Source organism: Glaciecola sp. HTCC2999, from assembly GCF_000155775.1.
Lineage (GTDB): Bacteria > Pseudomonadota > Gammaproteobacteria > Enterobacterales > Alteromonadaceae > Opacimonas.
The window spans coordinates 193,640-251,310 of sequence record NZ_DS989812.1; the positions used below are offsets into that span (position 1 = coordinate 193,640).

Here is a 57,671-nt window from a genome sequence, read left to right on the forward strand (position 1 = left end):
TAATCTTTGTGGTGCAGCTCAAGGCACCATTATTGGTCGTCATGGTGGGTTTGCTCAAACCGTAAGAGCAGATGCAACCGCAGTGGTCGCATTACCTGATGGGATGGATTTGAGCCTAGCAGGTCCACTTTTTTGTGGTGGGATCACTGTATTTAATCCATTGGTTCAGTTCAATATTAAACCAACAGACAAAGTCGCAGTGATTGGTATTGGTGGGTTAGGGCACATGGCTTTGCAATTTTGTCGAGCTTGGGGCTGTGAGGTGACTGCGTTTAGTTCCAGTGATTCTAAAGCCCAAGAGGCTTACACTTTGGGAGCTCATGATGTCATTAACTCGACTATCCCTGCTGAATTAGCAGGAGCAGCTAATTCATTTGATTTAATTATCTCTACAGTCAACGTGGCACTTGATTGGAACGCCTATTTAGCAACATTAAAACCTAAAGGACGTTTACATTTTGTTGGGGCGGCATTAGAGCCATTAAATATCGGCGTATTTAATATGTTGGGTGGTCAAAAGAGTATCTCATCCTCTCCAGTAGGTTCGCCAGCGACGATCAAACAGATGTTGGAGTTTGCTGTGCAACATGACATTAAACCGCAAATTGACTTGTTTCCATTTTCACAAATTAATGAGGCATTTGCACATATGGAAAAAGGCGACGCACGTTATCGAGTGGTGCTTGAAGCGGATTGGAAATAAATCCATATAAACAGTGGAAATTTACACGCATTTGCCTATAATGCGTGTCTTCGGTCGGTGTGTGGCGCAGCTTGGTAGCGCACTGTCATGGGGTGTCAGGGGTCGGAGGTTCAAATCCTCTCACACCGACCATTAATCCTTTCCCCAGACATTCTTATTATCTCTCTATCTGCAAAGACACAGCACAATGGTCACTCAACATGGCTTTAGGCGCCATATTATTAAATGTGTGTGCTTGGTACGTGTAGTCATATTTATTGTCACTCATGCCCCCAACAAACACCAAATCAATGGGTGCAGGATAATAGGGATGACAACCGATTAATTGACCAGTCGTGTTATATAAAGTAGATTCCGAACCGTCAGAATTGGTCATTAATTGACGAGTAAGATGATTATACGGTGCGCTGAGTCGATGATTAAAATCACCTAATAATACGTACTGAATATCTTCACTTTCTTGGGTTTCGACCCACGCATCTAAAATCGGCGCTTGCTGAGCAAAGGTTTGACATGACTCGCGGTCTGAACGGCTATAGTTATCGACAAAACAACCACTTTTCATATGCACATTTAATAGTTTAATAGCACCCAACTCAGATTGAATAGTCAGCTCTAAGCCATAGCGTAAGCCAGGGTTATTTAACCCCAATTCAGAAAGTCCCTTAACACTATTAATGTTGATGCCATTTTTGACCGCATATGCGATTTTTTGTTGGGTGGATTCGCGTCCGGAACCACGACACTCATAAGTTTCACTGTCGGGTCTAGGTGACATCAACACCTGCCACGTATCTGTAGGGAACAATAATCGCACGGCTTGTTCAGAAGCGACTTCTTGCAGTGCAAATACATCAGCATCAACGTTGTTTACATATTCACGCATGGCATTAATATCGGATTCAGTACGAGGTTTACACCCAGTATTAATGGGATAGGCAAGATGCTCAACGTTCCAAGTCGCGACAGTTAATTGAGAAGGCTCAAATGAACCCATCATTTCTCGTTGTGGATTAAAATCTAACTCTTCAAATTGATTCTCTTCAATGTTGATAACACACCCTTGGGTGCATAAAACACTGAGCATGATCAGACCAGCTTTTAGTGAATGAGTAACAGGCATATCTGTTCCTTTATCTTGTAAAATAGGTGAAAGGCTTCACTTTTGGAACGCTCATGTTATGTTAGGATGTCATATGTTGGCAAGTGTTATGCCGTAATTAACAATCAAGCACTCTTAAGGGAATTTATCATGAAGTTGAAATCATGTTTAGGCATCATTGTAGCTAGCATGGCTGCCAATATCAGTGTGGTATGGTCAGCATATGCACAGCATCATGCGCATATTCATAGCGAAGGACAATTACTCATTGCTCAAGATGATAACGCATGGCGTTTTGAATTTGTTCTTCCTGCTGCAGACATGTTAGGGTTTGAACATGCACCTCAAACTCAAGCTGAGGTTGATACGGTAAAAAGGTTAATCAAAGATGCAGAACGAGTGACGCCTTTTTTGGTGTTACCTAAGCAATGTAAAATTACCCAGGTAATGCATCAATTAAGGGATAAATTAACGCACTTATCCGACGAACCATATGAACATGATCACACTAAACATCATCAAGATGAGCATGAGCATAGCGATAAAGTCAGTCATACCGATGTGGCCATTGCGTATGAGATGGAATGCCGCAGTCCGATCAAAAGCGCCGATATCCAATTGTTTTCATTAGCGTCGTCATTGACTAAATTACAAGTTCAATGGATCACCGATGCCAGTCAAGGAGCTTTAATTTTGACACCTAATGCTACGGAAGTGCGATTGTAGCTACACTACCCAATGCGCACAGCGCGGTTAGTTAACGTCAAGTTCGATGCGTTGTACTTTTGAATAAGGTAAGGTTTGTTTCGTGGCATCCGCCCAGACAAGGATATGATGTTTACCCGGCTTGTTGGCCACATAATTGAGTGTAAAGGTACCATTTAACTGATCAATGACTACCTGACCTTGCGTCTCAAGTTCTACCCCGTCACTATGCGTAAAGCGCAGTGATGCATCATTAAAATCGACTGGAAGATGATAGGTAATATCAACACTATCAGGTTTAGCGAGCGAAGCGTTCAATTTCCGGTCATGAGTCAAGGTTAATTGAGGCGAATTCGCTTGTGCAATATGTTGTTTCATTAATGGATGGGATTGGGCAAATCCGCCAATGCTACGAAATCCACCAAATGATGGCTGGTCATGAAAATCACAAGCATGCACTATACTGATCGGGCTGGTGAATATGAGGCCTGTACACAAAACTGTGTAAAATAAGGCGTTGGCTTTCAAAGTATTTCTTTTAAGATTTATCATTGTATCTGTCACCTTTATCAGTGCTGACATCATTAACCTTCATATGGACGGACACTGTCCAATTTCATAGTGTACGCTGAACTGCCTAAGTCATTTTCAGTTTGGTCGATAATAATCGTCCCTTCAAACCAAAATGGATCTTGGAGACTGGGTAATTCTACACCTTTTGCGTATTCCACGTAAACGATTTGGTTTGGCGGAGGCGGCGGTAAATGTAAACATGCGCCAAAATACGGCACAATAAAAAATGCAGTTACGCGCTGATTCTCATCAGATTCAAGAGGGACGATGAACCCGGGTAAGCGAATATCTTGGTCATTGAATGCGCGAATGACGCGACTGGACTGCAATGCTTCTTTAAATCGTGTAGCGGTATCATTGCCTTTACTCAGTTCACTTAACGCAGCAACGCTATCTTGTGCAGTGCCATCTTCAATATCGACGATAAACTCTGGAGGATTCATTAACGCAGCTAAGTCATCAGCGGGCATCAGCTGAGTCCACTCAATATCGATATAGTCTTTGGCATGTAATGTGGCGGTATATAAGCAGCACCATAGGCTCACTAACATAAGACACAACTGCGGTAGTTTCAGCATTTTCATCAGAGGTTTACATCCCAATGTTTATCGATGATTGTAAAATCAAGTATTACATATAATAATGGCTTAAAACAATATCGATGTTATAACATCACTCAATAACAATAATAGATTTCGGAGTGTCATTTATGACCGCAGCGATTGCGATAAATAGTCTAAGTTATGCTTATCAAACCGATAAGTCGATATTATCAATCCCGCAATGGTCATTGGGGCAGGGCGAGCGTGTATTTTTGTATGGCGATTCAGGCTCAGGCAAAACGACATTACTCAATTTATTATGTGGGATTTTAGTACCCACCAACGGCAGTATTGCATTATTTGGTGAAGCGTTAGCAACGATGACAAATCGTCAGCGTGATACCTTTAGAGCGCAACATATCGGCGTGGTATTTCAACAATTCAACTTAATTCCCTATTTAACGGTGTTTAAAAATATTCAATTAGCGGCCTATTTCGCACGTGCTTCTCGCGCTCAGACTCAACAATTATTATCTCGCGCTCAATCGTTAATCGATACATTAGGACTGCCTAAAGATGTCTTACATAAGCGAGTTAACCAATTGAGCGTGGGTCAGCAACAGCGAGTCGCGATTGCTCGAGCCTTAATTAATCAGCCTAAATTATTGTTAGTGGATGAACCAACATCAGCGCTCGATGCATCGGCGCGTGATGCATTTATGCAGTTATTAATGCATATGTGCGAAGCGGAGCAAACCAGTTTAATTTTTGTCAGTCATGATGCAGCGTTAGGCGAGTATTTTGAACATAAAGTCGATTTAACCCAACTCAATGAAGTGTCAGCACATTTAGCCCAATCTACCTCGCAGCAAATCGATTCATGCTCGGAGGTGACGTCATGAATACATTACTTTCTGTGGCATGGCATAGTTTACTCAGTCGTAAAAAAACGGTGCTCTTAACCTTTTGTTCATTGGTGATCAGTATCATGGTATTGCTCAGTGTCGAGCATATAAGGTTGCAAGCTAAGGAAAGCTTTAATCGTACTATTTCTGGCGTGGATTTGATTGTTGGCGCGCCGAGTGGTCAGCTAAACTTATTATTATACTCAGTGTTCAGAATGGGCAGTCCCACTAATAATATCGAATACGATAGTTTTACCATGTTAAGAGACAATGATTTGGTCAAATGGGCCATACCTATCTCGCTGGGTGATTCGCATCGTGGTTTTCGTGTGATGGGGACGAACGACGCTTATTTTGCGCATTTTCGTTATGGTAATAAACAACCGTTAAATTTTGCTAGCGGCAAGCCATTTGAACATTTATTTGAAGCGGTTATTGGGGCTGATGTCGCGCATGCCCTCAAATATGAAGTGGGTGATAAGATCGTCATTGCGCACGGCATTGGTTCAACAAGCTTTACCAATCATGATACATCGCCTTTTGTGGTCAGTGGTATTTTAGCGCCCACGGGTACACCAGTGGATAAAACTGTCCATGTCAGTCTACCAGGGATTGAAGCAATTCATTTATCGCCCAATAAGTTGCAAGCGGTCATCGATAATCATGCTTTGGCGCCTCAACCGGATAATATAACCTCTGTGATGCTTGGTTTAAACAGTAAGTTTGCTACCTTTGCCTTACAACGTAATATCAATAACTATCCAGAAGATCGCTTAATGGCCGTACTGCCGGGGGTGGCGATGGCTGAATTATGGAGTTTGATGTCCACGGTAGAAAATCTACTGAGGGTGATTGCAGCATTGGTGTTAATTTCATCATTGTTTGGCTTAGCCACGATGCTATTAGCGTCGATGAATGAGCGACGAGCGGAGATTGCGGTCTTTCGTGTGTTAGGTGCAGGGCCTGTGGTAATATTAATGTTGATTTTATTAGAAGCGCTCATTTTGGTTGCTTTATCGGTAATGACGTCAATGGCGTTGTTAACGCTGACATTAATGGGAACTGAAGGCTGGCTTGCGGCCGAGTTTGGGTTGTTTTTAAGTCATGATATTTTCTCAACGGATATATTCATGATAACAGGGATGGTGTTTGTTGCCACATTAGTGGTGTCGATTTTTCCAGGTATTGAGGCGTACAAAAATGCCCTCCATACACAATTATATAAAGGTTAATATGTACCAAATGAAAGTATTATTACGTCAGGCATTCGCGACTCTAGGTGTTTGTACTCTGATCAGTATCCCATTGACTAGCGCTCAAGCGGGCTGGGAAGCAACATGGATCGAACGTTTTGATGGCATATCCGTCAATTGGAATAATTGGACGGCGCAAACTAATGCTAATTACAATAACGAAATTCAATGTTATACCGATGATGATAGTTCAGCCTTACGTAATTATGACGTCTCAAATGGGACATTGAAAATTATCGCTCGTCGCGGTGCAGTGAATTGTGAAGGATTAAATAACATTAACCGGCCATGGACCTCAGGGCGGTTAAACAGCAAAGATAAAGCGGAATTTTTATATGGACGTATTGAAGCACGTATCAAATTTGAAGAATTACGTGGTGGGACTTGGCCTGCATTTTGGGCATTAGAAAACCGGATCGCAGAGCAGCCGATTAAAGGCGATAATGATACCGTAAATTGGCCTAATCCAGGGGCTGGCGAAATTGATATCTGGGAATGGTATGGCCGTAATGGTAGTAGCTATATTACCAACTTCTTTAATACCGGTGGCTGTGGCAGCGAGTTCCGACCACAATATCCCGGCGGTGTGTCTGATGTACAAGATTTTAATGTGTATGCGATTGAATGGACGCCTGAGAACATTAAGTTCTTTTTGAATGATCAAGTGGTAAAAGAACATGATATTTCCTCATGTCCACAATACAAAGAACCTATGTTTGTGCTAATCAATGTAGCAATGGGTGGTAATATTGGTGGAGCCATTGATCCGACACTCGACATAGCTACCATGGAAGTCGACTATGTTGCCCACTGTGTTGCAAGTTCTGCAAATGGCGCAACAGGCTGTAATGAAACTACGCCAATGATTGCTGATGCTGACTCGGATGGCGTGGCAAACAGTGTGGACCAGTGTCCCAATACGCCAGCAGATGTGCGTGTTGATAATCAAGGATGTGAAGTGTTTGAAGAGCCACAGCAAGCCGCGCCAGAGCCTGCATCAGCTGCCGAGAACGTGATTGCGTTATTCAGCGATTGGTACGATAACATAGCGACTATTGATTATAATCCTAATTGGGGACAGGCGACTCAAGTCACTCAAGTGCAGTATGAAGGTGATACTGTGCTTAAATATTCAGGATTAAATTACCAAGGCACGGATTTTGAAAATAATAAACAAGATGTGTCAGATATGGATAACTTGCATTTTGATTATTGGACCAACGATGCCTCTGGGTTAGCTATGTATTTAATTAGCCCTGGCCCAAAAGAAACGCATGTTGCGATAGAGGTAGAATTAGGTTCATGGCAACAAGTGGTTATTCCTTTATCTGAATATGCGTCAGTCGTCGATTTAACAAACACCTTTCAATTAAAAGTCACTGGCAGTGGCACTGTGTATTTGGATAACATTTATTTTAGTAAGACGGTAGAATCTACTCAAGGTAATTCATCTACTGATAATTCTGGTTCAAGTTCTGGCAGTAACACGGATAACTCCAATACTTCTGGTAATACGGATACTTCGTCAGGTACTAGTTCAGGTGGCTCAAGTACAACAGGCTCCTCTACGGGAAGTAGTAATACCACAACGACCAATACTCCGGCGAACTCAGCTAGTAACTCAGGTAGTAGTGGTGGCGGCATGAGCTTACTGTTGTTAACGCTATTAGGGATATGTATGTATCAACGTCGCCGTCCATTGGCAAATTAATAAGGAAATAATGATGTTAAGCTCTGTTACTAATGCGATTAAATCCCTTTTATACGTATTAGTTGCAGGGATATTCATACTCATCAGTTCCTTGTATATCATCTCTGATGTAGAGCCTGTAATTTGGCAGCCTGATCCTCCTCGAGCACTCGAGGGGGTATATGCCCAAAATAACCGTTTGGATGCACTGATACCTATTTTACCTAATCAAGGTAATGGCCCTGAGGACATGGCGTTAGGGCCTGATGGAATGATTTATACGGCTTACGAAAATGGCGATATTGTGCTGTTTGACCCAACCGCCGCTGATATTAATTTGACTGCAAAATTAGTGAATAATACCCAAGGCCGACCATTAGGATTGCGCTTTAATGCTCAAGGCGATTTAATCATTGCAGATGCAATAAAGGGTTTACTGAAAATGGACTCGTCAGGGCGCATTTCTATTTTAGTGACCGAGTATCAGGGCGAACGACTTAGATTTGTGGATCATCTCGCCGTTGGTAACGATGGCATTATCTACTTTTCAGATGCGTCTATGCGCTTTGGTATGCACAATTTTGTGTATGATTTTATTGAAACGAGTATGACAGGACGAGTATTTGCTTTTGATCCTCGAACGGAGCAATTAACGTTGCTGATGGATAATTTGTTTTTTGCAAACGGCGTTGCTATTGATGAACAAAATGATTATCTGTTAGTGAACGAAACCGGTAAATCACGGATTTTAAAATACGCCCTTACCGGAGAGAGTGTTGGGACTACATCGGTTTTTATCGACGAACTGCCAGGTATGCCAGACAATATTTATCGTGATCCATATGGTGCTTATTGGGTGGGATTAATCAATTTACGTGACCCGCTTGTAGAGAAGTTGGCAGCGTATCCGTTCGTCAGACGAGTATTAGGCGGGATCCCTGCTAATTGGTTTCAACCATCTTCTGAATATGGCATGGTGATTGCGTTGGATGCATCAGGAAATGTGCTAGAAAACTTGCAAACTGCCCATGCTTACACCTCGATTACGACTGCTTTACCGCACGGTGGGCAGTTATTTGTCAGTTCACTGCGTCAGGATCATATTGCTGTGATGCCATTAGATTAGGTAAAGCTATGCACCCACAAACCTAATAATAAGGCGCTAATTATACTGGTGCTTGTACCAAAAATGACATACTGACGATGCAGAGGTTTTGCGAGTATTTTTTCTTCTCGCAAACGCACAAACAACTTACCGATAAACAGTAATACCGGTATCACGTACTGACCAGTACCGACGGAAAATAACACGATAGTGCGCTCAATGATCCCAACATAATGCCCTTCTTTTGATGGACTAATGGCGATAGTGTTATCTTTTTGATGCATTTTTTCACGTAAAGGCATCAAGATCACCATAATGGTAATGGCCATTGGATTAGCTAAAAATATCAAAGCTGCGATCCAAATGATCGGACGCTGGTAAGAATCTAATAAATTAATAGTGGTCTCAGGGATCACATGCCCATCAATAAGTAAATAAGTGGCCAAAATCAAAATGAGAATATGACTAATTTGGTCCGCTAAATAATAAGGTAAGGTGAAGGTTTGGTAAGTTTTCCAAATATCGATGGCATAATGGGTACTGATAATTAACGCCCAGATCCCCACTATCAACCATGACCAATTAAATCCAACCAGCCAAAATAATGTGGCACCCGTCAGCAGTACATGTGTCAACATGTGGCACAGCAACCCAATCGAACGCTCGTGATGAGCGACTTTATCCATTATCCAACTATGACGTTGCAGGTAATAATCCGCGAGACAATGGGCGATAAATAAAAGTAAAAATATAATCATCACTATATGATAGAGCAATTCATTGTTTTATTCATCGAAAAATTCATTATGTACCATTCGATGAATGCTATGATAACGCATATATAAACTTTATATTTGAGGTGATTTATTGCCATTCAGCTAACGCCTAATCATACGCAGTTTTGGTTTTTACCATTGGGTGGATGCGGCGAAATTGGGATGAATCTTAATCTTTATGGTCATAATGGACAATGGCTAATGGTTGATTGTGGATTAACCTTTAACTCACCGCTTAATCCGGCACATGATAAAGATGAATACGTTAAGCGACATGAGTTAGTCGCAGCAGATCCGTCATTTATTGAAGACCGACGAGATCAACTTGCTGGTATCATTATTACTCACGCGCATGAAGATCATGTCGGTGGGATCCCTTACTTATGGGAGCGCTTTAAACAACCTATCTATACCACTAAATTTACGGCTGAAGTGTTGCGTCGAAAACTCAGTGAAGTCGAGTTTGGGCATCTAGTGGATATTGTTGAAATCGAGCCGTTAGATGAATTCACCATAGGGCCATTTAGTGTTAAGTGGTTACCGATTACTCATTCATTACCTGAACCTTGTGGCTTGATGATTTCCACGCCTGCGGCAAAAGTATTTCATACTGGAGATTGGAAGTTAGATTCGAACCCAGTGGTGGGAGAGGGCGTCAATCGTGATCATTTTATGCATCTTGCTTCACTAAATGTCGATGCGATGGTATGTGATTCAACTAATGCGTTAAAACACGGTAATTCTGTGTCTGAAAGTGCTTGCGAATCAGGGTTATATCATTATATCAATAGCGCGCCAAAACGCGTGGTTGTGACGTGCTTTGCCTCAAATATTGCGCGTTTAATTACGATTGCTCGCGTGGCCCAAAAAACCGGTCGGCGAATGGCAGTATTTGGTCGCTCATTAGTGAATATGATAGGCATTGCACGACGAACGGGTTATTGGCCTGAGGACTGTATCATGATTGATCGTCGCCATGTCGGCTACTTACCTGAAGAGGAAGTGTTAGTAGTGGCTACCGGCTCTCAAGGTGAACCCCGAGCAGCTCTGGGACAATTGGCAAAAGATACTCACCGTGATTTATCTTTAAGCGCCAAAGATACGATTATATTTAGTACGATCACGATCCCTGGTAATGAAAAGCCCATTGAACAGTTAGTTAATGCTTTCATCGCACGACAAATTCAAGTGGTTCAAGCGCATGATGCGGTACTCCCGATTCATGCATCCGGTCATCCTAATGAACAGGAATTAAAAAGTATGTACCAATGGGTCAAGCCTTTGATTAGCGTGCCTGTGCATGGTGAACCTGAACATTTACAACGACACGGTGAAATAGCGCGTGTTACAGGTGTTAAATCCAGTTTAGTCGGGCAAAATGGGGACCTGTTTCAACTCTCGTCGCCGGTGATGATCAAACGTGGTGTGGTTAACGCTAAACGAATTGCGGTAAAAAGGTAGCACCACGTAACCGTCATATATTATCAATGTGATACATTTGCTCGTTTAATATCATGGCATAGTTACCGGTTGTTAAAAATTTGAAAAACAATACAGAATGAAAATTTTTACTCAAACATCTACAAAAAAGTAAAGAAAACACAACAATTGAGCAGTAATTTACCCAAAAACTGGTTACAATTAATTAGCAAATTTGCTGTTCTTATGTATGATATTAATTAAATGTTAATTACATATGGTCAACTAAGAGCTTCAGTGCCATTCGATAATAATAAAAAGCGATAAAATAATGACAGAGTTTAAATCTCCTTTAGATATGCTTTACCATTGGGAAACCAATCATCCAAATGACGTGTATTTACGTCAACCCATTAACGGCAAAATTCACAGTTTTACTTGGGCCGAGATCGGTCTTGAGGTGCGCAAGGTCGCCGCAGGATTAAAAGCCTTATCTCTAGCACCAGGTAGTCGTATTTGTATATTTTCTAAAAACTGTGCGCAGTGGTTTATCACTGATTTAGCGATCATGATGGCAGGGCACGTTTCTGTACCTATTTTCGCGACAGCCGGTGGCGATACGATTAATTATGTATTAAAGCATGCTGACGTAAAACTGATGTTTGTTGGTAAGTTAGATAATATTGAGTCAGCAGTTGCGCCGATTCCTGAAGATATGCCGACAGTATCATTTCCGTATGAAGGCATTCCTGGAAAAACGTCTTGGGCAGAATTTACAGATATTGCCCCATTAGCTGATAATCCAACGCGTGATAAAGACGAGCTGATGACGATTATTTATACATCAGGCTCTACCGGCCAACCGAAAGGCGTTATGCATAGTTTTGCTACCATTAACTGGGCTGCACATGCTTGTTTAGCCCAATTAGAATGTGATAGCTCTGACCGAGTGATGAGTTATTTACCGCTTGCTCATATCACTGAGCGAGTCATCATTGAGCTGGCCAGCTTTTATTCAGGCATGCAAGTTACCTTCGTTGAATCATTAGATACATTCAATCATGATGTGGTCAACGCACAACCAACGTTATTTGTTTCCGTGCCTCGTTTATGGACAAAATTCCAAATGGGCGTACTGGCAAAAATGCCACAGAAAAAACTATCTTTACTCTTAAGTATTCCAATTATTAAAGGCATAGTAGCTAAGAAAATTAGATCTGGCTTAGGGCTTAATTCGACACGTTTATTTGCATCGGGGTCAGCACCTCTAGCTCCTGCGGTTATTCGATGGTTCGAGAAATTAGGCATTACTATTTCTGAAGGGTGGGGGATGACTGAAAACTCTGCTTATGGCACTTCTGCCGTCCCATTTCGTTCAGATAAAGTAGGCACGATAGGCAAAGCGTATGATGGCGTGGATATACGTATTTCCGAAGAAGGTGAAATCCAAGTCAAAGCGCCTTGCGTCATGCTGGGTTATTATTTAGAACCTGAAAAAACAGCTGAAACCATGACCGAAGATGGATATTTACGCACTGGGGATAAAGGCGAAATAGATCACGAAGGCTTTGTCAAAATTACCGGACGTTTAAAAGAAATTTTTAAAACCTCCAAAGGTAAATACGTAGTACCTGCCCCAATTGAAGCTAAAATTGTTGAAAATATCAATGTTGAACAAGTGTGTGTGACTGGAGGGGATTTACCTCAACCGGTTGCATTAATGGTACTTTCAGCAGAAGCGAGCCAACTTTCTCGAGATGAGTTATCCGCATCATTATCACAGACATTAGAACGTGTGAATAGTACGCTTGAAAGTCATATGCGCATGGATAATTTTATTGTATTAAAAGACGAATGGACAATTGATAATGCGTTACTCACACCGACCTTAAAAGTAAAGCGTCATGTGCTAGAAGAACGTTTTTCTGATGTCATTCAAGCTAAGTATAGTAACAAAGTCGCTTTTATTGATTAGAGCATCGTTGTTGATATACACGCTAAAATGTAAAAGCCCTCGTTAATGAGGGCTTTTTAATGTGGTCTAATTTTCATTAGTTATTAGGGTAGCGAAGCGAAAGTTGCTCATAAACGGCATCGGCATAATTATCTAACGTTGAATCTAAGGCCGTTAAAACGTCTACCAGATGTTCATTATCCTCTCTTCCAGCCCATTCTTTAATATAAGTGCCTTCTTTATAGCCGTGATCTTGGCGGAAAAAGTTGAGAATGTTTTTACCGACATATTGTTCAAATAGCGTGTCAGTCGACATCTCACATTGAGCAATAATCGTCATAAATAAACTGACATTAAAACGTTTAGCTGCTGCAAGTCCGGTCATTAATTCTAAATTATTGAGTAAATCTTGCTGAGCAAATTCATAGATGTTGCCATCAAAGGTTAATGCCGTCTCCGATTCGGACAACTGTTGAGCGATGACTTTAGCACTTGCTTCAACATCACCTTGATATTCAATGAGAATATGTGAAAGGGCAAAATGCCAAATATCAACACATTCCATTTGTAATTGTGGCAAGTCTTTTTCTTGGGCTTTCCACCATTTCCAACCGTGATGTTCGATAGCTTCAACTGATTCGACCATGGCCGCTCGCATGAATCCATAACCGGCGTTAATCCATTCAGGATTAACCTTGGCATTCATTTTTTGTTGTAAATCAAGCATAGTTGCTAGTTGTTGTGCATGTAACATAGACACTTCCATCGAATTATAATTTGCTTAGTGTAAACTGTTTTTATTGAGTGGGTAAAGTGTGTCGTTGATTATACAAAATTTATCGAATACGTATTGCAAAACACCCACTGGTAGTGTTTACTTAAGAGGTTACTGTATAAACATACAGAGCCAATAATAGGTGAAAGAGTTGCTTTATTTTTGAGCATTTTACTCGTATTGCTGATGTACAAGGAAATCAATTATGTTTCATGTGGTGCCGTCCAATAAACAAGAGATACTGACCCAAGTATTGATTTCGTTTATTCAGGATGATTATCAACAAGGCATTCGCGGTGTTTTTGAACCCACTACGATAGTAGTGGAAAGCCAAGGCATGCAACATTATTTGAATATGGAAATTGCCAAAAAGACAGGTTTGTCTATGAATATTGACTTCCCTTTAGTGTCGCGTGAAATCTATAGTATTTGTCGTTCGATATTAGGCGATAAAGTGCCTCAAGATTCACCATTTAAGCGTGAATATTTGGTTTGGAATATTTTTACGATATTACAAGATCCCGGTTTTATTAGTGATCCTCGTGCGGCTTATGCCAATGCGTATTGGCAAGAGCAGCCAGAACCTCTTTTGCAATGTTTTCGCTTAGCCAAGCAATTGGCCGATGTGTATGAACAGTACCTCATTTATCGCGAGGATTGGTTAACCGCATGGGAACAAGGCAATCTAAAGGGATTAAATGATACTCTCGAACCTTGGCAGCAGCTCATTTGGGAACAATTAGTTGCGATTCATCCTGACCATCCGGCAGCATTACGCGCCGCGGCGATATCCCAACTTGCGACGCATCAGGCTAAGCTACCTAAATCCATTACTATCTTTGCTGTGAATACGTTATCACCGACACAAATTGAATTTTTTAGTGCGGTGGCGCAATACATTGATGTGTATTTGTTTTTCTTAAATCCTTGTAGTCAATATTGGGGGGATGTGGTTAGTGATAAAGTGCTATTACGTGAACGTTTATCGAAAGGCATAGACGAACTAAAGGCTGAAGATATATCACATCCCATTTTAGCGAATTTGGGTCAACAAGGAAGGGGATTATTCAACCAGTTACAAGATATTAATTACCCGGATATGACCGACAGTCAGTTATTTATTGCACCCACTGCAGATGATGCACCGAGTCTCTTAAAACAAGTTCAGGCAGACATCGCTAGTGCACATGTTACGCCGGTGACACTTCATCCGGAGGATATTGATGCGTCCATTCAAATTCACAGTGGCTTTAGTGCTATTCGAGAAGTACAAACACTACACGATGAATTACTGCGAATATTAACCGCCGATCCTGATCTACAGCCTCATGATATTTTGGTGATGTGTCCGTCGGTAGAAGAATATGCGCCATTTGTAAACAGTATCTTTAGACCCAGTTATAAACCGGCTCAAACGGATTCTCCTCAGTTAGTGTGTTCGATAGCAGATCGAGCTCCACTGAACTCTGAACCAACAGTCATGATGTTTTTAGATATGTTGTCATTACCAGATAGTCGTTTTTCGGTGACCAAAATCATTGATTATCTGCGGATCCCTAGTGTCCAAAAAAATCTCAATTTGACGGAAGATGAATTAACCTTGTGTATTAACTGGTTATCTATGTCACAGATTAAGTGGGGGTTGAATCAAGCCCATAAAGCGTCTTGGTTGGATAACGAAGCAGTGACTGAGCATTACACATGGGAGTGGGGATTAAGTCGATTAGCATTAGGTTGTTTACATAGTGAAATGCAAGAACATCATGATGAGTTTGCGTATGTGGATGCAGTTGAAGGCCTAAATAGCCGGATTTTAGGCAAACTCTTAGTTCTGGTAAATCGTCTTTCGACCTTTCGAGCACAATTGAACGGGGATAAATCGATTCAAGAATGGGAACGTCTCTTACAGGAAATGAGTCAGTCGTTGTTTGGAGAAACGTCGACTCAGTTGCGAGCTCAACAGATGATTGAGCAAACGATCAGTCAATTCAGTAAGCAAGTACAAACGGCTGGTTATGAGTCGCCCATCGGGTTGGCGCTTGTACGAGAAAGTTTGTCGGATAAATTTAGTACGCCCGATGCATTGAATCAATTTTTGACAGGCCAAGTGACGTTTAGCTCAATGGTGCCGATGCGAAGTGTGCCGTTTAAGATGATCTGTATTCTCGGTCTCAATGATGGTGCTTTTCCGCGCATAGCCTTACCTAATAGTATCGACTTAATTGCACAAAGTGAAAAGCAACGTGGTGACAGGTCACGACGCAATGAAGATCGATATTTATTTTTAGAAGCCTTAATATCAGCCCGCGATTATTTATACCTAAGCTACCAAGGCCAGAGTGCGAAAGATAATCAAACCATTGAACCGAGTTTGGTTATCCAAGAGTTACTCCATTATTTAGATCAAAAATTCATCCTTGCAGATCCTCAGAACGAAAAGCCTGAGAAATTTTCTGAACGTATTGTACGACGCGCGCCATTGCAGCCATTTAGTCCCACATTGTTCGCATCGAATGAACATGATTTTGAACAAAAGGGATCGTTTGACCAAGGGTGGTTAGCATTAGCTAAAAGTGGTGTGTTACCTGCCAAAACTTCAACTATTACAGTACCAGATGATATTTATCTTGATCATAACGATATGACAGCGCTCTTTATCAATCCACTCAAGCTGCATGTCAATAAACAATATGATGTGGTGCTAGATGAATACATTAATGTGATGGATGATGTTGAACCGTTTTCATTAGACGGTTTATCGAAAGATAAACTCCTCGTACAAGCATTGAATACAGCATCTGCGACGATAGATTATGATAATGCTAACGACATGGGATTAGATTTTGTAAAGCCTTTAGTGAACACCGGAGATGTCTCGCAATGGATGCTAAAGAGTCAGCAAATGTCTTTATATGATGGATTACACAGGACGATAGCAGAAAGTTTAGCTCAACAGCCCGTCACTACTGCTCGTCATAATCAAGTGGTGAAATGGCAATTTGAGCATTTTCAGTTTCATGTTAATGCATTATTTGCCATTGATGATGAATACCATAGTCATACGTTTTTACATAAGGTGATGACTAAATCTCGACTATTTGAGCTAAAGTTGTCGCTATTGATGACCCATTGTTTGAAATTGATGTGTTTTGGGACGACCGGAGATACCTCTATACGGTATCTAAATAGCCGGGAACGAACAACCGCAGGTCAAAAATCAGTGTGTCTTGAAGTTAATACGCTGCATATTCCATATGATTTTATGACGCCAGAACAGGCTGATATAGTGCTCAAGCTATTTTCAGCGCAGTATATCCAAGCATTGCGTGAACCGCATTTTATTCACTTAGATGTGTATCAAAATTTAGAGAGTATACGGCGGCAATATGACAAAGATGTAGTGAGTAATTTTAAGCAAATACCTCACATTGAGTATTTATTGGATGATTATGGTGAACAACGTGAAGATAAATTTTCTTCTTATGCATGGAATGTTAATACCTACTGTAAATGGCTATTTCCGCATGGTTTTTCACATCAAGATATCGCATTAACTAACATCGATGAGTGGTATTTTCATCCGATCATTCAAGTGGTCTTATCCGGTGATTTTTCACCACTTGACCCGAGTGTGGGAGTCTCTTTATGAAGCAAGATGCTGTTGTTTTTTCGCCATTAAACGTCATAACACTCACACTCGCACAACGGCATTTAATTGAAGCTAGTGCAGGAACCGGTAAGACATTTAATATTACTCGAATTGCCGTAAAAGTATTACTCGTCAAGCAAATATCGATTACTCAATTACTCATTGTGACATTCACTAAAGCCGCGACACAAGAGCTCAAAGCAAGAATAGCAGCGACGTTACAAGAGTTTTTGACCATGCTAGACCAGCCGCAAGAGCAATGGGATCCCTTGCTTAGAGATCTGATTATCGACAATGCAGTGGTCACGCCCGACAAAGCGCGTTTGATTCTACGCCAAGCTATTTTAGAAATGGATGAAGCAGCAATATTCACTATTAATAGTTTTTGTGGACGAATGTTAACCCAATCGTCCTTTTTGACTCATCGCCCTTTTGAACAAACCATTATTGATGATAGCCAATCGATTTATATTACTGCGATACATGATCAATTTTTAGCACTCCAAAATAAGGTTGCATATCGCGAAGCGTTATCTGCATTCGGGGTCGAGACGCCAGAAGATTTCTTCGCCACCTATCACAATGTCTTACTAAATAATCTACCCGTTGAATATCCAAATGAAACGAACATCGATGAATTAATTCAGCAGTCTTTCCAACCGATTTTTTCGTCATTAAAGGTGTTGCGTAGTGAGTGCTGTTTGATCTTATCTCAGTATATTAATGAGATTAAGACACTGTATGAGACTAACTATGCCAAAGTATCAATGGATGTCGATATTGTCTTAAGATGGTTGGACGCCGATGTGTATTTTGATGACGAAGGTTTCGTTAAATCTTTTTTTCACGGCATTAGAATTAGAGGCTATGCCAAGCATTTTGACACGGCGAATAAAGCACACTATTTAACGGTATTACAAGCTTTTAATGAGAGTTGGAAACAAGCAGAAAAAATCAAAAAGAAGATCGCAGAGGTGCAACATAAACTACCTCACTATAGTCTTATTGCGACATTGCTCAATGATATTAAAACACAAGCCAGTAACGATAAACAGCGCCAGGGTGTATTAGACCACTCCGATACCATCCATTTGTTATATCAAGAGATAATGTCAGGCAACGAGCAACTTATTGCGTATATTCGTCAGCAATATCCCATCGCGTTGATTGATGAATTCCAGGATACAGATGCTGAGCAATACTCGATTTTTCATCAGGTATATCCACCCAAAAATAAGGAACTGATGTTGCTAATGATTGGTGATCCTAAGCAAGCTATTTATGGATTTAGAGGTGGCGATGTATTTACTTATCTTAATGCCGTTAAAGATGCATGTTTTCATTGGAGTATGGATACCAACTACCGTTCAACGCCGTCGGTGATTAATGGTTACAACACATTATTCTATGGGTTAGATATCACCCAATCTAAGTTATCAAGCATGACCTCATGGGCCACATCGCTGTCAGATGCCCCTAATACAGAGCCTCCAGTGCCAGAAAAAGAGTTATTTGATTATCATATTCAATATAACTGGATTTTAGCCACATCATTAGCCAAAGCGAATAATACGCCTTTAAAAGATGAATGCTCAGATGCAGGGACGCATTTCTTTCATTATCAAATGCAAGAAGGAAATGAGTTACAACCCGCCATGTTAGATAAAATCTCGGCACAAATCTTAATGTCGAAATGGGTTGCCAATGAAATTCAACGTTTACTGACTAGCGTGACGCTAGGTGATCGCCTGGTTCAACCTGCTGATATTGCTATTTTAGTGAATAAACGTGCCCAAGGTGATTTGATTAAACGTGTATTTGCACAATGTGGTTTAAATAGTGTGATTTTAAGTAATCGCAATTCGATATTCACGTCTCAACAAGCGACTAATTTATATCGATTTTTACATGGGTTATTAAATTTCAACCAAGAGCGGCCTTTCAAAACCATGCTCGCGACAGATTTAATGGGATGTCAGCCTGAGGATCTTTATGCACTAGATAGCCGACCTGACGACATTGAACAGTACAAGCTCGCTGCACATCAGTTACTCCATAAATGGCAGGATGAGGGTATTTTGGTGATGCTGACTCATGTATTGAAAACCCGATTTACGCTTTATGGTGATTGTTTAGACGCTGAACGGATCATGACTAATTACATGCAGCTAGCTGATTTGTTAAATGAGTTTGAGAGAACTAATCCGTTACCGAGTATGACCGCATCTTTTTTGTATGAAAAATTAGCGGCAGGTAATGAGGCTGATGAATATTATCAACGATTAGAATCAGACAGTGAATTAATTAAAATTGTCACGATCCATGGCTCAAAAGGCTTAGAATATCCGATTGTGTTTGTGCCATTTGATAGCTTTGGAAATCGAGATTTAATTAACTCAAAAGCTAAATTCACCACGTTTTATGATACAAATGCACAAGAAAAACGTCATTTTCTTGCGCGTCTTCCCGTAAAAGATGCGATTCAGATCGAACAAGCGCAACGAGAGGCCTTACGTTTATTGTATGTGGCGATTACGCGGGCTGCACATCGATGTTATTTAGGTTACCAATCGATTCACTATGCCGACAACACGGCCATACACCATATGTTGGCGAAAGTCGCAGATACCCATGATTACAGTGTCATTGAATACATGGAGGCACTTGCAGGGGCTGATAGTTCTCTATTTGCCAGTCATACAATACCAGATAATTTGCATCTATCGATGTACTCTAAGTTATCTAATCAACCTGATCTCAAGGCGTTAACCTATACAGGGCCAACCCAATCTCAATGGCGTATATATTCATATTCCAGTATTGTCAATCGTACTAAAGAGATTGATTTGAACGCCAAAACACATAGTGATGATCACGCTAAATCTGATCGTTCTAGCGATAAACAGGACGATACTCTACCGCTACGTTTCACTCTGACTAAGGGGGCTAATGCAGGTCAGTTATTGCATAATGTGTTAGAACATAGCGATTTTACAGAAGCTTTAGATAACACCCTTATTGAACAGGAGTGCCTAAAATTTTTACCTGATCATCAAAATGACATTGACGCCATTGCCAGTTGGTTAGATGAAGTGCTAAGTACACCCATTTACCACGCTCACAGCGACAGTAATTTTATGTTGAAACAGCTACCTAAAGCTAACACGTTAAGAGAGCCACAATTCTATTTCCCTCTAGGAGACACATCGATAGCCTCATTAGGAAAATTGTTACAACATCATCGGGATGAGAATACGCTGCCGAACCTTGCCACAGATATGTTAGAAGGCATGATGCAAGGGTTTATTGATTTGATTTTCGAAGTCAATGGCCAATATTTTGTGTGTGATTATAAATCAACGCATTTAGGAAACGGTTTTGAGGGCTATACCCCAGATGCATTATTGGCGGATATTCAATCAAAACAATATGATCTACAGTACTTGATTTATGTGTGGGTATTACATCTTCACCTTTCGTTAGTCTTACCTGATTATGAACCCAGTCGCCATTTAGGGGGTGTATATTACTTATATCTTCGAGGCATGAGTCCTCAAGCACCTGCTCATAGTGGTATTTACTTTAAGCCAATCAGCATGACCGATTTACAGTATTTAGCACAGACATTTCCATCGCTGATGACAGATGGGCAGGGGGAGTTATGAGTTCATTTACCCAATTAATCCAACGTTGTCATGCTGAACCTCATGATAAATTATTAGTGGCGACACAATTATCCGCTTACTATAAACCTAATGTGGCTAATGAAGCCTATGAAGATATTGAAGCGTTTTATCGGGTTAATCCGCACATCATTACACATCAATTTGTGGCGATGTTGTTGCTTCAGCAAGCGCAATGTGCAGGGAACAGTTATATTGATTTAACTAGTCTCGTCAATAATCAGTTTTTTGAAAAGATGGATAGTGATAATCCAACTCAGTATGCAACTGAAAATGGGCAATCATTGACGGGGGCTCAATGCACCTCATATGAAGAAATTGAGATGAGTATCCAAGCGTTAATTGCTCATCCCATACATGGTCAGCTTCTCGTCATCGATAAGCAACGTTTATTTTCTAGAAAGGTTTACGAATATGAGCAGTTTATTTCTCAACAGATATCACAGAAAATTACGACCTCAAATGAGCGACTCAACCCCAATGTTAAGACTGTGTTTGAACAGCTCTACCCCAGTCCAATTAAGAACATTTGGCAAGCGATAGCGAGCGTCACGGCATTAAATCAATCGTTTTTTATTATTAACGGGGGACCTGGTACAGGTAAAACGTATACGGTGATCCGAACCTTATTATTGCACTTGGCGCAAGCGGATAAACGACTGAATTTTGCACTGTGTGCTCCTACAGGTAAAGCTGCCCAAAGAATGAGTGAATCAATCGTCAATGAAGTTCAACATCTAAGTCGTCAAGGTATTGCACCTGAACTGTTGGCTAATATACCCACTACCGCTTCCACTGTGCATCGATTACTTGGGTTAGGATATCATCGCAATTATGCTAAATATCATCAGGGTAATCCATTGCCTCATGACGTGTTAGTCATTGATGAAGCTTCCATGTTAGATACTCGCCTGATGTTTCGAATACTCAGTGCGGTAAAGCCTTCCACTCGGATATTATTGATTGGTGATACGGCACAGTTACCTTCTGTTGAGTCAGGTAATATTTTAAAAGATGTCATGCCCGTACACGTGAATCAATTTTCCTCCACTATGATGCAATGGGTAGAGTCAGTAAGTTCTGAATTAAGCTCACAATACCTGACATCATGCGCCGAGATCCCCGGTGAGAATAGTCAATGGAATGATTATGCGGCCACTTTACTCACTAATATGCGCTCGACTCATCATGTCAATGAGCTTGCGAATGCGATTTATCAAAATAACGTCAACGGAGCAATTACTGCGCTAGATAACGTAATCACACGCTGGTCGACTTCATCACCAAAATTATCTAACCTCGCGTCTTCAACATTATTATATCGCCCTGATGAAGTTGATGAACAGCAAGTGAAACAAAACTTTAATGCATTAATCAAAACTATGAGCGATGCCTATTTTAAGCCTTTGTTAAGTATGTTGGAACCAACTGACGCTTTAGCATTACTGCGACAATTTCGGATCCTGTCACCCATTCGACACTCGGCTATGGGGATTGAAGGGATTAATAAAGCTATAGATCAGTTGTTGGATCCATCCACTAATAAAAGTGCAGATTCAGATCGTCATCTATATCACGGTAAGGCGATACTGATCACTCAAAATGATATGCAATTAGGGATTTATAACGGCGACTCTGGTGTGATCCTACGTAACGAAGCACAACAGTTGACTGCGTATATCGATAGAGGTGACCAAGCCCCTCTGGCGATTTCACCTTACCGGATCGCAAAGTTTCAATCTGCTTATGCCATGACTATTCATAAAACTCAAGGCAGTGAATTTGACCAAGTGCTAATTGTCTTACCTTCAGGACTAATACATCCTATGAGTAAAGAATTGTTGTATACCGGTATTACTCGCGCTAAACAATATGTGGCAGTCACAGGGGCTGCTCCCGATTTTGTCAAAGCGATTTATACTACTCATGCACGCCATACGAATATAGTGATTGAACCCAATAAACCTTGTCTAACTCAAATAACAGATGAAAAGCGGGTTTGATCTTTTTTATATTGATCAAATAATTGTGCGATAACTCTGACCAAAGGTTTGTGTTGGGTTGAAATTGAATATTGCTGCTGGTGCTTTGTGACGATACCTAAGCTGCTATAAAATGCCAGTGAGTCAATTTCATGAGCAAAATATTTATCAGCATCAATACTCCAACGCTGGCTGATGGCGGCTAAATTAATCGTGTAGTTACACATCAATTGATTGATGAGATCCCCTCGAATAAGATCGTCTTGAGTCAGTTGACGTCCTTTATGTCGTAAACTTTCGGTGGTCACTTGTTGGTAATATCGTTTCAAATCTACTGCATTTTGTGCACGTATGTGACTGATATTGGAGATTGCACTCACCCCAAGTCCGAGTATCTGATCGTTTTGATCACAGGTGTAGCCTTGAAAATTTCTCGACAAAACACCTTTATTTGCTGCAACAGCAAGCGAATCATTAGGCTTAGCAAAATGATCCATCCCTATAGCTTGATAGCCCATAGACTGTAGTGTTTGAGCAATATGAGATGTCATTTGCTGTTTTAATTCTGGCGCAGGCATATTATGTTTCGAAAACTTTCTCTGGGCAGCGAATCGTTCTGGCAAGTGTGCATAGTTAAATACGGATATACGGTCTACATTAAATTGCGCTAAGGCACTTAATGTGTGTTGAATAGTCGTTAAGTTTTGTTCAGGTAAACCGACGATAATATCTAAATTAATAGACGAAAAACCAGCGTGATAGGCATCGGCTATACATGCTTGAATATGGGATGATGATTGCACTCTATTAATGGTCGTTTGTACGATAGGATCAACATCCTGTACCCCTAAGCTCATACGTGTGAATCCCAGCTTAGCTAAATGCTGAATGTAAGGGGGGGTTAAATTTCGAGGATCACACTCGATACTCATTTGACATTCACTTGCCAAGTTAAAATGTGAAGTCAGTAAGTGCATCAGTTTAGTATGCTGCTCAATCGATAAAAAACTAGGACTGCCGCCACCATAATGAATATGACTGATAGTAATTTCAGGATTATGCTGTGCTATTTGCGCGATTTCTAACCCTAAATAATGCAAGTACTCATCTGCTTTACTATTGTCACGAGTCACTCGTTTATTACAGCCACAGTAATAACAAAGCGAATGGCAAAATGGTATGTGTATATACAATGAGATAGGCGTCGAAAGGTTCGCTATATTCGCTAATAGAGGCGTATTATAGTCATCAACTGAAAATTCCAAAGCAGTCGGGTAAGATGTATATCTAGGGACATTGCGTTGGTATAAATACGCAATATGTTCCGCTGGTGTTAATTCATAGGTCTGTTTCAGTAGATTCATAACGTGACATTCACTCATTGTCCATGCTGACTGAGTAACATGGGTGCGATAAAAACACTATAATAATCAAAACAATAGTTTGGATATTGATGTAGAACAAATAATCTCTTAGTGATGATCAAGTATTCAGCAACAAAAGTTAGTTTTTACGCCAATTATCCATACACTAGTTAATCACTATCATGGAGACAACAATGCAAAAAATCACCTTAGTCAGACATGGACAGGCTTCATATGGCACAGATAATTATGATCAGCTGAGTCCGTTAGGTCATGAACAAGCACAGATACTGGGTCGTTATTTTCACCAAATAGGCACTCAATTTGATGCCGTCTACACAGGGAACATGGTGCGTCATCATGAAACGGCACAGCAAATACTGGCTAATATGCCGAATCAGACTAAAGCATTCACACAATTAGCGCATTTTAATGAGTTTGATTTCGAAGCGGTGATCACATCATATTTATCCTATGCTAATACAAGTATGCCGAGTAGCAGTGCGCCGCGAGCAGAGTTCTATCGGTTATTAAAAAATGCGATGATAGCTTGGTCACGTGAGCAGCTTTTAGGGTTGCCAGAGACTTGGCAAGAATTTCAACAACGTGTTGTCGATGGTATGACTCACATTACTCAACAATCTTCAGATGCAAAGCATATTTTAATCGCCACTTCCGGTGGTGCGATAGCGATGCTTAAAGGATATACGCTGGAGTTGAGTGTCGATAAATTAATCGACACTAACTTACAAATCAGAAATGCGAGTTATCATCAATACTTAGTGTCATCTTCACAAATATTTGAAACGAGTTTTAATCAAATTCCCCATCTGGAGCTTGAAGGTAACACAACCCTTTTTACTTACTCATAAATACAAAAAGAACGAGGTAAAATCATGAACACAACTAATAACAGTGTATCGCTTCCAACTATGATGAATGCAGTGGTGTGTGATGAATTTGGGCCGGTGGAAAATCTGCTGGTCAAATCGTTAGCGGTACCGACGCCTAATGCTGATGAAGTACTGATTCAAGTCCATGCCGCAGGTGTGAATTTTCCGGATAGTTTGTTGGTGCAGGGCTTATATCAAATGAAACCTGAAAGGCCTTTTATCCCTGGCAATGAAGTGGCAGGGATCATTGTTGCAGTGGGAAAAAATGTTAATCACTTAAGTGTGGGCATGCGTGTGATTGGTTTAAGTATGTTAGGAGGGTTTGCACAATATGTTACGTGTAAAATGACGCATGTCATGCCATTACCTGAGGCGATTGAGTTTGATCAAGCGGCAGGTCTGATAACGGCTCATGCAACGGCTCATCATGCATTAGTGCAACGTGCACAAATCCAACCCGGTGAAACAATCCTGGTCACAGGCGCTGCAGGTGGAACGGGGATTGCTGCAGTACAGATAGCTAAGAAATTAGGCGCTACCGTCATCGCAGCATGTTCGACACCCGAAAAATTAGATTTTGCGGTAAATCAAGGTGCTGATTATACGATTAATTACACTGAACAAAACATCAAAGAAGAAGTCAATCGAATCACGCATAAGCGAGGTGTGGATGTGGTGTACGAATGTGTTGGTGGAGATATTTTTAATCAATGCAGTAAATCTATGGCCTGGAATGGACGACTATTAGTCGTGGGTTTTGCCGGTGGTGTAATCCCACAATTTCCTGTGAATTTAGCCCTGGTGAAAGGGTATTCAGTTGTGGGCGTATTCTGGGGTTCTTTTACTATGCATGAGCCTAAGGTGTTTCAACAAAACATGAAAGAGTTGTTTGGTTGGTTAATCAATGGCAATGTGACGGTGCATGTCGATAAACATTATGCACTAGCAGATACCAGCGCAGCGTTGAATGATTTGAACCATAGAAAAGCAAAAGGGAAACTCATCGTCATCCCGTAATTATCAAAACTAATAGGCAATCATAAAACCAATAAAGTGTTAAAAACTGCATCTCTCACCTAATATCCATTAACTAAATTATAACAATACTATCTACCAAAAGAGAGTAGTCCAGATGCAAAATTATCAAGCACCTAAAAAAGATACTTTATTTGTCATGAATGATGTATTTGATTTTGAATCACACTATCAACGACTTGGGTTTAACGATGCCACCCCAGATTTAGTGGATGCAATTTATGAAGAAGCGGCAAAGTTCGCAGAAAATGTATTAGCACCGATTAATGCCGTGGGTGATACTGAAGGTTGTCATTGGGATGATGGTGTTGTTACGACGCCAAGCGGTTTCAAAGAAGCTTATGCACAATATGTAGAAGGTGGCTGGCCGTCGATGGCACATCCTGAGCAATATGGTGGTCAAGCGTTACCTTATTCATTAGCGTCAGCGATGGCCGAATGGTTTTCTGGTGCGAATCATTCATGGGCGATGTACCCTGGTTTATCGCAAGGGTGCATTGATACCTTAAAGGCACATGGGACAGAACAACAAAAAGAGATGTTTTTACATCATCTTGTCGCGGGCACGTGGACCGGTACTATGTGCTTAACTGAACCACATTGTGGTTCTGATTTAGGGATGCTTAAATGTAAGGCGGAGCCAAATGAAGATGGTTCTTATCGCATCTCGGGTACCAAAATATTCATCTCTGCGGGTGAGCATGATATGTCTGAAAATATTGTGCATATTGTACTGGCTCGATTACCTGACGCGCCTGCAGGAACAAAGGGTATCTCTTTATTTATCGTACCTAAATATCATGTTGATGAGCAAGGTAATAAGGGTGAAAGAAATACAGTTAAGTGTGGTTCCATTGAACACAAGATGGGCATTAAAGGCAGCGCAACATGTGTAATGAATTTTGATGAGGCACGCGGTATTTTAATCGGTGCACCTAATCGTGGATTAAATTGCATGTTCACCTTTATGAATATTGCCCGAATTGGTACAGGATTAGAGGGGCTATCCGCATCAGAGGCGTCTTTTCAAGGTGCATTAGCGTATGCTCAAGACCGATTACAGTTTCGTTCAATGACTGGCAAAAAGAATGCAGACGGTCCTGCTGATCCTATCATTGTCCATCCGGATGTGCGTCGCATGCTCTTAACACAAAAAGCCTTTGCCGAAGGAAATCGAGCACTAGCCATTTATTGTATGCAATTAGTAGATGAAACATTGTACGGTACTGACGCAGATGCAAAGCAGCTGGCTGATGCAAAGTTATCTATGCTCACTCCGATCGTAAAAGCATTTTTAACGGAAACGGCATTAGAAACCACCTCTCATGGTATGCAGGTTTATGGTGGGCATGGTTACATCGCAGAGTGGGGCATGGAACAATTGGCCCGTGATACACGTATCTGTACGATGTATGAAGGCACAACTGGGATCCAAGCGATTGATTTACTTGCGCGTAAAATCATGGGGTCAAATGGTGAATTACTGAAAGTGATGCAGACTGAAATATTAACGTATTGTGCGAGTATTCGTGAGCATCAACAATTTAATGTGATGGCAAACGCAATTCAATCACATTGTGATGAATGGGCACAGCTAACGGGTGAAATCGGCTTATCGGCACAACAGAATCCAAATGAGTTAGGTGCAGCTGCGGTTGATTATCTGATGTATTCTGGATACGTAATCGTAGGTTATATGTGGCTGAAAATGGCGGTAGTGGCGCAACAAAAAATCGATGCTGGTGAAGGTAATAAAGATTTTTATGAAGCAAAACTAATGACGGCACAATTCTATTTCGACCGATTATTAACTCGGACACGTAGTTTAGTATCATCGATCAGAACGGGTTCTGATAATTTGATGAACATGCCTGAAGCCTTATTTAAAGTATAAGCACGTTAAACAACGTAATCATAAAAAAGCCCATCTAATATAGGTTATATAGATGGGCTTTTTTGTACTGAAAATTTAGTTGGATTGGTAGACTTTTGATACTTCCATAATTTGTTCGCGCATCCAGCGATGGGCGTGATCTTCATCCATTGATACATGCCAATACAAAAAATACTCCATTTTTGGCATTTCAATCGGCATTTCATACATGGCTAAATCATAATGTTTAGCTAAGTGATAGGGTAAACACGCCACCATATCGGTTTTGACTAACGCACTGGGCACCGTTAAAAAATGCTGTGAATGGAATTTCACTTTACGTTTATGGCCCAAATTATCCAACGCAACGTCAATAACACTAGAGCCATCTTGACGGTAAGCAACATTAATATGATCCATTGATAAGAAAGTGTCTAAATCACAACCTTGTTTTAACAATGGATGATTTTTCCTTGCCATGACCACATAACGGTCTGTCGCGATACAGGTTTTGTGTAGATGTGGGTCAGTGAATGTTGATGCATCAGCGAAGAAATCAAGATTGCCATTGGCCATTTCTGCCACTACTTTAGAGCGAGATATTTCAAAATTGGCTAAGGTAATATTCGGTGAGCCATTTTCTAAATGTGCTAATAAACGTGGCAATATACTCACTTCGAGTAAATCACGACTGGCAAAATTGAACTGTTTTTCGGCAACTTGAGGATCAAAAACATGACTCGCTTGGACACTTTTACGAAGCAATTCCAAAGCAGCCCGTGCAGGGACAATAATGTTCTGTGCGACGGGGGTCGGGGTCATAGTATGACCCGTTCTGACAAATAATGGGTCGTTGAGCATATCGCGCAGACGTGCTAACGAGTTACTGACCGCAGGCTGGGTGATGCAAAGTACATCTGCTGCTTTAGTCAAACTACCTGCAGTATATATAGCATCAAAGACGGCAAATAGATTTAAATCGATTCTATGTAGGTTCATAATAATTACGCTTATTAGTTTTGTTTATGTTATACGCTTTTTATTATTATTTAGATTAATAGATGAGCGTAAATATGTCTACTCATTAACATAAAAAAACACAAATCTTTACAATGCTATCTATGCATTTAAGTAAGAATGGTTTTATGTGATCTAAATCCATTTAATATGCTATTAATCAGTAACAATATTAAGTAGTACATAATATGGCCGAGAAACTTACCTCCACACAGATCCAAGCAGCATTACTAGAATTAAATACTTCATTGCCCCCTGAGGAACAATGGATACTTAATGGGAACCGCTTATATAAAACATTTACATTCAATTCGTTTATTCGTGCCTTTGGCTGGATGTCACAAATGGCGATTTGGGCTGAGAAAATGAATCATCATCCTGAGTGGTCAAATACTTATAACAAAGTAGCGGTGAATTTAATAACCCATGATGTAGGCGGGATCAGTGAATTGGACATAAAACTAGCAAATAAGATGGAAATGTTTAAGTAATTGATGGTTTAATCATCACTCAAATAAAACTTACCATTTATTGTGAATTAAGGGTTGCGTCATAATCTGTGCTATGTATAATACGCACCACTTGAGAGGGGAAGCACAGCAAACCTCACAAACCAGTTTCAAGCGCGGGATGGAGCAGTCTGGTAGCTCGTCGGGCTCATAACCCGAAGGTCGTAGGTTCAAATCCTGCTCCCGCAACCACTTGAATGCTTAGTATATAGCATTCAGATATATAGTGGACTAGGGTCCAAAAATTTGTAAAAAGCCCCTGCTTGTAAGGGGCTTTTTTCGTTTATGCGGTATCAAAATGGGCTTTATGCCCTTTTTTCATTTATGGAGTCGTGTTTTGTCACAACTTGAAAAAAAATTGACAGAGATGCTTACCCCAGCAGCAGAGTCACTTGGCTTTGAAATGGTCGGTGTGGAGTTTGTTCGAGCGGGTAAACATTCAATTTTACGCGTTTTTATCGATCATCCTGACGGTATTAGTGTAGATCATTGTGCAGATGTCTCTCAGCAAGCCAGTGCAATATTGGATGTAGAAGATCCGATAAACACTGAATATAATTTAGAAGTATCATCACCGGGTATGGACCGTCCTCTATTTAAAACCGCTCATTATGAAGCGATAGTTGGGGAAATGGTCGCTGTGCGTTTACGCATGCCGATGAATGAACGTCGTAATTTTAAAGGCACTTTATTATCTTGTGAAAACGATAACATAGTGGTTGAAGTTGATGGTCAGTCTTATACACTGGCTATTATGAATATAGAAAAAGGTAATCTTGTCCCGGTCTTTGACTAGGTTCATCAAATTAGGAAGAGAGTATCATGAGTAAAGAGATCTTATTAGTTGCCGAAGCGGTTTCAAATGAAAAACAAGTACCCAAAGAAAAAATCTTTGAAGCACTCGAGTTCGCATTATCTACAGCCACTAAAAAGAAAAATGAAGGTGAGATAGAAGTGCGTGTTGCCATTGACCGAGCTACTGGTGATTTTGATACTTTTCGTCAGTGGTTAGTTATCCCTGATGACCAAGTACAAGAAAACCCTTATGCTGAGATGACTATCTCTGCAGCACAGATTGATGAGCCAGAAATTCAGATTGGTGATTTTGTTGAAGAGCAAATTGAATCAATTAAATTTGACCGTATTACGACACAAACTGCAAAACAAGTGATTTTCCAGAAAGTGCGTGAAGCAGAACGTGCACAAATGATCGCTGAATATGAAGATCGTGTGGGTGAACTGGTTACCGGTACGGTCAAAAAAGTGAATCGCGATAACGTTATTATCGATTTAGGCAATAACGCTGAAGGTGTTATTTATCGTGATGACATGTTACCGCGTGAAAATTTCCGCCCAGGTGATCGTGTACGTGGTTTATTGTACGTAATCCGTCCTGAAGCACGTGGTGCACAATTATTTATTTCTCGTACTCACCCAGATATGATTGTTGAATTATTCCGTCTTGAAGTACCTGAAATTGCAGAAGAAACCTTAGAAATTAAATCAGCAGCACGTGATCCTGGTTCTCGTGCAAAAATTGCTGTGAAAACCAATGACAAACGCCTTGACCCCGTCGGTGCGTGTGTCGGTATGCGTGGTTCACGTGTACAAGCTGTATCATCTGAATTAGGTGGCGAACGTGTTGATATCGTCTTATGGGATGAAGAAGCACCACAGTTCGTTATCAATGCAATGGCACCAGCTGAAGTGGCAAGTATCGTTGCAGATGAAGATACTATGACGATGGACGTGGCTGTTGAGCCTGATAACCTGGCACAAGCTATTGGTAAATCAGGTCAAAATGTACGTTTAGCTAGCCAGTTAACTGGCTGGGAATTAAATGTCATGACGATTGAAGACCTAGAAAAGAAACAACAAGACGAAAGTGCACAAATCATTGATGTATTTGTTACTGGGTTAGATATTGATGAAGAATTTGCGGGCGTGTTAGCGAGTGAAGGGTTTACTTCACTTGAAGAAATCGCTTATGTTCCGGTAAGTGAATTATTAGAAATTGAAGGATTAGATGAAGATATCATTGAAGAGTTACGTAACCGTGCTCGTGCATATCTGACCACTAAAGCGTTGGCCGACGAAGAATCGTTAGAGCCAAAAGAAGAGTTATTAAATCTTGCTGGCATGACGAATGAAATAGCCGTCGCGTTAGCTAAACAAGGCGTAACTGATTTAGAAGAGTTAGCCGAACAAGGTACCGATGAGATTTGTGATATTGAAGGACTTGATGAAAAAAGCGCAGGCGACTTTATTATGGCTGCACGTAATATTAAGTGGTTCAACGAAGAGTAATAACGGTCAACAAAAAGGAGAGGACAATGTCTGAAGTTTCCATAGAAAAACTCGCGGGTGACATAGGCACCAACGTTGATCGCTTAGTTCAACAATTTAATGATGCTGGCTTAACTAAAAAAGCAGGTGATAACGTCACTGAGGCAGAGAAAAAGCAATTACTAGATCATCTTGCTAAAGCGCATGGTAGTGATGCTAATATCGCGCCCAAAAAGATGACACTGACGCGTAAAACTACCAGTACATTATCAGTAGGCAAATCTAAAAATGTCAAAGTAGAAGTTCGTAAGAAACGTACTTTTGTGAAGCGTAGTCCTGAAGATGAAGCAAAATTAGCAGCGGAAGAAGCTGCACGTCAGGCAGCTGAGCAAGCGAAATTAGAAGCGGAACAAAAAGCGGCTGAAGAAGCACGTAAAGCAGCTGAGAATAAAGCAAAAGAAGCAGCTGAAGCACGTAAGAAAGCAGAAGCTGAACAAATCGCTCGCGCTGAAAAAGCGAAGCGAGAAGCAGAAGAGCGTAAGAAGAACGAACCACAAATGACTGCTGAAGAAAAAGCAGCACAAGAAGCGTCTCGCGCTGAAGCTGAAAAACTGCGTAAACAGCAAGAAGAAGAAACACAGCGTAAACTTGAAGAAGATGCAAAAAAAGCAGCAGAAGAAGCTCGCAAACTTGCAGAAGAAAACGAGCGTCGTTGGAAAGAAGAAGAAGAACGTCGTAAAGCTCAAGAAGCTGAAGAAGTTCACGTTCACTCTAACCGTTATGCACAAGAAGCTGAAGATCTTGATGACTTGAAAGTAGAACGTGGTTCACGTCGTCGTAAGAAGAAAAAAGCCGGTGAAAACCTGAAACAAGGTTTCAACAAGCCAGCTGCACCTGTTGAACGTATCGTGAAGTTAGGCGAAACAATCACTGTGGGTGAGTTAGCCAGTAAATTAGCGATTAAAGCCAACGAAGTCATTAAAACGATGATGAAGATGGGTGAAATGGCAACCATTAACCAAGTGTTAGACCAAGATACAGCGGTATTAGTCGTTGAAGAAATGGGTCATAAATATGAGTTAGTGAATGATAATGCATTAGAAGATGAATTGATCGCTGATGCAACGGGCGGTGATAAAGCGCCTCGTGCACCAGTAGTTACTATCATGGGTCACGTTGACCATGGTAAAACGTCATTACTTGATTACATTCGTCGCGCTAAAGTGGCTGACGGTGAAGCGGGTGGTATTACCCAGCACATTGGTGCTTATTCAGTTGAAACGGATAACGGTAAAATCACCTTCTTAGATACCCCTGGACACGCGGCGTTTACTGCCATGCGTGCCCGTGGTGCAACCGCAACTGATATTGTTATCTTAGTCGTTGCAGCCGATGATGGTGTCATGCCACAAACTAAAGAAGCGGTTCAGCATGCGAAAGCTGCCGGTGTGCCTTTGATTGTGGCTGTAAACAAGATGGACAAAGAAGCAGCTGATCCAGACAGAGTTAAAACTGAGTTATCACAACTTGAAGTTATCTCTGAAGAGTGGGGCGGTGAGCATCAGTTCGTCAGCGTTTCGGCGAAGACGGGCTTGGGGATTGACGAGTTATTAGAAGCCATTAATCTACAAGCTGAAGTATTAGATTACCAGGCCGTACCAACAGGTCCTGGTCGTGGTATTGTTATCGAATCTCGTCTAGATAAAGGACGAGGCCCAGTCGCTTCGGTATTGATCCAAGAAGGTCAATTAAAAGCGGGTGACATTTTATTATGTGGTCTTGAATACGGTCGTGTTCGTGCGATGCGTGATGAGAATGGCCAAGAAGTTAAACTTGCAGGTCCTTCTACTCCGGTTGAAGTATTAGGTCTATCGGGTGTACCGATTGCAGGTGAAGATGCACTTGTCGTTAACGATGAGCGTAAAGCGCGTGAAGTAGCGTCTAAGCGTTCGATTAAACAGCGTGAATTGAAATTAGCAAAACAACAGAAAGCGAAATTGGAAAACATGTTTGCGAACATGGAAGCCGGTGATGTATCTGAACTTAATGTGGTATTAAAAGCCGACGTTCAAGGTTCAGTAGAAGCGATTTCTGAGTCATTAGTTAAACTATCGACTGATGAAGTAAAAGTGAATATTGTTGGTTCTGGTGTTGGTGGTATCACCGAGACTGATGCATCCTTAGCGGCCGCATCGAGTGCGATTGTTGTTGGCTTTAATGTACGTGCTGATGCAACTGCGCGTCGTATGATTGAAGCGGAAGAAATTGATTTACGTTATTACTCAGTTATCTATAATCTGATTGATGAAGTGAAAGCAGCGATGAGCGGTATGCTTGCTCCTGAGTTCAAACAACAAATCATTGGTTTAGCTGAAGTACGTGATGTATTCAAATCACCGAAGATTGGTGCGATTGCCGGTTGTATGGTTACTGAAGGTGTCATTAAACGCAGTAACCCAATTCGTGTCCTACGTGAAAACGTGGTTATCTACGAAGGTGAGCTTGAGTCACTACGTCGCTTTAAAGATGATGTTCAAGACGTCAAAAAAGGTATCGAATGTGGTATCGGCGTGAAGAACTACAATGATGTTAAAGTCGGTGACCAAATCGAAGTATTTGAGATTGTCGAAGTATCACGCGAGTTATAATGCGTGACGGGTACAATTTAAATAAACGGGGGCGCTAGCCTCCGTTTTTGTTTTATTTGATTAAGTGTTGTGTCCTGAATCACAACCGAATGAAGGAATTTAATATGGCTCGTGAATTTTCGCGTACCGATAGAGTCTCGCAACAAGTACATAAAGAAATTGCGAGCATTCTGAATCAAGAATTTAAACACCAAGCACCTGAGTTGTGTATGGTGACAGTGTCTGGTGTGGAAATCTCTCGTGATTTAGCTCACGCTAAAGTCTATGTCACATTTTTAGAGATGGACGAAGAGAAAGTTAAAGCATCCATGGCACTGCTAGAAGAAGGTAAAGGGTTTGTGCGCGGTTTGTTATCTCGTCGCGTGCGAATGCGTAATACTCCAGCATTAAAATTCATCCAAGATCGTTCTATTACTGAAGGCATGCGTATTTCTAATATTGTGTCTCAAGTAACGCGTGATGAAGAAGCAAAGCGTGGCGATAGTCCAGCGGATACGGATGCTGCGGACACCACTGATTCACCCAAAAACGACGACTAGTTCATGGGGCGTCGTCGTAAAGGCCGTGCAATTAACGGTGTATTTTTATTAGATAAACCTCTAGGTGAGTCGTCCAATAATGTCCTGCAAAAAGTACGCGCGATGTATGGTGCTGCGAAAGCAGGGCACACAGGTGCCCTTGATCCGCTTGCCAGTGGTATGTTGCCTATTTGTTTAGGTGAAGCAACTAAGTTTTCTCAATTTTTACTCGATGCAGATAAGACGTATGAAGTGACTGCCACATTAGGTATTCGTACGACGACATCTGATGCCGATGGCGAAGTCGTATCGACCCTACCTGTGACCAGTACAGAAGATGACATACGTGCAGCATGTTTAAGTTTTGTAGGTGCATCTAAACAAATTCCATCCATGTTTTCAGCGCTTAAACATGAAGGTAAGCCGCTATACTGGTATGCCCGCCAGGGGATAGAAATTGACCGTCCGGCCCGAGATATCACTATTTTTGCGTTAGATATTTTACGTATTGAAGGCGTAGAACTGGATATGCGCGTGCATTGTTCAAAAGGCACTTATATTCGTTCATTGGTGGATGATATTGGTCAAGTGTTAGGCTGTGGCGCCTATGTCAGTCGTTTACATCGTTCTCAAGTAGCTGGGTATCCAAGTGATAAAATGATGAGCTTAGATGCATTACAAACCTTAGTGGATACTCACCGCATTGATAAAGGCAGTGAACATCATCCCTATATTGACCCGTTACTATTACCCATGGATATTCCACTTTATGCTTTAGGCTCAACAGTTGCTACTGATGCGCAGATTAATGGCGTTAAAGTGGGAATGCCGTTTATCCCTGCTAAAATGACCCCTGCACAGGTGGACGAAACGGTGGTAGATGTCAAGGCGATGGCGTTATCCAAAGACGGTTTTGAACAAGTCAAAGTCTATGATGAGAGCGGTAATATCTATGCTGTGGCGGAATTAAAAGACGATGGTTATTTGCATCCCAAACGAGTTGTCGTTTATTCCGAGTGAGATGCTTGCATTACCTAAAGTTTACCGTATAATATGCGACTCTTCGATACAGCTGAATTAGTGATTGGCTGTATTTATTTTAACACTCTATTGGAGAATATTATGTCACTAACTACACAAGAAGCAGCTGCAATCGTAGCAGATTACGCAACTAAAGAAGGCGACACTGGTTCACCTCAAGTACAAGTTGCATTATTAACGCACAACATCAACAAACTTCAAGGTCACTTTAAGTCTCATAAAAAAGATCACCATTCACGTCGTGGTTTATTACGCATGGTTTCTACTCGTCGTAAATTATTAGACTACCTTAAAGGTAAAAATGTTGAAGCGTATCAAGACCTAATCAAACGTTTAGGCCTACGTCGCTAAGACAAGCTCAAATACTAAAAAGGCGCTTTTTAAAAGCGCCTTTTTTTATGTCTATTTTATTTCAGTTTTTAATCAAACATAACGCCTTGGTAATCGAGCTCGCCATCCGGTTAAAATTTCATAACACACGGTTTTTTTCCATTTGACCAAATCTCGAGGATCGATCCATTCATCACCTTGACCGCCCATTAGCACGACTTCATCGCCTATTGACACATTATCTAAATGACTGACGTCTACCATCATAGCATCCATAGCATTACCACCTACTACTGGGCATTGTTGTCCGTGGATTAATACGTACCCTTCATTGCGTACACGCGGGTAACCATCACCGTAGCCAATCGGTAATATTGCAATCTGCATGGGTGTAGACGCAGTAAAATGCATCCCATAGCCGACACAATCACCTACTTGGAGTTGTCTTAACGCAGGTATTTGCGCTTTAACCGACATAATCGGTTTGAGTCCTTCAATACGTTTACATACAAGCGATGGATATACGCCTAAATGTAAGATCCCACTGCGGATCATATTGAAATGCGCATGGGGGAGGTCGAGAAGCCCACCGGTATTGGACATGTGAATTAATGGGATGGTGATATCCGTTTGTTCTAGCGCTTCTATGACTTCCACAAAGCGACTATGCTGTAGATTCGCATAGGTTTTATCTGCTTCATCGGACATGGCAAAATGACTCATCATGCCTTCCAGAACTAATCCATCACACTCTCGGGCAATATATTCAATCACCGGTATTGCATCACTCCAGCGCACACCCCAACGACTCATGCCACTATCAATTTCGATATGAACCGTGTGGTTAATCCCTTGTGCTAAGCACAGTGCATTAAAGCGTCTAGCTTTGTCGATATCATTGACACAACAGGTGATGCGATAGGCTAAACATGCAGCAAATTCAGCGTCACTGACCTCACCAAAAATTAAGATGGGTAGTTCAATCTGGGCATCGCGTAATTCAATCGCTTCATCTATGGTCTCAACAGCGAGATAGTCATAACCGGCGTCACGCGCCGCTTTAGCGATAACGACACCACCATGGCCATACGCTTGGTCTTTGACAACACATAATTTTTTAAGATGTGCAGGTGAGTCTTGATTGATAAGCTCAAAATTGGTGAGTAGTTGTTGATGATCTATTTCTACCCATGCGCTGCGAATACCTGACATTGGTTTATCTATCATTATGCTGCTCCTGGTGGCCACATAGTGTCACCAATATCAGTGCGGTAATAGCTATTTGAACAGCGGATATCTGCCATCAGTGCATAGGCCTGCTGGACCGCATCATCTTTCGTATTACCAAATGCGTTCACATCGAGTAACCGATGACCGGATGCTAATACGGGATGTTCTGCTTTACCTGCCTCTACTTCGTTGAGCCAAATATCGCCTTTATCACTGCATAATACTTCTGGTAACTCTAATGGAAAGGCAGGGCCTGTGACACTTAAAAACGGATACCCGTAACCGGCAAGAGTAATTGAACACCCAATCGGTTTATCGGAAACAAAATCAGGAATAAATTCACTGCCATCGATCACTGCTTTGAGCATATCAAGGGGGTTTTTGAGCATACGCATGATCATAGGGCCACATGTGACGCCAAGACGAGCATTGTATTCAATCACCGACCACACCCCATCGCGACAAATTGCGGTGACTTGTAACGGTCCAGTGTAATTGACTTCTTCTAGCCAAGGTTGTAATGGGGTAATGAGTGTCTCAGCGAGACCATATTGGTCTGTCGGATCGGCTTCGATTAAACCGCCAAGTGGGGCGCCTGCAATTTTTCCCATGTTACCGTTAAAGGCGCGTTTATATTCTTGGTTACTGACTAAAGAAGTGATTTGGCCGTTTTGGACAAAGACAATGTGTCCAGCTTCTTTGTGACCCATATATTCTTGGAAAAATACACCTTCGGCATAATCAATCCGATCCAACCAACTCTGAGTATCAGCTAACGTTTCACAAACAATAGTATGAATAGGACTAGTGGGAGAACATAGTGTGTTTTTGATGACATAGGGAGCAGGGTGCTGGGTCAGAAATTCTTGCGCATCTAGCCGGTTTTGTGCGACGCAAGAACGCGGAAATGCAATGCCGACGGATTCGCCAATGGTTTGTGCAAACGCGCGGTCTCGTTCGAGTTTTAGGGCTTCATCGGTGGGACAAAATACCGGCGTCTTTGCTGCGAATGCTGCTGCCCAATCGCTTTGCGCCCAATCAATTGACATCGGGATCATAATATCCACAGGGTGCTCAGCTACGAGTGCTAAAGGGTTAGCAAAATCATGTTCATCAAACGTCTGACACACCTGGTTAGGGCCATAATGGCCGTAGTCACGACTCAGCCAGACGATGACATGAGCACCGGCGTCTTGCAGGGTTTGTGCTAAACCATGGGTAAAGGCACCGATACCGATAATCAGTACCGAAAGTGAAGAAGCGTCTTTTTCTGGTAATGGTAGAGACATATTAATTGTTCTTATTTTTTAATGACGCCCAATTTTAGACATTTGTGACAAAAATAGCGAGTCTATGAGGGAATATCTACCCAGCAGTCGGCACTGTTCCGCGACTCACACTATTGAGTGTTTTTTCCATCGCTGTCACTTTGTTTTTAAGTGCGGTATTACGCTGTTCCAATATCGCTATTTTCTCGTTAATTACCACGTTTGTGTCTTGTCCCGATAGGAGACCTTGTTTCATGGTTTCAATTTCAAGACTCACTGATAAGATCTCGTTTTTGGTGGCGTTAAAATCATTTTGTAGTGCGTCAAATTTAGTATCAACATTCTTAATACTCTTTTTCACTGAAGCGGTAACCGAGTTCACTGAAGCTGTCACCGAGTTCACACTGGATTGAGCTTTGGTGCGATTATCTTCCACTACCTTGGTCAGATCTTGTATTTCTTTTTGATTTCGACGCCAAGCAGATGCCCAAAGCTTATCCATTTGATCCCATAACTCTTCTGCACGATTTGCGAGTTCACCTACTTTAACTTGTAGTGCTACAGTAGAATTACCCATTTCTTCACCAGTAGCGGATAAACGGTTTTCTAACTCCATAATACGTGCAGTAGCACTATCTAATGCTGCTTGGCTTTGTTGTTGGGTGTAATAGAGAAAGCCCGATGCGCCTGTGGCAATTAACGCTAATAATAGTGCGCCGATGACAAGCCCTTGGTTATTGGCTTTTACGATAGTGGGAGCGGGTGACGGTGTGCCGTTGGGGTTAGTACCTTGAACGGTTCGATCAGAGGCATCGATACGGATATTAGGTACATCGTCAAAAGAGTGTTTAGTCATGGACATCAATCATTTTGTTTAAGTGAATTAATACAATAATAATGGGTTTTGTATTAAAAATCACTACGAAACATAGAGATGTCCACGTTTATTCAAGAATAAGTAATATGGAGTGAGTTTAGTTACTCACCCCATCATTAAATACTTAACCTACCGCTTTTGCAATGGCTTGCTCTACATCAGCGATAATATCATCAATATGCTCAATCCCGACTGAAATACGGATTAAGTCTTGTGATACTCCGGCGCTATGTAGTTCCTTTTCATCTAACTGGCGATGCGTGGTGCTGGCGGGATGACATGCTAGTGATTTGGCATCACCAATGTTGACCAAACGTAAAATCATATCAAGTGCATCTATAAATTTACCACCAGCACTGTCAGGATCGTCAGATTTAATCCCAAAACTAATGATCCCAGACGCTAAACCATTCGACATTTTTTGACAAATATCATGATAAGGACTTGAAGCTAAGCCTGCATAATTCACCCAGCTGACATCCTTATGATTAGATAAGTATTGTGCTAATGCTTGCGCATTTTGACAGTGGCGTTCCATACGTAAAGGTAGTGTTTCTAAGCCTTGAAGTAATAAAAACGCACTTTGAGGTGATAATGCTGCACCTGTGTTACGCAGGGGAACGACTCGGCAACGACCGATATAAGCCGCTGGACCTAATGCTTCAGTATAAACCACACCGTGATAAGACGGGTCTGGTTCATTGAGCAGTGGGAAGCGCGCCTTATTTGCGACCCAATCAAATTTACCCGAATCGATGATAACACCACCGATAGTGGTACCATGACCGCCGACATATTTGGTCAATGAATGAATTACGATGTCTACACCATGTTCAATCGGACGGCATAGTGCTGGTGTAGCTACGGTATTATCTACAATTACCGGTACACCATGACGGTGTGCAATTTCACTCAGTGCAGCTAAATCGACAACATTACCTGCAGGGTTACCGATAGACTCACAAAAAATTGCTTTTGTGTTTTCATCAATCAATGGTTCGATAGTTGATAAGTCATCAAACGAGGTCATGCGCACATCTACGCCTTGACGCGGTAATGTATGAGCGAATAGGTTATAAGTACCACCATAAAGTTGGCTAGTAGAAATAATATTATCGCCTACTTGTGTTAGAGCTTGAATAGCATAGGTAATGGCTGCCATACCTGAAGAGACGCATAGTGCAGCAATACCACCTTCTACCGCTGCCATTCTTTCTTCAAGGACGTTAGTCGTCGGGTTCATGATCCGAGTATAAATATTACCTGGGACTTTTAAGTCAAATAAATCAGCACCGTGTTGGGTATCATCAAAGGTATACGATGTTGTTTGGTAAATAGGCACTGCTGCAGCTTTTGTGGTTTCATCTGATTTATAAGCATGATGAAGTACTTGTGATTCTAATTTCATTATATTTCCATGGTAATTAATATAAATTTTCTTAACCATAGAATAAACGAAGCAATGAATCAATAACTAGATAATCTTACTTATTCCGCTTATTTTCAGCCTTCATCCGAGCGCTTTGTTCTTGGCGTTTTTGTTCCCGTTTTTCCTTACGTTCTTTCTTGTCCGGCGTCATTGATCCGGTTTTAAACTGTGCTTTGCGTTGAGCCTTTTTCGCCGCTTTTTTCGCTTCTTCTTCCGCCATAAGTTGTTTTTCTGCGACTAACATCTCGGGTGTTTCTAATGTGATTTGTCCAATTTTTCCAGACATCAGCTCATTTAGTAACACTTCACAAATTTTATGTAAATTGACTCGACCGCCACTCATGACAGCGCCACGTTTTTTGGCAGCCATTTCTAAAAACTCAATTTCCGTATCGGGGATCTCATCGAGTTTAAAACGGGCTTTGAGTAGTTCTGGGTAGGCTTTAATTAAATAGTCGGCTGCAAAAAATCCTACATCGTCATATTCCATAGCGGTATCTTTTACTGCGCCAGAAGCTGCTAGGCGATAGCCCGTATTAGGATTGGCTAATTTAGGCCATAATACTCCGGGCGTGTCATATAGGACGATACCTGAGCCTAAATTAATGCGCTGCAGATTGCGCGTGACAGCCGGTTCATTACCTGTTTTAGCGATGGTGCGTTCAGCCAGAATATTAATTAATGTAGATTTACCGACATTGGGAATACCGATGATCATAGCATTGATATTTTTGACAGAGGCATTCTTTTGAGCACATACACTTCTGATTTTATCGATAATTTGTTTACTTTTACCGACATTATCCGTGGTGGTCGTCATGGTTTGAATACCACGTTCATTTTCTAAACTAGCTTGCCATTGAGCCGTAATAATAGGATCGGCAAGGTCTGCTTTATTAAGGATCTTTAAACAAGGGGTATCACCTCGGATCTTTGCTATCTCAGGATTTTCACTCGAGTAAGGAATACGCGCATCGAGCACCTCAATAAGAATATCCACACTTGGCAATGTTTCTTTGACCTCTTTGAGGGTTTTATGCATGTGTCCTGGGAACCAATGTACAGCCACTGTCATATCCTGATAAGTATTAATGCCGTGAATTGTACTGTATTTGACAGTGTTAGGGAATGTGAATTGCATTTCGTGGGTTGTACTAAAAAACAAATCACATTACTAAAATGTATGCGCTTACATTTTGATAACAATTGCTTTAATATAGCTGGAAAGTTAAGTAGGTTTTAGAGAATTTATAATGAAAATCAGTTACATACATACAGATGCTTATCAGGTAAAGCGCGAGCAATGGGGTCGCCAACTCAAAGATATATCTAAAGTCTTGGTGGGTAGTCTAATCGTGCTGGGATTAACAGCATGTGGTGGCGGTAGTGGCTCATCAGGTCCCGTTTCGCCGACACCGACCACACCGGTTGCCACACCCAGTGCACCAGCAATGAACGATTTTATGTTTATGGCGAGTCAAAACACACAGCTTGATGAAACCTTACGTGGTGTCATTACTGGGGATAAGATATTTTTGCGTACGCCCGAAGTCATCGATGTCGGCAATCTTGCAGCAACGTTTGTGATTGACGGGGCAACTGTAACGATTAATGGCAAAGAACAAGTATCTGGCGTGACGACAAACGATTTTTCTCAACCAGTGACGTACACGATTACTAATTCTGCAGGTACGAGTAAACAGTACACAGTAGAAGTTATGCAATTTACCGGTCTGCCCGTCATTAACCTAACGACAGACAATGGAAATGCGATTACGAATCGAGATGATTACACCACTGGTACGGTGTCAGTGTTTGGTAATGGTGTCGTCAGTGATTTAGATAATATGACAATGGAAATTCGTGGTCGAGGGAATTCGACATGGGGCATGCCTAAGAAGCCGTATCAAATGAAGTTATCTTCTAAACGTGAATTTTTAGACATGGAGAATGACAAAAAATGGTTATTCTTGGCAGAGTACGCCGATAAAACCATGTTACGAAATCAGATTGCCTACGAAATGGGATATTTAAGTGATTTGGCATGGACGACAGATTCTGAATTTGCCGAAGTCTTCCTTAATGAAGAATACCAAGGCACTTATCATATCACGCAAAAAGTGGAAGAGGGCAGTGACCGTGTTGATTTGGGAGATAACGGATTCTTATTAGAAATTGATCAGTTCGAGCGCCTTGATCCTGATGATGTATATTTTGAGACAGGTACATTTTTGATTAATATCAAAGAGCCGAGCTTAGAAGAGAATGACAGTCAGTATCAATTCATCACGCGATTATTATTCGAATTTGAACAAGCACTTTACTCTAATACCTTTGCAGATCCGAATAATGGTTATGCCCAATTTATTGATATAGACAGCTTTATAGATTGGTACTTGATCAGTGAAATTACTAAAAATGTTGATTCTCGCTTTTTCTCGAGTATTTACTTTCATGTCATTCCAGGTGAAAAAATAAAGATGGGTCCGTTATGGGATTTTGACTTAGCGTTTGGCAATGTGGATTATGCCGATCCGGAATTTCCAGAAGGATTCTGGATCAAGGATAACCCTTGGTACGCTCGACTATTCCAGGATCCAAATTTTGTGAATCTAGTGCAGGCACGTTTTGCATACTACAATAATAATAGAACCTACTTACTCAATAAAATAGATGAGTATGCAGAGAAATTACGTTACGCCCAAGCTGAAAATAACGCTAAATGGCAAACGATTGGCGTCTATGTATGGCCTAACCCTGTTGTATTAGATACTTATGACGAAGAAGTAGCACGCCTTAAATCCTGGTTTAATACTCGCATGGATTGGCTCGATATTGCTTTGGGAGATTTATAGGATTACACCACGCCTAATAATTTAGCACCAAATACAAATACGATAAAACACACCAATGGATGAGTGAAGAGCAGTACACCTTTGTACTGTTCTTTTTGGTTGTAGTACTCGTGAAATGATAAAAGTCCGAAACGCATAATAGTGGGTAAAAATGCCATCACAGTAGCAACAAAAATAATGTATTGGGCATCAAATACAAATACCAGTAATCCGGCACAGCACATGATGATAAGACTGATGATGGCCATGTTCATGGTGATTTTCTCTTGTGAATAGTGTTTATATGGGATGTATACGTTGTTGGACGCGATTTTGTTTTACTTAATTTCAGACATAAAAAAAGACACCCTAGGATGTCTTTGATTATCAATTTGGTGGAGCTGGCGGGAGTTGAACCCGCGTCCAGAAAGCGTCAACCGTCGGTACTACATGCTTAGTCTGTCATTTATTTAACCTTAGAAGCTCCGGCAGACAGGATCTTTTCAGGCTGGCCTAATACTATTTCGCGGTTCAACCTTAGACAAGTTTCCCTCGCTATTCTACTGGGATGACCTCCCGAACCTCAGTTAGCAGAAAAAACTTGAGTGGGAGGGCCTATACAGGTTATTAAGCTGCTAGTGCGTAGTTTTCGTCGTTTGCGACTATTTGTTTGCGGCTTTTTAAAGAGGCAAACCGCACCTCTGCATGCACCTAAAGCATCATTGAATCCTGTCGAATCCTAATCAGCCCCAAATGTTATATATATGATAGCATTGATTTAGTCTTTGCATAGTTATTTCGTCTAAAAAATAGAATAAATCAATAGTAATTATTGGCCAAAACTGTGTAATTGTTTTTTTCTAATTTTAATAATTACGTCATATAGTTTTTCTGTTGTATAAGGTTTTGATAGTACGTAATTAAACCCTGCATCATAATAACTACGAACTTCATCAGGCATAGTATTACCGGATATTGCTATGACAGGAGTGGTAGCGTCTGTTTCACGAATTTTATTAATTAATCCAAGACCATCTAGTTTGGGCATAGCAATATCAGATAACACAATATCAAAATGATGGAAATCGAGTAATTCAAGGGCTTCTTCACCATTCTCAGCTTCTTTGATATTCACCGCACAGGCGATAAGTTGTTCTTTTAGGATGGTTCGGTTGATGAAGTTATCTTCAACAATTAACACTGAAACGCCGGCTAAATTTGGTAACGCAGGCGCATCATTTTCGGTGTCGCTTAGTGAATCTTGTTTAGGCTTTCTGACACGCTTATACGGAATAGTTATCTGAAAAACACTGCCACCATTTTTGCTACTCTTTACGTCAATGGCGCCTGCTAATTCATTCAATAGTTGTTTTACAATACTCAGTCCAAGACCGGTACCTTGGTACTTTTTAGTCGAACTTTGTTCAATTTGAAAATATTGCTCGAAGATTTGGTCGGTATATTCATCAAGTATTCCGATCCCAGTATCTTCAACCTTTAATATGATATTTTTGTGCTCAAGATCAGTTTCAATCTGGACCTTTATACCGCCTTCTGATGTGAACTTAACGGCATTACCTACGATATTCGATAATATAATTTTAAATGACTTTTGAGCCACAAATACCTGTTCGGGTAAGTTGTCATGAAACTGTACATCAAAGCTTAATCCTTTCTGATGTGCCTGTTCTTCATAAATGAATAGGGTTTTAGATGTAACATCACGAATATTAACTGGGATAGGCGTATCGATAAAATTGCCAGAGCGGAGTTGTTTAATGTTTAAAACGCCATCAATAGTATCATTCAGATGCTCTGTTGTGCGGATAACATTTCGTAACAAAAACTGATATCTTGAAGCAGATATTTCATGATGGCTAAGTACATCTAATACACCTTTAATACCTTGCAGAGGATTACGTATTTCGTGATTTAGATGAGTAATAAATTGTTCCTGTTTATGATTTATTTCAAAGAGCTCTCTCGATTTTTGAGAGTAATCTTTAGCGATAAGTAGCAACGCTATGAGTAAAGCTATCAAGACCATCGATTCCCTTACCGGCAGTCCCATTAAAACGACATCATAATAGCTCTGTAGATTCTCAGTAAAACCTGTGACAAATTGTAAGACAAGAAAGGCGATCAGGATGACAGTTGCTTTGAATACTAACCGATAATGATGAATACCCATCAGCCATAAAGATATGATGCTAAATGCCAATATATAAAGTGCTGAATTTGAATTCGTCAGTCCACCACTCGTTAATATATTGCCAAGAGAGTAAGAGAAAAAACCGACAAGTAGTAGATAAGTTCTAAATGATGCGTTGTGATAATAATAGAAGGCCGCGCCTAGGCAACTGAGAGTTAACACCCCACTAACAATCCGAAAAGTCATATCATATTGAACGTCAAATACGAAAAATACAGCCCTGATAATCAGCATTATTAATAGGTAAACACGTTTAATCGTTAGAGCAGGGTGATGGTACATAGACTCAGCCTTAGATTGGGTTAACTCATGATCAATTGTCGTTTGCGAACCTTAAGAATAATATCGTACAGCTTTTCTGTGTTATAGGGTTTTGACATTACATAATTATACCCTGCATCATAATAAGCCGTTGCCTCATTATGCAGGGTATTGCCAGAGATAGCTACCATGATTAATTGTGGTTCGAACTGACGCACGGCTTTAATCAGACCGACACCATCTAATATTGGCATAGCGATATCAGATAACACAATATCAAAATGATTAACTTTGATAAGATCTAATGCTTCTGCCCCGTTTTCGGCTTCTGTAATACTCGCTCCACATGCTTCAAGTTGTTCTTTTAAAATAGCGCGATTAATCATGTTGTCTTCTACAACCAATATTGATGTCCCTGCTAGATTAGGCAACTTGTGGTGTGGTTTTACAGCGCTACTCGCTAAGTTAGATTTAGACTGTAGGACTAACTTACAAGGAAAAGTAACCGTGAAGGTAGAGCCCTCATTCAAGGTTGAGTGAGCGGTGATAGAGCCCTCTAAGCGGCTAATTAACGGTTTAACAATACTTAGCCCTATACCGGTCCCTTGAAAGTCTTTGGTTAACCTCTGATCGACTTGGTAATACTCATCAAATATTTTGTCAGTTAATGTCTTTGGTATACCTATCCCTGTGTCTTGCACACTCAATGTAAGCATGCCTTGAGTGAATGATACATCAATGTTGATTTCTCCTTGAGCAGTATATTTAACAGCATTACTAGTTAAGTTTGAAAGCACGATTTTGAGTGATTTATTTGGAATAAATAATTGCTCAGGTAAATCTTCATCATAATTCACTTTAAACTTGAGCCCTTTTTGATGAGCTTGTTCTTTGTAAATAAAGATAGTGGTATCGACTATATCGCGAATATTATGTGGAACTGGACTATCACTGAACATACCTGAACGAAGTTGTTTTAGACTAAGTACCTCGTTAACCATGTCATTAAGGTGATTTGTGGTGCGAATAGCGTTATCGAGTAAATAATCAAAACGTTCAGCAGGGATCTGATGATTTTTAAGGATATCAAGCACGCCTTTTATGCCTTGGAGTGGGTTACGCATTTCGTGATTTAAGTGGGAGATAAACTGATCTTGTTTAATAGTGATATCTATAAGTTTATTATTCTTCTTTCGGTAATCATTGACTAGAAAGTATAAGGCTGCCAATGATGTTATTGAACCTATTAATGATATTAATGGTATGCCTAATAAGTATTGATCATCATTAACATCCATTATTTGAGCGTAACCAGAAAAATAATGGATTATCGCAATACTGATTAAAATGCATGTGCCAATTAAAACTGAACGGGTTTGTTCGACACCTAATGTCCATAAAGTAAATATGGCAAATCCAAGGATGTAAATGGGTGTTGTACCATCAGCTAGACCACCCATAGTTAATATCGGTGAAAGGGACAATGATAAAAAACCAACTTGAGTGAGAATATTCTTAAGTATCTTATTTTTGTAAAAGAAGTAATACGCGCCAACTAGGGAAGTAACCGTTATATATCCTAGAATAATACGAAATGTTAATCCCTTTTGAATTTCTATGAACAAAAACGGTAATCTGATCAAAAGAGGGATCAAAATATATAATCGCTGAGCGAAAAGTTGTTGGTAAATGCGCATAAATAAATCCTTTTATTTAATCTAATTGTCTATAAATTAAGACTATCCTTTCACTTTCATCATTCTTTCTTTTTGTCGGGCCCAGTCTCGGTCCTTGATCGTGTCTCTTTTATCGTGTGCTTGTTTACCTTTAGCGAGGCAAATTTCTAACTTAACCCAACACGCTTTCCAATACATAGCTGTTGCGACTATGGTCAAACCCTGTCGGTCTAATCCGCCCATGAGTTGCTCTATTTCACGACGTTTAAGCAATAATTTACGAGTACGGTCAGGGTCACAAATCACATGAGTGGATGCTTGAGATAAAGGTTGGATGGTGATATTCGTCACGAAGGCTTCACCATTTTTAACAAACACATAGCTGTCAGATAAATTCACTTTACCTGCACGAATACTTTTAACTTCCCATCCCTGTAGTTCCATACCAGCTTCGAACTTGTCGGTTAAATGGAATTCATGTTTCGCTTTTTTATTAAGAGCGATAGTGCCGGTAGGGTTTTTTGATTTCTTTTTGCTCATGTGCTTATTCTAACATTCCGTTAATTATATTGTACCTGTGATTCGTGCTAGTGCAATCTTAATATCGGGTATTTGGCTTAACAATTGAGCTTTTCGTGATAAACTTTACCAATTAAATGTCAAATTACTGATAAAATTTTATGGCTAAAGTGAATAAAAGTGCGTTAGTGCCCTACAGTGCACAAACCATGTATGATTTAGTAAATGATGTGGCTGCTTATCCTGAATTTATTCCTGGGTGCATAGCGACTCATATTGATAGTGTTGATGATACACATATGCGTGCAACACTTGATATAGCCAAAGCCGGAATAAATCATTCTTTCGCGACTCATAACACACTCAATGCGCCTCATTCTATTGCCATGGATCTTGCAGAAGGGCCATTTAAATCCCTATCAGGCGGGTGGGTGTTCACTGAATTAGATGAACATGCATGTAAAATAGAATTGAGTCTGAATTTTGAATTTACGAGCAAATTGGTTGAATTAGCATTTGGTAAAATCTTTCATAGTCTTGCTAATTCCATGGTGGACGCGTTTATTCAACGCGCTAAACATAATGCGGTTTTATCTTCATGAGTAATATTCAGATAGAAGTAGTTTACGGTACGCCAGAGCAGCAATTGATTCTAGTCATTGATGTACCGGCAGAAACATGTGTTGAAGATGCCATCAAGGCTTCTGATATTATTCAGCATTTTCCCGAGATTGATTTATCTATCAATAAAGTGGGGGTGTGGAATCGTACATGTAAACTCACAGACACATTAAAAAACGGCGACCGAATTGAAGTTTACCGTCCTTTAATTGCCGATCCTAAAGAAGTACGACGACAGCGCGCTGAGCGTGCGAAAGAAGAAGGTCGCGCAGATAAAGTGACGGGAGGTCGAGCGCGGCGTGCTAATCGAGAAAGTGCAGAAAACACTGAAGCTCACTCTGCTGATAAGCCTCTATCAGCAAAGACAATAGATAAATAATGATTGTTTGTCGGTAATTAGCTTCAATATTTACGGCGTTGTAAGCCCGTGTTAGCAATAATTTTGGCTGAAATTTCTTCGATAGAAAATTTGGTTGAGTTTAAAAACGGGATCCGTTCTTTTCGATACAGTCCTTCGACTTCTCTTAATTCCATTCGACATTGTTGCATCGATGCATATTTAGAATTGGCGCGACGCTCTGATCTAATTTGATGCAGCCGGGCAGGATCGATTGTCAATCCAAAAAGTTTATCTTTATATCGCTTTAATGCTGGGTTTAGTTTAATTACATCGCCTAAATCTTCTTCAGTAAATGGATAATTTGCCGCCTTAATCCCATATTGCAAAGCTAAATATAGACTGGTAGGCGTTTTACCTGAGCGTGATACACCAACCAAAATTATATCTGCTTCACCATAGTTTTTTAGATTCGTCCCATCATCATTTGCTAGTGCATAGTTGACAGCTTCAATACGAATGTCGTATGTGGTTTCGTGAATACTATGGGTACGATGCTTCTTAGGTTTTGAAGGAACACCGAGAATTTTTTCGATAGGCGCGACGAACTGATCTAAAAAGTTGTAATTAATACCGACGGATTGAGAAATAATATGCATGACTTCGGTATTTACAATTGTATAGAAAACCAACGGGCGAGTTTGAGAATCTTGAAAACTTTCAGATATTTTTGTTAAAACATCGTATGCCTGTTGCTCGGTTTCAACAAATGGGATCGTGATATGTTTGAACTCAATTGGAAACAAAGACAGTAAAGCATGGCCAAAAACTTCGGCAGTGATCGCGGTTCCATCTGAAATATAGTATGCGGTGCGCATAACAACTCCTTAACAATGGTGTAATTTAATTACAGCTTGAATTTAAATTTTACAAGCGTAAGTACATCATTCTAAAATGATTTTTTCATTTGGTTATTTTTTATACATCTTGTATTAACACTATAACCTAAATAAATAAGTTAGACACAATACGGCTGGAGGCTTTAAAGTGCAAGAATACGTTTTATGGTATCAACAACTTGGTATGAACGATGTTGGCAGAGTGGGAGGCAAAAACGCTTCTTTAGGTGAAATGATTTCAAACTTAGCTAACGCTGGTGTGCAAGTACCAGGGGGTTTTGCTACAACTGCAGATGCATTTAATGAGTTTTTAGAGCGTAGTGGTGTCGAAGCTAAAATTTATGACATGCTAGATAAATTAGATGTTGATGATGTGAATGAACTTGCCAAAGCAGGTGAACAAATCCGTAATTGGATCATTGATACTCCCTTCCAACCTGAACTTGAAGCGGCTATTAAAACCTCTTTTCAAGAGTTACAAGGTGACGCAGGTGATGAAGCTTCATTTGCCGTACGTTCATCGGCCACTGCAGAAGATATGCCTGATGCATCGTTTGCCGGTCAACAAGAAACCTTCCTAAATGTGAAAGGGTATGAATCTGTGTTGGTTGCTATCAAGCATGTATTCGCCTCACTATTTAATGACCGTGCTATTTCATATCGTGTTCACCAAGGCTATGACCATAAAGGTGTTGCTTTATCTGCCGGTATACAGCGCATGGTTCGTTCTGACTTATCTTCTTCAGGAGTGATGTTTACCATTGATACTGAATCAGGTTTTGAAGATGTGGTATTTATTACTTCATCATTTGGCTTAGGTGAGATGGTCGTGCAAGGCGCGGTGAATCCTGATGAATTTTATGTTCACAAGCCAACCCTAAAAGCCGGTAATCCAGCAGTAGTACGTCGAAACTTAGGCAGTAAATTAGTCCAAATGATTTACTCAGATAATCAAGAGCATGGTAAACAAGTTGATATTGTTGATATTGAACCTGCTCAAAGTATGCAATTTTCTATCACCGATAGTGAAGTGGAAGAACTCGCTAAACAAGCCATCATTATTGAACAACATTATGGTCGTGCGATGGATATCGAGTGGGCTAAAGACGGTGTTGATGGCAAACTGTACATCGTTCAAGCGCGTCCAGAAACCGTACGTAGCCGTGAAGACATGCAAGTTATTGAACGTTACCAATTAAATGGTGAAGCGCCAACGATTGCAACAGGTCGTGCTATTGGTCATAAAATTGGTTCGGGTAAAGCGAAAGTGCTTGCGTCAATTGATGAAATGGACAAAGTAGAAGCAGGTGATGTATTAGTCACCGATATGACCGACCCCGATTGGGAACCGATCATGAAACGTGCCTCGGCTATTGTGACTAATCGTGGTGGACGCACCTGTCACGCCGCTATTATTGCTCGAGAGTTAGGTATTCCTGCCGTAGTGGGTTGTGGCAATGCAACGGATCTAATTAAAACGGGTGACCAAGTTACCGTCTCTTGTGCAGAAGGTGACACTGGTTTTATCTATGGTGATGAACTCGCGTTTGATGTCGTCACTTCGCGCATTGATTCAATGCCAGATGTCCCATTAAAAATTATGATGAATGTAGGTAACCCTGATCGGGCATTTGATTTTGCTCGTTTGCCTCATGCAGGTGTGGGTTTAGCGCGTTTAGAGTTTATTATTAATCGTATGATTGGTGTTCACCCTAAAGCGTTATTAAATTTTGATGCACAGCCTGATGATGTGAAATCTGAAATCACTGAGATGATGGCCGGTTATGCCTCTCCTAAAGAGTTTTACATTCAAAAATTGGTTGAAGGAATATCCACCATTGGCAGTGCGTTCTCGCCTGAGAAAGTCATTGTACGCATGTCTGATTTTAAATCTAACGAGTATTTCAATCTCGTCGGTGGGCATCAATATGAACCAGATGAAGAAAACCCAATGTTAGGTTTCCGTGGCGCTTCACGTTATATCTCTAAAGATTTCCGCGATTGCTTTGCTCTTGAATGTGAAGCAATTAAGCGCGTACGTAACGACATGAAACTCACAAATATAGAAATCATGATCCCATTTGTACGGACTTTAGAAGAGGGACGTCAAGTCATTGAATTATTGGCTGAAGAAGGCTTAGTCAAAGGTGAAAACGGTCTACGCATTATTATGATGTGTGAATTACCGTCGAATGCGTTACTTGCCGATGAATTCTTAGATATCTTTGATGGTTTTTCGATTGGGTCAAACGATTTAACTCAGTTAACACTAGGATTGGATCGTGATTCAGGTTTGATTGCACATTTATTTGATGAACGTAATGAAGCAGTTAAGAAGCTCTTAGCTATGGCGATTAAAGCGGCAAAAGCGCGCGGTAAATACGTCGGTATTTGTGGGCAAGGGCCATCTGATCATGAAGATCTTGCGGCGTGGTTAGTAGAACAAGGCATCGACAGTGTTTCGCTCAACCCAGATACGGTTGTTGAAACTTGGTTATACTTAGCCGAACAGCATGGTTAATCACCTCAACTAAACTGAGCTTGATCTAAAATGACGAGCCGCTAGCCATTGTTTACATGGCAAGCGGCTTTTTTATGTTTATATTTTTTGATTTCATAGAGCTTAAGTGCAATTTTGCGTATAATGTCAGTCATCTTGATTATACTAACTTGACGCCATGTTACCTGTACTTGATAGCAACAACGCCCTTGAACAACAATATCTTGATTACCTAGATGCACTTAATCGCGCCGGTTTTGATGGAGATATTGAAACTCAGTATTCTAGCCGTTTAGCGATGGCTACGGACAACTCCATTTATCAAAAACTACCACAAGCGATTGTCTACCCAAAACACATTGATGATTTGGTGTGTATTGGTCGAACGGTCCAAGCATTTGATGAAGTTGTATTTTCGGCGCGTGGTGGCGGCACAGGGACTAATGGTCAATCATTAACTCATGGGATCGTGGTAGATTTATCACGTCATATGAATCAAATACTAGAAATTAATGCAGATGAACAATGGGTGAAAGTCCAAGCAGGGGTCGTAAAAGACGCCTTGAATGATGCGTTAAAACCTTTTGGTTATTTCTTTGCGCCAGATTTATCAACCTCTAATCGTGCCACCGTTGGTGGGATGATTAATACCGATGCTTCAGGGCAGGGCTCATTAGTCTATGGAAAGACCTCTGATCATGTCTTGGGGTTAACGTCGGTTCTGGTTAATGGTGATGTATTACACACCGCTCCTACGGCTATTGAGACCTGTTTAACCCATGAGCAATCCAGCTATCAAGCAATTGCTAAACAAATCCAAGCGTCATGTGTCGAACAGCGCGATGCCATTTTAGCTAAGTTCCCACGGTTGAATCGCTTCTTAACCGGTTATGATTTAGAACACGTTTATGCGCCAGAGACAGACACCTTTGATATCAGTCGCTTGATTACTGGCTCAGAAGGTTCACTTGCTTTTGTCGCAGAGGCAAAACTGAATATTACGCCAATCGCAAACCATAAAGCATTGGTGAATATTAAATATAATTCTTTTGAAGCGGCATTACGCCATGCACCTAAGATGGTGGCAGCAAAAGCGACCTCGGTCGAAACTGTCGATTCGAAAGTATTGAACTTAGCACGCGCAGATATCATTTGGCACTCCGTTTCTGATCTAATTACCGATGTACCAGACCATGATTTATTGGGTTTAAATATGGTCGAGTATAATAGTAACGACGAAGCGGAAATAACGGCACGTATCGAACGGTTAAGTGCGGAGTTGGATGAAGATATTAAAACACAAAAAGGTGGCGTTATTGGTTATCAGGTAACATATGACGTACCGGATATTCAAAAAATTTATGCCATGCGTAAAAAGTCGGTAGGCCTATTAGGGAAAGCCGATGGTGCGAAAAAACCGATTGCATTTGCCGAAGATACTGCAGTCCCCCCGGAGAATCTTGCAGACTTTATTATGGAGTTTCGAGCCTTACTAGACGCTCACGAATTGGATTATGGGATGTTTGGTCATGTCGATGCTGGTGTCCTGCATGTTCGTCCTGCTCTGGATATGAATGATCCACAACAAGAAGTCTTACTCAAACAGATTTCCGACCAAGTCGTCGCGTTAGTCGCTAAATATGGCGGATTGATGTGGGGAGAGCATGGTAAAGGCTATCGCAGTGAATATACACCGGCATTCTTTGGAGAGTCACTGTATAGCGAGCTGCGTAAAATTAAAGCGGTCTTTGACCCACATAATAAAATGAATCCAGGTAAGATTTGTACCCCCATTGATTCTGATGCGCAGTTAGTTCAGGTGACTGATACTAAACGCGGTACTTATGATAGAACGATTCCGGTTGTCTTTAAGGAAGAATTTGCGCCAGCCATGAGTTGTAATGGTAATGGGTTATGTTTTAACTATGATACGACTTCACCGATGTGCCCATCGAGTAAAATTACCTCAGATAGACGTCATTCACCTAAAGGTCGAGCAGGCATGATCCGTGAATGGTTACGCTTACTCGGTCAACAAGATGTCAATGTCGATAGTCTCAACGCACAGCAGTTTAAAAGTAGCTGGTTAAGTCGCATGATCAATACGAATTCGGGTAATTCTAACCAAGATTTCTCGCATGAAGTATTTGAAGTTATGGATGAATGCTTAGCCTGTAAGTCATGCTCAGCTCAATGTCCAGTAGGGGTTGACGTGCCTGATTTCAGAGCAAAATTCTTATCCATCTACTATCAGCGTTATTCGCGTCCCGTGAAAGACTTTTTAGTTGCCAATATTGAGCGGATGGCACCGTTATTAGCAAAAATACCAAGAACCGTTAATTTCTTTACTAATTTATCATTCAGTCAATGGTTACTTAAAGAAGCTGTTGGTTATGTCGATACGCCAACGTTATCGGTGCCGACGTTGTCTGATAAAGTGAAACCTTATACATCATTTTCTATGCAGGGATTAGCCTCCTTGACTCCAGAACAAAAAGAAAAAACAGTGTTGGTGGTCCAAGATCCCTTTACTAGTTTTTATGATGCAAGTGTTGTCGCAGACTTTATGGCACTCGCGACGAAATGTGGATTTAATCCTATCCTGTTACCGTTTAATCCAAATGGTAAGCCCCAACATGTGAAAGGGTTTTTAGATAAATTTGCCCGTACAGCTCAATCCACTGCAGATTTTCTCAATGATATCGCTCAGTTTGATATCCCGATGGTGGGTGTTGATGCCTCTTTGTTGCTGGTCTATCGTGATGAGTACACTAAAACACTTGCAGAAAAACGAGGTGAATTCAGTGTGCTCGCTGTGCATGAATGGCTCAGTCAGTATGCTAGTGATGGGGTAACACAGTTATCGGTATCTCATCAACCAACACACACATTAGGACTGTTTACTCATTGCACAGAGAAAACGGCATTGCCATTAAGTGAGAAGCAGTGGCAAGTCATTTTTGGAAAACTCAATGTGCCGTTAGATATTGTCTCTGTTGGATGTTGTGGTATGGCGGGCACTTACGGACATGAATCTTCACATTTGGCGAATAGCCAAGGGATCTATGCATTGAGTTGGGAAAGTGCAGTGGCTAAATACCCAGAAGATGCACGCTTAGTGACGGGGTATTCTTGTCGCAGCCAAGTTGCTCGTTTATCTGGAGACAAGCCAGTACACCCATTACAAATGTTAAACCGCATTGTATCTTGATTGAGCATTGTGATTAGCATCAACAATAATAAAATTTAGAGGACGCACATGAGCGAAACATCTAATGAATCGACACCAATGACACAAGCTGAACATGACACTTGGGTACGTGAACAATTTCAACGTGCTAACGCTCACTTAGCACAGAACGGTGTGTTGTTCGAATCAGTGGTGGTAGAAGCTAGCCGTTATTTAGCGCCATATGTAGCGGTTTGGAAAATTAAATCTCAACAAGGTAAATTCTTTTGGGTCCTTAGTGGCGATTTACCTGCAGACTACGTGCCTTTTGATGTTGCACCTGATGTAAGAGGTGCATTACGTCATTTCTCACTCTCATGGCAGCTCAAAGCTGAAAATATTATGCAGACCCAAACGTTAGATGACACTCAAGAAAATTACGCAAAACTGTTAGCCGATAGAGCGATTAGCTTACATCAGCTTAGTGAACGTGATGATCTTTGGGGCTAGCACAAGGTAAATTCACACTATCCACATCCATCAAGATGATCCATCAAGGTGTGACTAAAGGCTGTTAATGATTAGATTATTCAGCCTTAAGTCATCTCATTAATCCATCTTAATCTTCTTCAACAATTTCTAAATAACCAAGGTTAATTAACTCTCTTATTAATTCAATCCAATCATGTGTCAATTCGGCATTAAATTTAATAAATGTTTGATGGTTGTCTAGTAAACGTGATGTTTCTAAACGAGCTGTTGCACTGGTAGAAAATTTATGACCGTTAATAAAAAATATAAATTCATCATCAACTTGATAGTCTAGATATACCGGTCTTACTCCACAGGCGAGTTGTAAAGTCACGCCTTGATTAATTAATGCTAGAATGTATGAACTGGGCAATGGAGTTTCTAACGGAAACGCATCTAAATATTCATTTTGTTTGGACAAATGCTGAGTGAGTACTTGGTCAATTTGTGTATTGGTGACATATTGTTGTAAAAGTTGTTTGAGCAACATAATGTCTTTTGGACTAATTGCTGAAGGGCGGTCGATATAGGTGCGATTTCTATCGATAAAACGTCGTGTTAGTTTATCTGAATCGAGTAAATCATCGGCAATAGCTTGGAATAGTTCAGTCTGGTCAGGGGCTCTGAATCCCACGGAATAGTTCATACATTCAGTGATTGATTGACCTTTATGAGGAAATCCTGGTGGGATATAAAGTATATCTCCGGGGAGTAACTCGACATCAATGATAGGTTCAAATTCATCTATTTGTTGCAATTTGGGGTGAGGGTAGTATTTCGCATATTTCATACTCTTGTCACCTACTTGCCACCGCCGAGTTCCTTTTCCTTGCACAATAAAAACGTCGTATTGGTCAATATGTGCGCCCACACCGGCCCCAGGCTGTGAATAGCTGACTAGTAAATCATCCATGCGCCAATGTGGAATAAAGTTAAATGCATTCATGAGAAGTGAAGCAGATTCTATGTGTGTATCGA

Annotated in this window: 45 protein-coding genes, 2 tRNA genes and 1 other RNA gene (1 of these 48 cut by a window edge); 29 read left to right on the forward strand and 19 right to left on the reverse strand. The window is 40.8% G+C overall.

What is annotated here, in order from left to right; all coding sequences use genetic code 11:
- Positions 1-703, forward strand: a 703-nt coding sequence (locus G2999_RS12135) for an NAD(P)-dependent alcohol dehydrogenase (protein ID WP_010180213.1), incomplete at its 5' end; no start/stop codon positions are given.
- A gap of 55 nt (positions 704-758) precedes the next feature.
- Positions 759-835 (forward strand) — tRNA-Pro (locus G2999_RS07205).
- Positions 836-860: 25 nt separating this feature from the next.
- On the opposite strand, the gene G2999_RS07210 is transcribed toward G2999_RS07205, so the two are convergent.
- Positions 861-1,826 carry an endonuclease/exonuclease/phosphatase family protein gene (locus G2999_RS07210; RefSeq protein WP_010180214.1) on the reverse strand — a complete coding sequence of 322 codons (966 nt, stop codon included), beginning with the start codon at positions 1,824-1,826 and terminating at the stop codon, positions 861-863.
- Positions 1,827-1,955: 129 nt separating this feature from the next.
- Here G2999_RS07210 and G2999_RS07215 point away from each other — a divergent pair, with 129 nt between their 5' ends.
- Positions 1,956-2,531, forward strand: coding sequence for a DUF2796 domain-containing protein (locus tag G2999_RS07215; RefSeq protein ID WP_010180215.1), 576 nt, complete (start codon positions 1,956-1,958; stop codon positions 2,529-2,531).
- 27 nt (positions 2,532-2,558) lie between these two features.
- Here G2999_RS07215 and G2999_RS07220 read toward each other — a convergent pair whose 3' ends face one another.
- Together G2999_RS07220 and G2999_RS07225 are read right to left on the reverse strand one after the other, a co-directional pair.
- A complete protein-coding gene (locus G2999_RS07220; protein WP_010180216.1) occupies positions 2,559-3,062 on the reverse strand; it encodes a hypothetical protein in 504 nt (167 codons plus the stop codon).
- A gap of 32 nt (positions 3,063-3,094) precedes the next feature.
- Positions 3,095-3,634: a DUF3299 domain-containing protein gene (locus G2999_RS07225; RefSeq protein WP_232222430.1), complete on the reverse strand. Its 540-nt coding sequence runs from the start codon at positions 3,632-3,634 to the stop codon at positions 3,095-3,097.
- A gap of 158 nt (positions 3,635-3,792) precedes the next feature.
- Here G2999_RS07225 and G2999_RS12140 point away from each other — a divergent pair, with 158 nt between their 5' ends.
- From G2999_RS12140 to G2999_RS07245, 4 genes are read left to right on the forward strand one after another with little or no spacing between them, the layout of a single operon-like run.
- A complete protein-coding gene (locus G2999_RS12140; protein ID WP_010180218.1) occupies positions 3,793-4,527 on the forward strand; it encodes an ABC transporter ATP-binding protein in 735 nt (244 codons plus the stop codon).
- The gene (locus G2999_RS07235) at positions 4,524-5,762 is read left to right on the forward strand and encodes an ABC transporter permease (protein ID WP_010180219.1); all 1,239 of its coding nucleotides are present in this window, start codon (positions 4,524-4,526) and stop codon (positions 5,760-5,762) included. The genes G2999_RS12140 and G2999_RS07235 overlap by 4 nt, the downstream gene beginning before the upstream one ends.
- A 10-nt stretch (positions 5,763-5,772) precedes the next feature.
- Positions 5,773-7,494, forward strand: a complete 1,722-nt coding sequence (locus tag G2999_RS07240; RefSeq protein WP_232222431.1) for a family 16 glycosylhydrolase — start codon at positions 5,773-5,775, stop codon at positions 7,492-7,494.
- Between the two features lie 13 nt (positions 7,495-7,507).
- Positions 7,508-8,599 (forward strand): SMP-30/gluconolactonase/LRE family protein, encoded by a 1,092-nt coding sequence (locus G2999_RS07245; RefSeq protein ID WP_010180222.1) that lies wholly within the window; start codon positions 7,508-7,510, stop codon positions 8,597-8,599.
- Here G2999_RS07245 and G2999_RS07250 read toward each other — a convergent pair.
- Complete coding sequence (locus G2999_RS07250; RefSeq protein WP_010180224.1) at positions 8,596-9,336, reverse strand: DUF3307 domain-containing protein; 741 nt, start codon at positions 9,334-9,336, stop codon at positions 8,596-8,598. The genes G2999_RS07245 and G2999_RS07250 overlap by 4 nt on opposite strands.
- A 180-nt stretch (positions 9,337-9,516) precedes the next feature.
- Between G2999_RS07250 and G2999_RS07255 the strand changes: the two genes are divergently transcribed.
- Positions 9,517-10,815 carry a ribonuclease J gene (locus G2999_RS07255; RefSeq protein WP_029257445.1) on the forward strand — a complete coding sequence of 433 codons (1,299 nt, stop codon included), beginning with the start codon at positions 9,517-9,519 and terminating at the stop codon, positions 10,813-10,815.
- A 289-nt stretch (positions 10,816-11,104) separates the two neighbouring features.
- Positions 11,105-12,748 carry an AMP-binding protein gene (locus tag G2999_RS07260; protein WP_010180227.1) on the forward strand — a complete coding sequence of 548 codons (1,644 nt, stop codon included), beginning with the start codon at positions 11,105-11,107 and terminating at the stop codon, positions 12,746-12,748.
- A gap of 76 nt (positions 12,749-12,824) precedes the next feature.
- Here the strand turns inward: G2999_RS07260 and G2999_RS07265 are convergent, their stop codons facing one another.
- Positions 12,825-13,481 carry a dUTP diphosphatase gene (locus G2999_RS07265; protein WP_010180229.1) on the reverse strand — a complete coding sequence of 219 codons (657 nt, stop codon included), beginning with the start codon at positions 13,479-13,481 and terminating at the stop codon, positions 12,825-12,827.
- 226 nt (positions 13,482-13,707) lie between these two features.
- On the opposite strand from G2999_RS07265, the gene recC reads away from it, so the two are divergent.
- From recC to recD, 3 genes are read left to right on the forward strand one after another with little or no spacing between them, the layout of a single operon-like run.
- Positions 13,708-17,151 carry an exodeoxyribonuclease V subunit gamma gene (gene recC / locus G2999_RS12145; RefSeq protein WP_010180231.1) on the forward strand — a complete coding sequence of 1,148 codons (3,444 nt, stop codon included), beginning with the start codon at positions 13,708-13,710 and terminating at the stop codon, positions 17,149-17,151.
- Positions 17,148-20,816 carry a UvrD-helicase domain-containing protein gene (locus G2999_RS07275; RefSeq protein WP_010180233.1) on the forward strand — a complete coding sequence of 1,223 codons (3,669 nt, stop codon included), beginning with the start codon at positions 17,148-17,150 and terminating at the stop codon, positions 20,814-20,816. The genes recC and G2999_RS07275 overlap by 4 nt, the downstream gene beginning before the upstream one ends.
- Positions 20,813-22,837: an exodeoxyribonuclease V subunit alpha gene (gene recD / locus G2999_RS07280; RefSeq protein ID WP_010180235.1), complete on the forward strand. Its 2,025-nt coding sequence runs from the start codon at positions 20,813-20,815 to the stop codon at positions 22,835-22,837. Before G2999_RS07275 ends, recD begins: the two co-directional genes overlap by 4 nt.
- Here the strand turns inward: recD and hemN are convergent.
- On the reverse strand, positions 22,810-24,180 hold the full coding sequence (hemN, locus tag G2999_RS07285; protein ID WP_010180237.1) for an oxygen-independent coproporphyrinogen III oxidase: 1,371 nt from the start codon (positions 24,178-24,180) through the stop codon (positions 22,810-22,812). The two genes, recD and hemN, sit on opposite strands and share 28 nt — an antisense overlap.
- A gap of 194 nt (positions 24,181-24,374) precedes the next feature.
- On the opposite strand from hemN, the gene G2999_RS07290 reads away from it, so the two are divergent.
- The 3 genes from G2999_RS07290 to G2999_RS07300 all read left to right on the forward strand — a co-directional run bounded on the left by G2999_RS07290 (position 24,375) and on the right by G2999_RS07300 (position 28,002).
- Positions 24,375-25,052, forward strand: a complete 678-nt coding sequence (locus tag G2999_RS07290; RefSeq protein ID WP_010180239.1) for a histidine phosphatase family protein — start codon at positions 24,375-24,377, stop codon at positions 25,050-25,052.
- A gap of 63 nt (positions 25,053-25,115) precedes the next feature.
- Positions 25,116-26,090, forward strand: a complete 975-nt coding sequence (locus G2999_RS07295) for an NADPH:quinone oxidoreductase family protein (protein WP_029257447.1) — start codon at positions 25,116-25,118, stop codon at positions 26,088-26,090.
- Positions 26,091-26,205: 115 nt separating this feature from the next.
- On the forward strand, positions 26,206-28,002 hold the full coding sequence (locus G2999_RS07300) for an acyl-CoA dehydrogenase C-terminal domain-containing protein (protein WP_010180243.1): 1,797 nt from the start codon (positions 26,206-26,208) through the stop codon (positions 28,000-28,002).
- Positions 28,003-28,077: 75 nt separating this feature from the next.
- Here the strand turns inward: G2999_RS07300 and G2999_RS07305 are convergent, their stop codons facing one another.
- Positions 28,078-28,980 (reverse strand): LysR family transcriptional regulator, encoded by a 903-nt coding sequence (locus G2999_RS07305; RefSeq protein WP_010180244.1) that lies wholly within the window; start codon positions 28,978-28,980, stop codon positions 28,078-28,080.
- Between the two features lie 206 nt (positions 28,981-29,186).
- Here G2999_RS07305 and G2999_RS07310 point away from each other — a divergent pair, with 206 nt between their 5' ends.
- The 8 genes from G2999_RS07310 to rpsO all read left to right on the forward strand — a co-directional run bounded on the left by G2999_RS07310 (position 29,187) and on the right by rpsO (position 36,351).
- A complete protein-coding gene (locus G2999_RS07310) occupies positions 29,187-29,489 on the forward strand; it encodes a 4a-hydroxytetrahydrobiopterin dehydratase (protein ID WP_010180246.1) in 303 nt (100 codons plus the stop codon).
- A gap of 133 nt (positions 29,490-29,622) precedes the next feature.
- Positions 29,623-29,699, forward strand: a tRNA-Met gene (locus G2999_RS07315).
- Between the two features lie 145 nt (positions 29,700-29,844).
- Positions 29,845-30,303, forward strand: coding sequence for a ribosome maturation factor RimP (rimP, locus tag G2999_RS07320; protein WP_029257448.1), 459 nt, complete (start codon positions 29,845-29,847; stop codon positions 30,301-30,303).
- 26 nt (positions 30,304-30,329) lie between these two features.
- Complete coding sequence (gene nusA, locus G2999_RS07325) at positions 30,330-31,814, forward strand: transcription termination factor NusA (RefSeq protein ID WP_010180250.1); 1,485 nt, start codon at positions 30,330-30,332, stop codon at positions 31,812-31,814.
- Between the two features lie 26 nt (positions 31,815-31,840).
- On the forward strand, positions 31,841-34,441 hold the full coding sequence (gene infB, locus G2999_RS07330) for a translation initiation factor IF-2 (protein WP_010180252.1): 2,601 nt from the start codon (positions 31,841-31,843) through the stop codon (positions 34,439-34,441).
- Positions 34,442-34,545: 104 nt separating this feature from the next.
- Positions 34,546-34,980: a 30S ribosome-binding factor RbfA gene (gene rbfA, locus G2999_RS07335; RefSeq protein WP_010180254.1), complete on the forward strand. Its 435-nt coding sequence runs from the start codon at positions 34,546-34,548 to the stop codon at positions 34,978-34,980.
- 3 nt (positions 34,981-34,983) lie between these two features.
- Entirely contained in the window at positions 34,984-35,979 is a 996-nt protein-coding gene (gene truB, locus G2999_RS07340; RefSeq protein WP_010180255.1) for a tRNA pseudouridine(55) synthase TruB, read from the forward strand.
- Positions 35,980-36,081: 102 nt separating this feature from the next.
- On the forward strand, positions 36,082-36,351 hold the full coding sequence (rpsO, locus tag G2999_RS07345) for a 30S ribosomal protein S15 (RefSeq protein ID WP_010180259.1): 270 nt from the start codon (positions 36,082-36,084) through the stop codon (positions 36,349-36,351).
- 72 nt (positions 36,352-36,423) lie between these two features.
- On the opposite strand, the gene alr is transcribed toward rpsO, so the two are convergent.
- From alr to ylqF, 5 genes are all read right to left on the reverse strand, one after another.
- Positions 36,424-37,557 (reverse strand): alanine racemase, encoded by a 1,134-nt coding sequence (alr, locus tag G2999_RS07350; protein WP_010180261.1) that lies wholly within the window; start codon positions 37,555-37,557, stop codon positions 36,424-36,426.
- A complete protein-coding gene (locus tag G2999_RS07355) occupies positions 37,557-38,849 on the reverse strand; it encodes a phosphoribosylglycinamide synthetase C domain-containing protein (RefSeq protein ID WP_010180263.1) in 1,293 nt (430 codons plus the stop codon). Before G2999_RS07355 ends, alr begins: the two co-directional genes overlap by 1 nt.
- Positions 38,850-38,925: 76 nt before the next feature.
- The gene (locus G2999_RS12150) at positions 38,926-39,684 is read right to left on the reverse strand and encodes a hypothetical protein (RefSeq protein WP_010180265.1); all 759 of its coding nucleotides are present in this window, start codon (positions 39,682-39,684) and stop codon (positions 38,926-38,928) included.
- Positions 39,685-39,829: 145 nt separating this feature from the next.
- Positions 39,830-41,113: an O-acetylhomoserine aminocarboxypropyltransferase/cysteine synthase family protein gene (locus tag G2999_RS07365; RefSeq protein ID WP_010180267.1), complete on the reverse strand. Its 1,284-nt coding sequence runs from the start codon at positions 41,111-41,113 to the stop codon at positions 39,830-39,832.
- A gap of 76 nt (positions 41,114-41,189) precedes the next feature.
- Entirely contained in the window at positions 41,190-42,203 is a 1,014-nt protein-coding gene (gene ylqF / locus G2999_RS07370; RefSeq protein ID WP_010180269.1) for a ribosome biogenesis GTPase YlqF, read from the reverse strand.
- 184 nt (positions 42,204-42,387) lie between these two features.
- Here ylqF and G2999_RS07375 point away from each other — a divergent pair, with 184 nt between their 5' ends.
- Entirely contained in the window at positions 42,388-43,989 is a 1,602-nt protein-coding gene (locus G2999_RS07375; RefSeq protein WP_010180271.1) for a CotH kinase family protein, read from the forward strand.
- 2 nt (positions 43,990-43,991) lie between these two features.
- On the opposite strand, the gene G2999_RS07380 is transcribed toward G2999_RS07375, so the two are convergent.
- The 5 genes from G2999_RS07380 to smpB all read right to left on the reverse strand — a co-directional run bounded on the left by G2999_RS07380 (position 43,992) and on the right by smpB (position 48,657).
- On the reverse strand, positions 43,992-44,243 hold the full coding sequence (locus G2999_RS07380; RefSeq protein ID WP_010180273.1) for a hypothetical protein: 252 nt from the start codon (positions 44,241-44,243) through the stop codon (positions 43,992-43,994).
- Between the two features lie 118 nt (positions 44,244-44,361).
- Positions 44,362-44,719: a transfer-messenger RNA gene (gene ssrA / locus G2999_RS12835) on the reverse strand.
- 78 nt (positions 44,720-44,797) lie between these two features.
- Positions 44,798-46,462, reverse strand: coding sequence for a response regulator (locus G2999_RS07385; RefSeq protein ID WP_010180275.1), 1,665 nt, complete (start codon positions 46,460-46,462; stop codon positions 44,798-44,800).
- A gap of 20 nt (positions 46,463-46,482) precedes the next feature.
- Positions 46,483-48,138 (reverse strand): ATP-binding protein, encoded by a 1,656-nt coding sequence (locus G2999_RS07390; RefSeq protein WP_010180277.1) that lies wholly within the window; start codon positions 48,136-48,138, stop codon positions 46,483-46,485.
- A gap of 42 nt (positions 48,139-48,180) precedes the next feature.
- The gene (gene smpB, locus G2999_RS07395; RefSeq protein ID WP_010180278.1) at positions 48,181-48,657 is read right to left on the reverse strand and encodes an SsrA-binding protein SmpB; all 477 of its coding nucleotides are present in this window, start codon (positions 48,655-48,657) and stop codon (positions 48,181-48,183) included.
- Between the two features lie 140 nt (positions 48,658-48,797).
- Between smpB and G2999_RS07400 the strand changes: the two genes are divergently transcribed.
- Positions 48,798-49,238 (forward strand): type II toxin-antitoxin system RatA family toxin, encoded by a 441-nt coding sequence (locus tag G2999_RS07400; protein ID WP_010180280.1) that lies wholly within the window; start codon positions 48,798-48,800, stop codon positions 49,236-49,238.
- Positions 49,235-49,636 carry an RnfH family protein gene (locus tag G2999_RS12155; RefSeq protein ID WP_010180282.1) on the forward strand — a complete coding sequence of 134 codons (402 nt, stop codon included), beginning with the start codon at positions 49,235-49,237 and terminating at the stop codon, positions 49,634-49,636. The genes G2999_RS07400 and G2999_RS12155 overlap by 4 nt, the downstream gene beginning before the upstream one ends.
- A 23-nt stretch (positions 49,637-49,659) precedes the next feature.
- Here G2999_RS12155 and G2999_RS07410 read toward each other — a convergent pair whose 3' ends face one another.
- Positions 49,660-50,472, reverse strand: coding sequence for a pyruvate, water dikinase regulatory protein (locus G2999_RS07410; protein WP_010180284.1), 813 nt, complete (start codon positions 50,470-50,472; stop codon positions 49,660-49,662).
- Positions 50,473-50,641: 169 nt separating this feature from the next.
- On the opposite strand from G2999_RS07410, the gene ppsA reads away from it, so the two are divergent.
- The 3 genes from ppsA to G2999_RS07425 all read left to right on the forward strand — a co-directional run bounded on the left by ppsA (position 50,642) and on the right by G2999_RS07425 (position 56,672).
- Entirely contained in the window at positions 50,642-53,014 is a 2,373-nt protein-coding gene (gene ppsA / locus G2999_RS07415) for a phosphoenolpyruvate synthase (RefSeq protein ID WP_010180286.1), read from the forward strand.
- Positions 53,015-53,171: 157 nt separating this feature from the next.
- Positions 53,172-56,204: an FAD-binding and (Fe-S)-binding domain-containing protein gene (locus G2999_RS07420; protein ID WP_010180288.1), complete on the forward strand. Its 3,033-nt coding sequence runs from the start codon at positions 53,172-53,174 to the stop codon at positions 56,202-56,204.
- 48 nt (positions 56,205-56,252) lie between these two features.
- Positions 56,253-56,672: a DUF4826 family protein gene (locus tag G2999_RS07425; RefSeq protein WP_010180290.1), complete on the forward strand. Its 420-nt coding sequence runs from the start codon at positions 56,253-56,255 to the stop codon at positions 56,670-56,672.
- Positions 56,673-56,781: 109 nt separating this feature from the next.
- Here the strand turns inward: G2999_RS07425 and G2999_RS07430 are convergent, their stop codons facing one another.
- Positions 56,782-57,671, reverse strand: the 3' portion of a protein-coding gene (locus G2999_RS07430; RefSeq protein ID WP_010180291.1) for a cupin domain-containing protein. Its footprint extends 256 nt past the window's final position; the window shows 890 of its 1,146 coding nt (coding positions 257-1,146); its start codon lies off the right edge, out of view — the gene reads right to left on this strand; it ends in the stop codon at positions 56,782-56,784.

What these genes read in the sequence shown, in the direction of transcription:
- G2999_RS07210 (WP_010180214.1), bottom strand. Translation starts at nt 1,826, where the DNA reads ATGCCTGTTACTCATTCACTAAAAGCTGGTCTGATCATGCTCAGTGTT.
- G2999_RS07215 (WP_010180215.1), top strand. Translation starts at nt 1,956, where the DNA reads ATGAAGTTGAAATCATGTTTAGGCATCATTGTAGCTAGCATGGCTGCC.
- G2999_RS07220 (WP_010180216.1), bottom strand. Translation starts at nt 3,062, where the DNA reads ATGATAAATCTTAAAAGAAATACTTTGAAAGCCAACGCCTTATTTTAC.
- G2999_RS07225 (WP_232222430.1), bottom strand. Translation starts at nt 3,634, where the DNA reads ATGTTAGTGAGCCTATGGTGCTGCTTATATACCGCCACATTACATGCC.
- G2999_RS12140 (WP_010180218.1), top strand. Translation starts at nt 3,793, where the DNA reads ATGACCGCAGCGATTGCGATAAATAGTCTAAGTTATGCTTATCAAACC.
- G2999_RS07235 (WP_010180219.1), top strand. Translation starts at nt 4,524, where the DNA reads ATGAATACATTACTTTCTGTGGCATGGCATAGTTTACTCAGTCGTAAA.
- G2999_RS07240 (WP_232222431.1), top strand. Translation starts at nt 5,773, where the DNA reads ATGAAAGTATTATTACGTCAGGCATTCGCGACTCTAGGTGTTTGTACT.
- G2999_RS07245 (WP_010180222.1), top strand. Translation starts at nt 7,508, where the DNA reads ATGTTAAGCTCTGTTACTAATGCGATTAAATCCCTTTTATACGTATTA.
- G2999_RS07250 (WP_010180224.1), bottom strand. Translation starts at nt 9,336, where the DNA reads ATGATTATATTTTTACTTTTATTTATCGCCCATTGTCTCGCGGATTAT.
- G2999_RS07255 (WP_029257445.1), top strand. Translation starts at nt 9,517, where the DNA reads ATGAATCTTAATCTTTATGGTCATAATGGACAATGGCTAATGGTTGAT.
- G2999_RS07260 (WP_010180227.1), top strand. Translation starts at nt 11,105, where the DNA reads ATGACAGAGTTTAAATCTCCTTTAGATATGCTTTACCATTGGGAAACC.
- G2999_RS07265 (WP_010180229.1), bottom strand. Translation starts at nt 13,481, where the DNA reads ATGTTACATGCACAACAACTAGCAACTATGCTTGATTTACAACAAAAA.
- recC (WP_010180231.1), top strand. Translation starts at nt 13,708, where the DNA reads ATGTTTCATGTGGTGCCGTCCAATAAACAAGAGATACTGACCCAAGTA.
- G2999_RS07275 (WP_010180233.1), top strand. Translation starts at nt 17,148, where the DNA reads ATGAAGCAAGATGCTGTTGTTTTTTCGCCATTAAACGTCATAACACTC.
- recD (WP_010180235.1), top strand. Translation starts at nt 20,813, where the DNA reads ATGAGTTCATTTACCCAATTAATCCAACGTTGTCATGCTGAACCTCAT.
- hemN (WP_010180237.1), bottom strand. Translation starts at nt 24,180, where the DNA reads ATGAATCTACTGAAACAGACCTATGAATTAACACCAGCGGAACATATT.
- G2999_RS07290 (WP_010180239.1), top strand. Translation starts at nt 24,375, where the DNA reads ATGCAAAAAATCACCTTAGTCAGACATGGACAGGCTTCATATGGCACA.
- G2999_RS07295 (WP_029257447.1), top strand. Translation starts at nt 25,116, where the DNA reads ATGAATGCAGTGGTGTGTGATGAATTTGGGCCGGTGGAAAATCTGCTG.
- G2999_RS07300 (WP_010180243.1), top strand. Translation starts at nt 26,206, where the DNA reads ATGCAAAATTATCAAGCACCTAAAAAAGATACTTTATTTGTCATGAAT.
- G2999_RS07305 (WP_010180244.1), bottom strand. Translation starts at nt 28,980, where the DNA reads ATGAACCTACATAGAATCGATTTAAATCTATTTGCCGTCTTTGATGCT.
- G2999_RS07310 (WP_010180246.1), top strand. Translation starts at nt 29,187, where the DNA reads ATGGCCGAGAAACTTACCTCCACACAGATCCAAGCAGCATTACTAGAA.
- nusA (WP_010180250.1), top strand. Translation starts at nt 30,330, where the DNA reads ATGAGTAAAGAGATCTTATTAGTTGCCGAAGCGGTTTCAAATGAAAAA.
- infB (WP_010180252.1), top strand. Translation starts at nt 31,841, where the DNA reads ATGTCTGAAGTTTCCATAGAAAAACTCGCGGGTGACATAGGCACCAAC.
- rbfA (WP_010180254.1), top strand. Translation starts at nt 34,546, where the DNA reads ATGGCTCGTGAATTTTCGCGTACCGATAGAGTCTCGCAACAAGTACAT.
- truB (WP_010180255.1), top strand. Translation starts at nt 34,984, where the DNA reads ATGGGGCGTCGTCGTAAAGGCCGTGCAATTAACGGTGTATTTTTATTA.
- rpsO (WP_010180259.1), top strand. Translation starts at nt 36,082, where the DNA reads ATGTCACTAACTACACAAGAAGCAGCTGCAATCGTAGCAGATTACGCA.
- alr (WP_010180261.1), bottom strand. Translation starts at nt 37,557, where the DNA reads ATGATAGATAAACCAATGTCAGGTATTCGCAGCGCATGGGTAGAAATA.
- G2999_RS07355 (WP_010180263.1), bottom strand. Translation starts at nt 38,849, where the DNA reads ATGTCTCTACCATTACCAGAAAAAGACGCTTCTTCACTTTCGGTACTG.
- G2999_RS12150 (WP_010180265.1), bottom strand. Translation starts at nt 39,684, where the DNA reads ATGACTAAACACTCTTTTGACGATGTACCTAATATCCGTATCGATGCC.
- G2999_RS07365 (WP_010180267.1), bottom strand. Translation starts at nt 41,113, where the DNA reads ATGAAATTAGAATCACAAGTACTTCATCATGCTTATAAATCAGATGAA.
- G2999_RS07375 (WP_010180271.1), top strand. Translation starts at nt 42,388, where the DNA reads ATGAAAATCAGTTACATACATACAGATGCTTATCAGGTAAAGCGCGAG.
- G2999_RS07380 (WP_010180273.1), bottom strand. Translation starts at nt 44,243, where the DNA reads ATGAACATGGCCATCATCAGTCTTATCATCATGTGCTGTGCCGGATTA.
- G2999_RS07385 (WP_010180275.1), bottom strand. Translation starts at nt 46,462, where the DNA reads ATGTACCATCACCCTGCTCTAACGATTAAACGTGTTTACCTATTAATA.
- G2999_RS07390 (WP_010180277.1), bottom strand. Translation starts at nt 48,138, where the DNA reads ATGCGCATTTACCAACAACTTTTCGCTCAGCGATTATATATTTTGATC.
- smpB (WP_010180278.1), bottom strand. Translation starts at nt 48,657, where the DNA reads ATGAGCAAAAAGAAATCAAAAAACCCTACCGGCACTATCGCTCTTAAT.
- G2999_RS07400 (WP_010180280.1), top strand. Translation starts at nt 48,798, where the DNA reads ATGGCTAAAGTGAATAAAAGTGCGTTAGTGCCCTACAGTGCACAAACC.
- G2999_RS12155 (WP_010180282.1), top strand. Translation starts at nt 49,235, where the DNA reads ATGAGTAATATTCAGATAGAAGTAGTTTACGGTACGCCAGAGCAGCAA.
- G2999_RS07410 (WP_010180284.1), bottom strand. Translation starts at nt 50,472, where the DNA reads ATGCGCACCGCATACTATATTTCAGATGGAACCGCGATCACTGCCGAA.
- G2999_RS07420 (WP_010180288.1), top strand. Translation starts at nt 53,172, where the DNA reads ATGTTACCTGTACTTGATAGCAACAACGCCCTTGAACAACAATATCTT.
- G2999_RS07425 (WP_010180290.1), top strand. Translation starts at nt 56,253, where the DNA reads ATGAGCGAAACATCTAATGAATCGACACCAATGACACAAGCTGAACAT.